General features: G+C 72.5%; 34 protein-coding genes and 1 pseudogene. 13 read left to right on the forward strand and 22 right to left on the reverse strand.

What is annotated here, in order from left to right; translation table 11 throughout:
- On the forward strand, positions 1–2,838 hold a 2,838-nt coding region (locus KGA66_RS15050; RefSeq protein ID WP_211468738.1), incomplete at its 5' end, for a glycoside hydrolase family 3 C-terminal domain-containing protein.
- A gap of 470 nt (positions 2,839–3,308) precedes the next feature.
- Positions 3,309–3,809: an HPP family protein gene (locus KGA66_RS15055; protein WP_211468739.1), complete on the forward strand. Its 501-nt coding sequence runs from the start codon at positions 3,309–3,311 to the stop codon at positions 3,807–3,809.
- 33 nt (positions 3,810–3,842) lie between these two features.
- On the opposite strand, the gene KGA66_RS15060 is transcribed toward KGA66_RS15055, so the two are convergent.
- The 15 genes from KGA66_RS15060 to KGA66_RS15130 form a co-directional block, all read right to left on the reverse strand.
- Positions 3,843–4,538, reverse strand: coding sequence for a haloacid dehalogenase type II (locus KGA66_RS15060; protein ID WP_211468740.1), 696 nt, complete (start codon positions 4,536–4,538; stop codon positions 3,843–3,845).
- A gap of 446 nt (positions 4,539–4,984) precedes the next feature.
- Positions 4,985–5,674, reverse strand: a complete 690-nt coding sequence (locus KGA66_RS15065; RefSeq protein ID WP_211468741.1) for an HAD family hydrolase — start codon at positions 5,672–5,674, stop codon at positions 4,985–4,987.
- A 32-nt stretch (positions 5,675–5,706) separates the two neighbouring features.
- Entirely contained in the window at positions 5,707–6,552 is an 846-nt protein-coding gene (locus KGA66_RS15070; RefSeq protein ID WP_211468742.1) for an SDR family NAD(P)-dependent oxidoreductase, read from the reverse strand.
- Positions 6,549–7,574: a ketoacyl-ACP synthase III family protein gene (locus KGA66_RS15075; protein WP_211468743.1), complete on the reverse strand. Its 1,026-nt coding sequence runs from the start codon at positions 7,572–7,574 to the stop codon at positions 6,549–6,551. The genes KGA66_RS15070 and KGA66_RS15075 overlap by 4 nt, the downstream gene beginning before the upstream one ends.
- Positions 7,571–8,662, reverse strand: a complete 1,092-nt coding sequence (locus KGA66_RS15080) for an AfsA-related hotdog domain-containing protein (RefSeq protein ID WP_211468744.1) — start codon at positions 8,660–8,662, stop codon at positions 7,571–7,573. The genes KGA66_RS15075 and KGA66_RS15080 overlap by 4 nt, the downstream gene beginning before the upstream one ends.
- Positions 8,659–9,387: an HAD family hydrolase gene (locus KGA66_RS15085; protein WP_211468745.1), complete on the reverse strand. Its 729-nt coding sequence runs from the start codon at positions 9,385–9,387 to the stop codon at positions 8,659–8,661. The genes KGA66_RS15080 and KGA66_RS15085 overlap by 4 nt, the downstream gene beginning before the upstream one ends.
- Positions 9,384–11,006 (reverse strand): FAD-dependent monooxygenase, encoded by a 1,623-nt coding sequence (locus tag KGA66_RS15090; RefSeq protein WP_211468746.1) that lies wholly within the window; start codon positions 11,004–11,006, stop codon positions 9,384–9,386. Before KGA66_RS15090 ends, KGA66_RS15085 begins: the two co-directional genes overlap by 4 nt.
- Positions 11,003–11,989, reverse strand: a complete 987-nt coding sequence (locus KGA66_RS15095) for a ketoacyl-ACP synthase III (protein ID WP_211468747.1) — start codon at positions 11,987–11,989, stop codon at positions 11,003–11,005. Before KGA66_RS15095 ends, KGA66_RS15090 begins: the two co-directional genes overlap by 4 nt.
- Positions 11,990–12,017: 28 nt before the next feature.
- Entirely contained in the window at positions 12,018–13,940 is a 1,923-nt protein-coding gene (locus tag KGA66_RS15100; protein WP_211468748.1) for a CoA-transferase, read from the reverse strand.
- Positions 13,937–15,184, reverse strand: coding sequence for a beta-ketoacyl-[acyl-carrier-protein] synthase family protein (locus KGA66_RS31625; RefSeq protein ID WP_211468749.1), 1,248 nt, complete (start codon positions 15,182–15,184; stop codon positions 13,937–13,939). The genes KGA66_RS15100 and KGA66_RS31625 overlap by 4 nt, the downstream gene beginning before the upstream one ends.
- Positions 15,185–15,441: 257 nt before the next feature.
- Entirely contained in the window at positions 15,442–15,906 is a 465-nt protein-coding gene (locus KGA66_RS15110; RefSeq protein WP_211468750.1) for a nuclear transport factor 2 family protein, read from the reverse strand.
- 13 nt (positions 15,907–15,919) lie between these two features.
- Positions 15,920–17,146, reverse strand: coding sequence for an acyl-CoA dehydrogenase family protein (locus tag KGA66_RS15115; protein WP_211468751.1), 1,227 nt, complete (start codon positions 17,144–17,146; stop codon positions 15,920–15,922).
- Between the two features lie 33 nt (positions 17,147–17,179).
- Complete coding sequence (locus tag KGA66_RS15120) at positions 17,180–18,220, reverse strand: phosphotransferase family protein (RefSeq protein WP_211468752.1); 1,041 nt, start codon at positions 18,218–18,220, stop codon at positions 17,180–17,182.
- Positions 18,220–19,038 carry an SDR family oxidoreductase gene (locus KGA66_RS15125; RefSeq protein ID WP_211468753.1) on the reverse strand — a complete coding sequence of 273 codons (819 nt, stop codon included), beginning with the start codon at positions 19,036–19,038 and terminating at the stop codon, positions 18,220–18,222. Before KGA66_RS15125 ends, KGA66_RS15120 begins: the two co-directional genes overlap by 1 nt.
- Complete coding sequence (locus KGA66_RS15130; RefSeq protein ID WP_211468754.1) at positions 19,035–20,618, reverse strand: MFS transporter; 1,584 nt, start codon at positions 20,616–20,618, stop codon at positions 19,035–19,037. Before KGA66_RS15130 ends, KGA66_RS15125 begins: the two co-directional genes overlap by 4 nt.
- A 282-nt stretch (positions 20,619–20,900) precedes the next feature.
- On the opposite strand from KGA66_RS15130, the gene KGA66_RS31630 reads away from it, so the two are divergent.
- The 6 genes and pseudogenes from KGA66_RS31630 to KGA66_RS30160 form a co-directional block, all read left to right on the forward strand.
- Positions 20,901–21,821, forward strand: a complete 921-nt coding sequence (locus tag KGA66_RS31630; protein WP_211468755.1) for a zinc-binding dehydrogenase — start codon at positions 20,901–20,903, stop codon at positions 21,819–21,821.
- Positions 21,822–21,904: 83 nt separating this feature from the next.
- Positions 21,905–22,819 carry a LysR family transcriptional regulator gene (locus KGA66_RS15140; protein WP_211468756.1) on the forward strand — a complete coding sequence of 305 codons (915 nt, stop codon included), beginning with the start codon at positions 21,905–21,907 and terminating at the stop codon, positions 22,817–22,819.
- A gap of 133 nt (positions 22,820–22,952) precedes the next feature.
- Positions 22,953–23,138 carry a 4-oxalocrotonate tautomerase DmpI gene (gene dmpI, locus KGA66_RS15145; protein ID WP_211468757.1) on the forward strand — a complete coding sequence of 62 codons (186 nt, stop codon included), beginning with the start codon at positions 22,953–22,955 and terminating at the stop codon, positions 23,136–23,138.
- Positions 23,139–23,535: 397 nt separating this feature from the next.
- Positions 23,536–24,153 (forward strand): LuxR C-terminal-related transcriptional regulator, encoded by a 618-nt coding sequence (locus KGA66_RS15150; RefSeq protein WP_211468758.1) that lies wholly within the window; start codon positions 23,536–23,538, stop codon positions 24,151–24,153.
- 533 nt (positions 24,154–24,686) lie between these two features.
- Positions 24,687–25,169 (forward strand): inorganic diphosphatase, encoded by a 483-nt coding sequence (locus KGA66_RS15155; RefSeq protein ID WP_211468759.1) that lies wholly within the window; start codon positions 24,687–24,689, stop codon positions 25,167–25,169.
- Positions 25,170–25,384: 215 nt separating this feature from the next.
- Positions 25,385–26,641: pseudogene (locus KGA66_RS30160) on the forward strand (MFS transporter); the annotation flags it as partial.
- A gap of 163 nt (positions 26,642–26,804) precedes the next feature.
- On the opposite strand, the gene KGA66_RS15160 reads toward KGA66_RS30160, so the two are convergent.
- From KGA66_RS15160 to KGA66_RS15170, 3 genes are read right to left on the reverse strand one after another with little or no spacing between them, the layout of a single operon-like run.
- Positions 26,805–30,143, reverse strand: coding sequence for a thiamine pyrophosphate-binding protein (locus KGA66_RS15160; RefSeq protein WP_211468760.1), 3,339 nt, complete (start codon positions 30,141–30,143; stop codon positions 26,805–26,807).
- On the reverse strand, positions 30,143–32,023 hold the full coding sequence (locus KGA66_RS15165) for a ubiquinone/menaquinone biosynthesis methyltransferase (protein WP_211468761.1): 1,881 nt from the start codon (positions 32,021–32,023) through the stop codon (positions 30,143–30,145). The genes KGA66_RS15160 and KGA66_RS15165 overlap by 1 nt, the downstream gene beginning before the upstream one ends.
- Positions 32,020–33,093: a polyprenyl synthetase family protein gene (locus KGA66_RS15170; protein WP_211468762.1), complete on the reverse strand. Its 1,074-nt coding sequence runs from the start codon at positions 33,091–33,093 to the stop codon at positions 32,020–32,022. Before KGA66_RS15170 ends, KGA66_RS15165 begins: the two co-directional genes overlap by 4 nt.
- A gap of 287 nt (positions 33,094–33,380) precedes the next feature.
- Between KGA66_RS15170 and KGA66_RS15175 the strand changes: the two genes are divergently transcribed.
- Together KGA66_RS15175 and KGA66_RS15180 are read left to right on the forward strand one after the other, a co-directional pair.
- Positions 33,381–34,721 (forward strand): cytochrome P450, encoded by a 1,341-nt coding sequence (locus KGA66_RS15175; protein WP_211468763.1) that lies wholly within the window; start codon positions 33,381–33,383, stop codon positions 34,719–34,721.
- 42 nt (positions 34,722–34,763) lie between these two features.
- Positions 34,764–35,840 carry a histidinol-phosphate transaminase gene (locus KGA66_RS15180; RefSeq protein WP_211468764.1) on the forward strand — a complete coding sequence of 359 codons (1,077 nt, stop codon included), beginning with the start codon at positions 34,764–34,766 and terminating at the stop codon, positions 35,838–35,840.
- Between the two features lie 140 nt (positions 35,841–35,980).
- Here the strand turns inward: KGA66_RS15180 and KGA66_RS31050 are convergent, their stop codons facing one another.
- Complete coding sequence (locus tag KGA66_RS31050) at positions 35,981–36,751, reverse strand: thioesterase II family protein (RefSeq protein WP_211468765.1); 771 nt, start codon at positions 36,749–36,751, stop codon at positions 35,981–35,983.
- A gap of 273 nt (positions 36,752–37,024) precedes the next feature.
- Here KGA66_RS31050 and KGA66_RS15190 point away from each other — a divergent pair, with 273 nt between their 5' ends.
- Positions 37,025–37,477, forward strand: a complete 453-nt coding sequence (locus KGA66_RS15190) for a hypothetical protein (RefSeq protein ID WP_211468766.1) — start codon at positions 37,025–37,027, stop codon at positions 37,475–37,477.
- Positions 37,478–37,487: 10 nt separating this feature from the next.
- Here KGA66_RS15190 and KGA66_RS15195 read toward each other — a convergent pair whose 3' ends face one another.
- On the reverse strand, positions 37,488–38,960 hold the full coding sequence (locus KGA66_RS15195; RefSeq protein WP_211468767.1) for an MFS transporter: 1,473 nt from the start codon (positions 38,958–38,960) through the stop codon (positions 37,488–37,490).
- Positions 38,961–39,041: 81 nt separating this feature from the next.
- Here KGA66_RS15195 and KGA66_RS15200 point away from each other — a divergent pair, with 81 nt between their 5' ends.
- Both KGA66_RS15200 and KGA66_RS15205 read left to right on the forward strand, forming a co-directional pair.
- Positions 39,042–39,590 (forward strand): TetR/AcrR family transcriptional regulator, encoded by a 549-nt coding sequence (locus KGA66_RS15200; RefSeq protein ID WP_211468768.1) that lies wholly within the window; start codon positions 39,042–39,044, stop codon positions 39,588–39,590.
- A complete protein-coding gene (locus tag KGA66_RS15205; RefSeq protein WP_211468769.1) occupies positions 39,587–40,282 on the forward strand; it encodes an SGNH/GDSL hydrolase family protein in 696 nt (231 codons plus the stop codon). The genes KGA66_RS15200 and KGA66_RS15205 overlap by 4 nt, the downstream gene beginning before the upstream one ends.
- A 63-nt stretch (positions 40,283–40,345) precedes the next feature.
- Here the strand turns inward: KGA66_RS15205 and KGA66_RS15210 are convergent, their stop codons facing one another.
- Entirely contained in the window at positions 40,346–41,803 is a 1,458-nt protein-coding gene (locus KGA66_RS15210; protein ID WP_211468770.1) for a cytochrome P450, read from the reverse strand.
- A gap of 82 nt (positions 41,804–41,885) precedes the next feature.
- On the reverse strand, positions 41,886–43,126 hold a 1,241-nt coding region (locus KGA66_RS15215), incomplete at its 5' end, for an alpha/beta fold hydrolase (RefSeq protein WP_211468771.1).

The raw sequence follows: 43,126 nt of genomic DNA on the forward strand, positions 1-43,126 counted from the left end.
ACCGAGTACTGCGGTTACCAGGATCTCGCCCTGGACCAGCCGACCACGGCCTCCTCGACCTACTCCGCCACCGGCAACCTGGCGTCCGCCGCCACCGACGGCAACCCCGGCACCCGCTGGGAGAGCGCGTACAACGACCCGCAGTGGCTCGAGGTCGACCTGGGCGCCCAGACCCCGGTCTGCGGCGCCCGCCTGCTGTGGGAGGCCGCCTACGCCTCGGCGTTCCAGATCCAGGTGTCCAACGACGACACCAACTGGAACACGCTCTACTCCACCACCACCGGCGCCGGCGCCGGCGGCAGCCAGTCGTTCACCTTCTCGGCGAGCGACCGCTACATCCGGGTGTACGCCACGGTGCGCGCGACCCAGTGGGGCGACTCGATCTTCGAGTTCGACGTCTACGGCCTGACCACGGTCGCCCCGCTCACCGGCGGCAACGGCAACGGCGGCAACGGGGTCTGCCCGTGGGTCGGCTCCACCGCGCCGGTCGCCCAGCGCGTTCAGCAGGTGCTGGACACCATGGACCAGTCCGAGGAGTTCACCCTGCTCTCCGGCGACGGCGGCTCGTCGTACATCGGCCAGGTCGCCGCGATCCCCAACCTCTGCATCAAGGCGATGAACATGCAGGACGGCCCGAACGGGGTCGGCGACGGGACGGGCGGGGTGACCGCCTACCCCGACGGCGAGAACGCCGCGGCCACCTGGGATCCGGCGCTGATCCGGCAGGAGGGCGCCGCGATGGGCGCCGAGTTCGCGGGCAAGGGCGTGAACGTCTCGCTCGGCCCGACGACGAACCTGGTGCGCGACCCGCGCTGGGGCCGCACCTACGAGACCTACGGCGAGGACCCGTACCTGGCCGGCCGGATCACCTCCGCCGAGGTCCAGGGCCTGCAGAGCCAGGGCGTCCAGGCGATGGTCAAGCACGTCGCGGCCTACGACCAGGAGCAGTACCCCAACGGGAACAACAACGAGACGGTCAGCGAGCAGGCGCTGCAGGAGCTGTACCTGGCTCCGTTCCAGTCAGCCGTCGAACAGTCCGCGCCGGCCTCGGTGATGTGCTCCTACGCCGTGGTCAACGCCGCCGCCTCCTGCCAGAACGCCGACATGCAGATCAAGGGCCTGAACAACGAGGCGAACTTCGGCGGCTACATCACCTCCGACTGGGGCGGGGACTACAACAACGTCGCCTCGGTCGAGGGCGGCATGGAGATCGGGATGCCGTTCCCCGGCTCGATCCCGGCCGACCTGGGCAACGCGATCTCGTCCGGCACGCTGAGCCAGTACACGGTCAACGCGGCCGTCGGGCGGATCCTGACCCAGATGTTCGCCTTCGGCCTGTTCGACAACCCGGCCGGCGGCTCCCTGTCCGCCACCGTGACCTCCGCGGCGCACCAGCAGACCGTGCTGCAGCTGAGCGAGGAGGGCTCGGTCCTGCTGAAGAACAACGGGATCCTGCCGCTGAACCCGAACGGCACCGAGTCGATCGCCGTGATCGGCACCGACGCGGGCGCCGGGGTGGAACTGGCCGGCGGCGGCAGCGGCACGGTGACCAGCTCCAACACGATCTGGCCGATCACCGGGATCCAGAACGCGGCCGGGCCGGGCGTCAAGGTCACCTACACCGCAGGCAACGACAACGGCGCCACCGACATCCCGCAGGCGGTCACCGCGGCGAAGGCGGCGAGCGACGCGATCATCTTCGTCAACCTCCCGGAGGGCGAGGAGAGCGACCTGACCACCCTGGACCTGTCCGCCACGGACGAGTCGCTGATCCAGCAGGTGGCCGCCGTCAACCCGAACACCATCGTGGTGCTCAACAGCGGCGGCCCGGTGGTCATGCCATGGCTGAACTCGGTCGCCGGCGTGTTCGCGAACTGGTACCCGGGCCAGGAGGTCGGCACCGCCATGGCCGCGCTGATCTTCGGCACCGCGAACCCCTCCGGCAAGCTGCCGGTCACCTTCCCGGGCAGCCTGAGCCAGGTCCCGGCGCAGACGCAGGCGCAGTGGCCCGGCACCTCGGCCGGGGTGACCTACAGCGAGGGCGTCGACATCGGATACCGCTGGTATCAGGCCAAGAACATCACCCCCGCCTTCCCGTTCGGATTCGGCCTGTCGTACACCGACTTCTCCTTCTCCAACCTCAGCGTCGGGGCGTTCAACGCCGACGGCGCCGCCACGGTGACGGCCACCGTCACCAACACCGGGTCCCGGGCCGGCGCGGACGTCGCGCAGATGTACGTCAACGACCCGGCGGCCAGCGGCAACCCGCCGCAGCAACTCGCCGGTTTCCAGCGGGTCAACCTCACCCCCGGCCAGAGCGCGACGGTCAGTTTCACCCTGACCATCCACGACCTGGCCGACTGGTCCCCCACCGACAACCAGTGGGAGGCCCAGGCCGGCACCTACTCCGTCTCGGTCGGCGATTCCTCGGCCAACCGGCCGCTGTCCGCCACCACCAGCCTGGCGCACCGACTCACCGGCCAGGTCGCCGCGGGTACCTCGGGCGCCGGCGTCTCGTCGGCCAACACCGCGGTCAGCGCGAACGTCACCCCGAACTCGGGCGTGCCGGGAGCGCAGACGGTCGGCGTGGTCAACCCGTGGGGTTACAGCAGCCCGAAGGGCGCCGCGGTCTCGTTCGCCATGCAGGCCGTGGACTCCAACACGTCCCAGACCCTCACCTACAGCGCGACCGGACTGCCGCCGGGCATCACGATCGCGTCGATCGGCACGTTCTCCGGTTCCGGCAGCACGCTCGGGACGTACACGGTGACGGTGACGGCCAGGGACTCGGCCGGGTTCTCCGGCACGGCCACGTTCGTCTGGTCCGTCGTGCAATGAGCCGGGGCGCCGGCCGTGGTTCAGCGAGCCGGACCACGACGACGCACAGAAACAAAGCACTGATCTGACGGCGGTCGCAGCGGCGCCCCGCCCACCGGGGCGCCGGGAAGGGACAGCACGTGCACGACCCGCGCCGCGCGGGCCCGGTACCGCCGGGTCGGGTCCGCGCGGCGCGGTCGGCGCGGCGCGGTCGGCGCGGCGCGGTCAGTGCGGCGCGGTCAGTGCGGCGCGGTCAGTGCGGCGCGGTCAGTGCCTCGGCCGGCGTCGGCGGCGTCGGCGGCGTCAGCCGCCGAGGTCGCTTCCGGCTCGGGAAATGCGCGGGTGCCCGCGGTTTCACCCCGCGGCGCGCGGGTAGCGGGCTCGATCCTGCTGCGGGTGCGACACACCTGCCCCGCGGCGTGGCCGCCGCGCACGCCACGCCACGCCACGCCACGCCACGATGACAACGAGCGAAGGGCGGTTTGCGAACGATGGCCGATCGGCTGATCACGGGCCTGCGCCTGCTGGTCCTCGGTGGAGTACTGCTCGCGGGTGTCGGGCTGATCGGACACGCGGTCGGCAGCGTGTGGCTGACCACCACGACCGGCCCGACCGCGTACCTGCTGCTCGCGCACCCGGACACCGCCGGCTCCCGGCTGCGTTCCGCGGTCGCCGGGCACACCGCGGCGGTCGCCTGCGGCCTGGCGGCGCTGGCCGCGTTCGGACTGTGGAACCATCCCTCGATCGTCGAACAGCGGCACGACACCCTCACGCAGATCGCCGCGCAGGCGATCGCCGTGGGCTGCACGCTGCTCGCGTTGGCCGTGCTGGACGCGCACCATCCGCCGGCGGCGGCCACCGCGCTGCTGATCGCCTCCGGGATCGCCCGCCCCGGAGCGCCGTTGTACGGCATGCTCGCCGGCTTGGCCCTGACCCTGGCCGGAGCCTTCGCCGGCGGCAAACTGACCGCGCTCTCCGCGCGTCGCTCCTGATCGACCGCGCGCCGCGCGCCGCTGATCCCCGGCTCACCCCGGCGCCTGGCCGGTCAGTACGCCGGCCAGTTCGACCAGGTCGGCGGCGCCATAGGTCGGTTCGGTCATGACCGCGGGATAGTCGCCGGCGTCGGCGCCGCGCCGCAGCCAGGCGGCTTGGAGCCCGGCGCGGCGAGCGCCGTCCAGGTCCCACGGATGGACGGCGACCAGCAGGGTCTCGGCGGGCTCGGCGCCGAGGTGCCGGGCGGCGTAGTGGTAGGCGAGCGGCGCGGGTTTCCAGGCGCGCGGCGCGCCGACGTCGAGCAGAGCCTCGAAACAGTCCCGCAGCCCGGCGCGGCGCACAACCGCGTCGGTCGCGGCCGCGTCGCCGTTGGTGAACGTCGCCAGCCGCATCCCCGCGGCACTGAGCGCCCGCACACCCGGCTCGATATCGGGGTGCAGGGGCAGTTCGGCGAACCCGTCCAGGATCTGCGACACGGCCTGCGCCGTGTCACCGCGCCATTCCTCCGAAGCGGCCAGCAGGGCCCGCAGACCACTGTCGGCGACTTGCCGGAACGCGCCGTACGCGCCCGCGGCGGTGAGCGCGAACCCGTCGCGCAGCACGCCCGCGAACCACAGCGGCAGCAGGTGCGCGGGCGCGCCGACCTGTTCGAAGCGCACGCGCAGCGCGGACATGTCGGTGAGCGTCTCGTTGACGTCGAACAGCACCAAGCGAACGGGAACACGCATCGCGAACCTCTCAGCGGACTCGGTGTCGGTGACGCTGCCGGCGGGTCGCCGCGTGCTCGGGGAAGGTGCTCACCGGCGCCTCACCTCCAGCTGAAAGCCCGCTCTGAAAGGGCGTCAGGCCGACCGTATCAGCCCGATGCAAGCAGAAGTGCGCGGTCCCGGCAGCGACACTCGCCAACCCGATCATGGGCGTGTGCTGCGGCTTCGACCTCGACGTGCCCGGCCGGCCGAAACCTCACCCGAGCGGAACCTCGCCCGACCGGAACCCCCCGACCGGAACCCCCCGACCGGCGGCAGGGTCCTGACACTCCGGGCCTCCGAGCGGCCCCTGAATCATCGCAGGGTTCCGATACGAACGGCCCGCGACCGCGCGCCGCACCGGGCGATAACGCCGGGGCGGTGACGGCGAACCCTGAGTCGGGTCCGCTGTTTCCGGGTGCGCCGATTCAAGCGGCCGCCTCGGCCGACGGCGCCGCGCCGGCAAGCCGCCGCCCGCCGTTTTCCAGGACGTGCGCCGCCAACAGCGGATCATCGCCCACCGCGATCGGGTTCCCGACCGAGCGCAGCAGCGCCAGATCGCTCGCATGGTCCCCGTAGGCGTAGCAGTCAGCCGGGTCGATACCGTGGCGTGCCATCCACGCCAGCGCGGCGCGCGCCTTCGCCTCGCCGATCATCGGCTCATCCACCTCGCCGGTCAGGCGCCCGCCTTCGACGATCGGCGCGGTGCACAGCACGTCGCCGGCGCCGAGCCGTCCGGCGATCGGATCCAGGCAGGCGAAAAAGGACCCTGAGACGAGTATCACCTCGTGCCCGCGGGCGAGATGCCCGCGCAGCGCGTCGACGGCCGGCTGGTGGAAGAAGCCCCCGCGGGCGCATCTCGCGGCGAACCAGCTGCGGCCCTGCGCGGCGAGGGATGCGCTCGAAGCGCCCGCGTAAAGCCGGTAGTACGCCCGGTTCACCTGCTGCCTGGGCGCACCGAGCGCTGAGCAGCGACGCAACCAAGCCGCCTTGCGCTCGTACAGCCCGTCACCATAACCGCACGCGCCGAAGTGGAAGCGCAGGAAGCTGAACATCGTCTTGTCGACCACCAGCGTCTCGTCGACATCGAAGAAGGCCGCACACCGCGCACCGGGCATGGTCCGCACCGTTCCTTCCGGTCGGGGGAATCTCAGATGGCGAGGTAGCCGCCGTCAACGGGAATGATCGCGCCGGTCACGTACGTGCTCGCGCGCCCGGCGAGGAACAACAGGACCCCGTCGAGCTCGTCGGGCGCACCGGGTCGGCCCATGGGGGTGCGCCGCTCGACCCAGCCGTGCCCGGCCTCGGTCTCGAGCATCTGCGAGGTCAGCTCGGACCAGTACCAGCCGGGACAGACCGCGTTGACCCGCACGCCGCGCCGGGCCCACTGGGCGGCCAGTTCCCGGGTCAGATTGACCAGGCCGCCCTTGCTGGCCGCGTACGCGGCCTGCGGCAGGCTCCCGCTGGCGGCGAGCCCGTAGATCGAGGCGATGTTGACGATGCTGCCGCCGCCGCGGTCGAGCATGTGCTGACCCGCCAGTTGACACAGGGCGAACACCGATGTCAGGTTCAGCTCCACGATCGCGGCGAAGTCCCGCACCGACTGCCGTTCGGCCGGCTCCACCGAGGCGGTCCCGGCATTGTTGACCAGCACGTCGATCCGGCCGTAGCGGCCCAGGGCGGCTTCGATCAGGCGCTCGCGGTCCGCGGCCCGCGTCAGGTCCCCCGCCACGGCGAGGCTGCCCTGCCCGCATCGGCGCGCGACCTCGGCCAGCCGGTCGCCGCGGCGCGCCGTCACCACCACGCTGGCGCCCGCGGCGGCCAGCACCTGCGCGAAACGCGCGCCGAGGCCGCCTGACGCCCCGGTGACGAGGGCCACCCGGTCCGCGAGGCTGAACAGCGCGCTCGGCGCCGGCACTTCGGGCGCGAGCGGGCGGCGCGGCCCGGGCGTGCGCGGTTCGGGCACGGCCGTCGGTGCGGTGTGGTCGGGCGTCATGACGAGACCTCCAGCACAAGGGCGCTCCAGGTGAACCCGGCGCCGGCGCAGACCAGCACGATGCGCTCGCCGATCCGCAACCCGCCCGGCCCGAGCAGGTCGGCGAGGTTCGCCACCACGTCGCCGGCGCCGAGGTGGCCGGTCGTCTCGCCCAACAGGACGAGAGAAGCGCCCGCGGCGTCCTCCACGTGCGCCCGGTAGGTCTCCAGCGACGGCGCCGCGAACCGGGGCAGCGCGACCACGGCCGGACCCGCGCCCGCCGGATCGATCCCGGCCTGTTCGAGGGCTGAGGAAATGACCGCGGCCAGCATCTGCTTGGCGGCCTCGGGGAAATCCAGATCCGGGTGCTGCTGCTGGAACTCCCGTTTCGTGGTGCGCGGCCGCAGCGGGCCGCGGGCCGCATCGCCCGGCGCGGCCGCGAACGGCGCGCAACCACGGTGCATACCCTCGAACTGCGCCATCGCCCGATCCGCCGAGGCCAGCAGCCGGGCCGAGCGGCCGAGCGGCCGGCGGCTGATCAGGACCGCAGTCGCCCCGTCGCCGTACGCCAGGCCCAGATCGCCCCAGCGGTCGAACCCGGGTGCCGCGAATCGATCCGCGGTGGCGGCCAGGACGTACTGTTGCGACGGATCGGCCGTGAGGCTCTGCGCGGCCAGTTCGATGCTCGCCGCGGCGCCGTTGCACATCTGCTGGATCCCCAGCGGTATGGCGCGATCCGCCCCCAGCAGACCGGCCAGATGGTGCGCGGGCGACCAGAAATCATGGCCCTGATAATAGGTCCACGCGTAAAGGACCCGGTCGAGCTCGGCGGGCGCCACGGCCGCCTCGCCCAGCGTCCGCAGCGCGGCCCGCTGCGCCAGGCGGCCGGGGGCCTGCGCGGTGACCGGCAACTCGCGGTAGCCGCTGCGCTCGGCGACGTCGCCGGGGACGAGACCCGCGGCCACGGCGTCGGGGGTCTTCAAAGCCGTCTCGCCGAGCTCGACGCTCGGAGAGCTCAGATACACCGGCCGGCCGTACCTCATGACCGCTCCCGCCCATCGTCCGCCCGGCTTCCGCGCGCCGGCTGCGGTAGGGCGCTTGCGGCGCCGGGCTCGGCGCCGGTCAGCCGGAGGGTGACTTCCGCCACGTCACGGCCGCTCTGCCGGAACACGACGGCGATCGGCTCGGTGAAGGACCGCGGCCCGGCCTCGACGTAGCGGGCCTCGATCGTCAGCGGCTGGTCCAGCTCTGCGAACCGGTGGTAGCGGGCGTCGAGCGCGAGCAGGACGGTCCTGGCCGGCCAGCGCCCGAACACCTCGCCGGCCAGCAGCAGGGCCAGCTGCCGCGCCGCCTCCAGCAGAGCGGTACCGGGCAGGTGGTCCTGCGGGTGGTCGAACAGGCTCGAATGGGACAGCGGCAGTCGCATCCCGGCCTGCGCGGCGCACCCGTCCACCCGCACGCTTCGCAGCAGGACGTTGTCCGGGTTCTGCCGTCCGAACAGCGCCGCGGGAAGCGCGGAAGGCTCCTGACGCTCCGCGAGCGCCGCGGAGGAGGGCGCGACGGTGTCGCGCTCCTTCATCCGCAACTGCCCGTACGCGGCGGCGTTCAGCACAGCGGTGTCCACGGTCACGTCGCCGACCAGGCGGCCGGCCGAGCGCACCTCGACCCGGTGCACGACCCGGCCCAGCGCGCCGTCGCGCTGCTTCTCCACCAGCACGGACCCGTCGAGTTCGAGTTCGTGGCCGCCCGGCCGCGCCTCCAGCGCCGCCGGATCGGCCACCCGCAGACCGGTGCTCGCGGTCACCGCCTTGGCTTCGTCCGCGACACGGTGGTGCAGGTGCAGGGCGCACAGCAGGGTCTGGCGGACGCACTCGAACACCGCCAGCGCGTCATAACGCCGCGAGAGTGCGACGTCGTCAGTGTAGTAGGGGTGGGCCAGCGGCAGGCGGCCACCGGCCCGGAAGCGGTCCGGCGCCAGCGAGCGGAAATCCGTGACGAAGACCTCTTCGAGCGCAGCCCGGTGTACCAGGGATCGGTCGATGGTACGGCCGAATTCGAGGCCGGCTGCGCGGTCGGCGGCTGCGCGGTCGAGCACGGCGGCCGGCGCGGTCAACGGCTGTTCGACGGTCACGCGGTCCTCCTGGATACGGCGGACGGCCCGGCAGGGGCCGGGAGAAGTAGCTCGCTCAGTTCGTCGCCGGCGCCGAACAGGACGCCGCGCCAACCGGCCCGGCGCGCCTGCTCGCACCGGCGCTCGTCGGCGTCGATCAGCACGCTGTCACCCGCGGAGCGCCCGGAGACCCGCACCGCCCAGGCGAACGCCTCCGTACCGAGCAGACCGGCCTGCGGGCCGGGGAAGACCGCCGTGGCGTCGAACAGCTCGGTTCGCGCCCGATGCAGCCAGTCCGGCAGGCCGGCGAGCGGACCCGGGACGAGCAGCCCTACGAAGGCACCGCGGCGGCGCAGCCGGCCCACTGCCTCGCGCCAGCCGTCGCAGGGCCGGCACACCGCGCGCCAGACCTCGGGGAAGCGGGACAGGTCGCAGACGATCGCGAACTGCTCCTCCAACTCCCGCTCCACGGCCTGCGCCCAGTGCGGCCCGGCGTCCCACGCCGCGGCGGGGCAGGCCGCCGCCGGATCCGAGCCGCGGCCTGCCCCGGCCACCGCCGCGATCGCCTCGTTCAGCGCGTACGCGGGAACGTAGAGCCGGTCGGCCAGCTCCCGCATGAGCCGGGGCAGCGCAGGCGTCAGCACGCCCTCGAAGCCGCACCAGACCGCGGTCGGCACCGCGGTCGGCACCGCGGACCGCGCGGCGTGCGGGAGTCGCGCGCCCGCACTCGCCTCGCCGGCTCTCACTTCGCCGTCCCGAGCACGCCGGCGGGTGCCAGCAGATCCTGCAGCGCGGCGTATATCGGCTCCGGGGCGTGCGCCTCAGCGACGGCGCTGATGTGCCCGTCCGGCCGCACCAGGAGCGCGGCCGGCTTCGATCCCAGCAGATCGGCCAGCGCGGCCGTCGGATCCTGCGACCGTGCGGCGCCGTCCAGCTCGATCACCGGCAGATCCGCGGGCAGGTCGGCAAGCAGCCGCCGCCTGAGGGCGGACCACCGCGCGGGTTCGGCTCCGGCGCGCGAGAGCACCAGAGCCGGCATCAGCCCGTCGCCGCCCGCGGTGCCGGCCAGCCGGGCGAGATACGGCAGCCGCCCGCCGACCACCGCCTGCGGATAGCGCCACATGCGGCCGAACCGGGAGCCGCGCTGCGGGCCGTAGTACAGGTCGGTCTGGCTGAACAGCGGCGCGAGCCCGCGCTGCAGCACGCCGGTCGCGGCCGCGCAGCGCACCAGCGCATCGCGCGCCGCCGCTTTGGCGGGCGTCCGGATCAGACCCCACCGGGTCTGCATCGAGGTGCTGGCGCTGACCTGCGCGACCGCCTCGCGCCGTTCCCGGTCGTAGCTGTCGAGCAACTGCGCGCGAAACCGGCCGAGCTGCACCCCGGCCAGTTTCCAGGCCAGGTTCACCGCGTCCTGTATCCCGGTGTTCATACCCTGCCCTCCGGCCGGGCTGAGCACGTGCGCCGCGTCGCCGACCAGGAAGACCCGGCCGGCCCGGAAACGGCCGGCCACCGCGCAGCGCACGGTGAACACGGCGGTCCACACCGGATCGCCGACCCGGCCGAAGGTCTCCGTGCGGCCGGTGCGCCGGTCGAGCGCGGCCTGGAACAGTTCCCGCACCGGCTTCTCGTCCGGGCCGATGTTGACCGCGAAGCGGAAGACCCGGTCGCCGAGCGGGCCCACGCCCATCGCGCCGTTGCGGGAGTAGAAGTAGTGCAGTACTCGCTCGTCGAGGTCGCCGTCCACAGGGCAGTCGCCGACCGCGAACGTCGCGTTGGGCGAGGTGACGTTGAACGGGACGCCGATCAGTTTGCGCACGGTGCTGTGCGCTCCGTCGGCGCCGACCAGCCACGGAACGCGCACGGTCTCCTCGGCGCCGTCCAGGCGGCGCAGCACGGCCACCGCGCGGTCCGGCTCCTCGCGCACCGAGACCAGTTCGGTGTTCCACTCCACGGCGCCGCCGAGCGCGTGGAGCCGGGCGAGCAGGATCTGCTCGGTCTTCCACTGCGGCAGCATCAGGATATTGGTATAAGGCGTGTCGGCGAGCCGGGTCAGGTGCACGGCGCCCAGCGGCCTTCCGTCCGAATAGAAGCGCACACCGTCGAGCAGGTGACCGGAGCCGGTCATCTCCTCGGCGATGCCGCTGCCGTGCACCAGCTCCAGGGTCCTGGGCCAGACGAGGATCGCCTTGGACGGGCGCCCCTGCACCTGTCCCGGGGCGCGGTCCACCACGCGTGGCTGCACTCCGCGGCGCAGCAGCTCGCACGCGAGCACGAGTCCCACCGGCCCGGCTCCGACGATCAGCACTGGGTCCGGCGTCGCGGGCCGGGCCGCGGCGCCGGTCCCGACAGAAGCGGGGACAGTCATAGTTGATACAGCAACCCTCCGTAGTACCAGCCCGAGCCCACCGCCGTGGACAACACCAGGTGGCCGGGCTTGAGCAGGCCGTTCGCGCGGAATTCGGACAGCGCGATGGGAATGGAGGCGCACCCGGTGTTGCCGCGCTGCGCGAAGTTGGTCAGGAACCGCCCGGGCGGCAGGCCGATCCGGTCGAGCACCTGGGAATGAATCGCGTTGTTGCCGGGGTGCGGGATGAGCCAGTCGATCTCGTCCACGTCCAGCCCCTGCGCGCCGAGCAGGGTCTCGGCGGCGTACACGCTGGATCGCACGGCCAGTTCGATCAGCTCCGGTTTGGGTCGCAGCCACCCGTCGCGCGCGGCCACGGTGTCCGCCTGCGCCGCGTCGTGATGCAGCACTGACAGCAGCAGTCCGGGCTGGCCCTCCTCGACGCGCTCCAGCACCACGGCGCCGGCCGCGTCGCCGAAGACGAGCTGGCCGCGGGTGCCGGGCCGGGCCCGGTGGGAGAAGCGGTCGGCCGCGATGACCAGGGCGCGGCGCCATGCGCGGCCCGCGGCGAGCATCGAGGCGGCCACCTGCACCGCGTGCACGAATCCGGTGCAGGCTCCGCACAGGTCGAAAGCCAGTGCCTGCGGCGCGTCGATCAGCGCGGCGACCTGCGGGGCCAGTTCCGGGATCCACTGGCGCTCGGTCCAGTTGGCCAGGATCAGCAGGTCGATCTGCGCGGGGGCGCAGCCGGCGTCGTCCAGCGCGGCTCGGCCGGCCTGCTGCGCCATGTACTCGAGCGGCTCGTCCTGCGCGGCGCGGTGCAGGCCGCGCACGCCGAGTTGCGCGACGTCCTCGGCCGAGTAGGAGCGGGCGCCGAGAGCGACGCCGTGCACCTGATCGCGGCGCTCGCGCGGATAGTAGTGGCCGGTTCCGGCGAAGCGCAGGCCGGTCCCGCGCCAGCTCGCCACCTTGCCGGCGAGCGGGTTGTGTGGTTGTGGGGACATGGGCACCTTCCTCGTGGCCTGCCAGCGGTCAGCGGTAACGCCCGTCGGGGTCCAGTGACCGCAGGAGCCTGATCTCCTCCGCGGTGACCGGCTTCTCGGCCACCACGTCGGCGGCCCGCGGCGCCCAGCAGGTGGCGCTCGCCATGATCGTCTCGGCCTCCGCGGCCAGCGCCCGCGGTCCGGCATCGCCCTCGGGCTGCGGGGAGAGCCAGGTGGCCACCCGGAAACCGCCGTCCCGCCCGTCCCGGTGCATGCGGCCGTACTGGCTGACGACGGTCCGCACGCGCGTTCCCGGACTGGTGCGATAGGCGACCCGTTCGACGTAGCGCCGCGGCGAGGCGGGCGCGACGACGAGGCAATCGGCGGTGCTGGCGATGTCGTTCGCGCCGCCGGAGCCGGTCAGCCAGCCACCGTCCCGCCCCATGCTGGTGTTCACCGCACCGGTCGGATCGATCTCCGCGGCCGCGAGCACGCCGAGGGCACGGGGATTGGCCGCGACCATGCCGCCGAGGATCTCGGTGATGCCGCTCAGCTGCTGGGCGCTGCGCGCGTGCCGCAGGCTGAACAGGAACATGTCCCCGTCCTGCGGGACGAAGCCGTACATGCCGAGCTCGGCGACGATCTTGACCTCGGTGCCGGCGCGCTGCAGCAGGCCGGCGGCCAGCCAGGCGGCCATGTGCGAGGAGCCGATCCCGGCCAGCAGCGTGTCGTAGCCGTCGGCGGCGACCAGATCGCAGATGGCCCGGGCCGCCAGCACGATCAGCTGTTCCTGGCGGCTGGGCGCCGGGGATTCGGGCTCGGTTATCGCGCGCTCCGCGTCGGTGGAGCGGTCCGCATCGGCGCGGTCCGCCTCAGCACGGGGCGGGAGCGCGGCAAGCGGCCCTGACGGCGGTACCGCCTCGGGCACGGCGCGTCTGACCGTGCGTCTGACCGCGTGCTTGAGCGCTTCGACGGACCTCGCCTCCGCGCTGAGCACCTCTTCCAGCTCGTCGAAGTGGGCGTCGATGTCGGGGGCGCCCGCCGCGCCGGGCAGGTCTTCGGCCTCTGCGACGAGCCGCGCGATGCGCGCCTGCCCGAGCTGGTCCAGATACCCTTGGTGCGAGCCCGCCGCGGTCACCCACTGCCGGTACCAGCCGCGGCCGCCGTCCGGGCCGGCGCAGGCATCGACGATCTGCTCGATGAAGTCATAGTCGTCCAGATAGCCGCGCACCGCGGCGACTCCGCCGGTGCGCAGCGCCTGCGGGTGGGCGCCGAGCCGGGCCTCGCACACTCCCAGCGTCCGCTGTCCCGGGATGACGACCCGGTCCGAGAACGAGCGCATGCGCTCCCGGCTCACCATCCGTTCCACCGTCGCGATCACTCCGCGCCTGGCGGCGTACGCGGCCCAGCCGCCTTCCCCGAACGGGGCCGCCAACGCGATGTTCCCGTCCTCGTCCGCGCACACCCCGTGCACCAGGGCGACGTCGGGCCTCAGCGCGGAGAGCAGCGCGAGCCGTCCGCCCGGCTCGGCCGGGTGCGCCAGCGCGACCAGGTCGGCGCCCTTGCCCTCGGCCAGGTCGGTGCCGAGCAGGGAGGAGGTGACCGCGTACGGCACGCCCTGGGCGCCCGCGATCAGCCGCTGGGTGTAGGAGAGCAGCGACCAGGGCTCGGCGGCGAACGGACGGCCGCGGGCCAGGTCCCGGTAGAGCGGATTCGGCCGCGGCGTCGGGTATACGTCCCCGAAGAAGCAGGCGATGACCTTGGCCGCCACGCCGGAGAGCGCGAGCGCGTGGGCGCTCGAATGCACCGCGGTGGTGCTCACGGTCAGCCGCCCGTCCCGGCCGAGCACCCGGCACAGCGCGTAGATCAGGGCGTTGGGACGGGAGGGCGTGGCGGCGAGGTGCACGTGGTCGCCGCGGTTCACCAGCCGGGCGACCAGTGCGTCGGGATCCGCGGCCAGCAGCGCGCTCACGACGCCGGCTCCAGGGCGACGACGGCCGTCTGGCTGCCGAAGGCGAACGAGAGCGAGACCGCGGTTTCGATGTCGGCGTCGCGCGGCCCCTCGAAGACGTGGTCGTGGTCGCACTCGGGATCGATCTCGGTGAGGTTCGCCGTGGGCGCGATCCGCCGGTGGTGGATCATCAGGCCGGTCGCCGCGACGTTGATGATCCCGGCCAGGCCGAAGGTGTGCCCGTAGATCGGCTTGTTCGAACTGATCGGCGGCAGCCGATCGGTGCTGCGGCCCGGGTACAGCGCGCGCAGGGCGCGGCTCTCGGCGATGTCGTTGTACCGCGTCGCGGTGCCGTGGGCGCAGAAGTAGTCGACGTCCTCGGCGACGCGGCCGTGGTCCGCGAGCAGCCGCCGGATCAGGGCCGCGGTGACCTCGCCGGTCAGGTCCATCGTGGTGGCGTGCGCGGCCTCGTTCATCGTGCGGGCACCCAGGAGCCGGGCGTAGCAGCGGGCTCCGCGCTCACGGGCGTGGGACTCGCGTTCCAGCACGATCACCATCGAGCCCTCTCCGAGCGCGAAGCCGTCGCGGTCGTGGCTGTAGGGGCGCACCGCGCGGTGCGGCTCGTCGCGTTCGGCCGACAGGACCCCGTCGCCCAGCGCGAGGTAGCAGCGGGCCACCTCGGGCGTGATCGGGAACTCGTGCCCGCCGATGAGCATCACGTCGGCCGTGCCGGATCGGATCTCGTTCAGCGCGAAGCCGATCGCCTGGTGCCCGCCCACGCAGGCGTTGCTCAGCGTCGAGACGGTGCCCCGCACGCCGAGGTGGATCGCCGAGAGCGTCGCCGGGCAGCCGGGCAGCCCGTGGAACATCGCGCGCACGTCGGCGAACGCCTCGTGCCCGCGGGCGCCGAGGGCGCCGCGCCACCAGTCGAGCGGTCCGCGTGAGGAGGACATGAGGATGCCGACACGCAGCGGGTCGAGCCGGCCGATCTCCAGTTTCGCGTCCCGCCACGCTTCCGCGGCGGCGGACATGGCGATGGTGATCTCGCGGGTGTACTTGGCCGCGTGCCGCGGATCGAGGCCGGGCAGGAACGGGCGGTGATCGAAGTCGTGGATCTGTGCGGCGGCGTGGACCGGAAGGCCCTGCGCCTCGGAGTCGAAGCGGGTGAGCGGGCCGACCGCCGAGCGGCCCTGCGAAACCCGGTCCCAAAAATCATCGACGGAGAAGCTCATCGGCATCATCGCGCCGATCCCCGTTATGACCACAGATTCTTTATCTATTGCCTGACTTTCCCGTGCGAATGACACACTAACCCCCGAGGTTAGAATAGCGCCATTAACTCCAGGCGACCAATCTATCCGGAATTATCGCTCCGTGATCAGTACCTCCGGTACTCAGCTGCCGCCATCCCGCCCCGGCCGCGTCGCGAATACGCGTTGTCGCCTCGCTGATCCGCGACGCGGCCCGTCCGGCGGGTGGCCGGCTGAAAATGGTGAACGCTTTTCCTGCTACCGCGCCGGGCTCACTGCGTTCCGCGGCGGAATCCGGTGGCATCGATCGGCGCCCACCACAGCGCGGAGGTCGAGACGCCGTCGCCCAGGATCACCCCGCGCCCCTCGGCGATGCGCCCGTCCTGCCAGCGCAGCAGGTGCATGGCTGTCACGTCGAGCACGTCGTAGGGCGAGTCGCCGTCCTCGGGCGCGCCGGCCCGGCGCGCCCAGTTGGTGTTGACGTCGACGGAATATCCGTCGTCGGGGTTGACCGTGATCGTGATGTTCTCCGCGCGATAAGACCCGCCGGAGACTTTCGCGACGACGCCGAGGAACCCGAGGAAGGCGTCTATCCCCTCGTGCCATCCGGACTGGGCGTGATTCCCGGGAATTTCGAACCGGACGTCCTCGTGCCAGTATTCCAGTATCTTCTCGCGGTCCCCGGTCGCGAGCGCGTCGAATGCTTCGCGGACTCGGACGACGGTCAGCTCGGGCATAACTTCCTCTTTTCTAGGGAAGTGGCGGGGGTGAATACGCGCGCAGCTCGCGCCGGGCGAGCGAGCGGCGGTGAACTTCGTCGGGTCCGTCGGCGAACCGCAGGCTGCGGGCGTGCGCCCAGAGCGCGGCCAGCGGGAAGTCCTGCGAGACCCCTGCGGCTCCGTGCGCCTGCACGGCCCGGTCCAGCACCCACTCGGCCATGGCCGGCGCGACGATCTTGATGGCCTGGATCTCGGTGCGGGCGCCCCGGTTTCCGACGGTGTCCATGAGCCAGGCGGTCTTCAGGGTGAGCAGCCGGGCCTGCTCGATCCGCAGCCGGGATTCGGCGATCCATTCCTGCACCACGCCGTGCTCGGCCAGCGAGGAGCCGAAGGCGCTTCGGCTCAGCGCCCTGCGGCACATCAGCTCCAGGCCGCGCTCGGCCATCCCGATCAGCCGCATCGCGTGGTGGATCCGGCCGGGACCGAGCCGCGCCTGCGCCATCGCGAAGCCTTCGCCGGGGCCGCCGAGCAGGTTGCCGGCGGGCACCCGCGCGTCCCGGAAGAGGATCTCGGCGTGGCCGCCGTGCCCGGCGTGGTCGTAGCCGAACACGGTCAGGCCGCGGCGGATCTCGACGCCGGGCGTGTCGGCGGGCACCAGGAGCAGGCTGTGGCGGCGGTGCGGCTCGCCGTCCGGATCGGTCACGCCGAGCACCACCAGCAGCCGGCACCAGGGGCTCAGCGCGCCGCTCGACCACCATTTGTGCCCGTTGACGACCCACGCGTCACCGTCGCGTTCGATCCGGGTGGCGATGTTGGCCGCGTCGCTGGAGGCGACCTCGGGTTCGGTCATGCAGAACGCGGACCTGATCTCGCCTTCCAGCAGCGGCGAGAGCCACTGCTCGCGCTGCGCCGCCGTACCGAACAGTTCCAGCAGTTCCATGTTGCCGGTGTCGGGCGCGGAACAGTTCAACGCCTCCGGAGCGAGGAAGGGGCTGCGACCGGTGATCTCGGCCAGCGGCGCGTACTGCAGGTTGGTCAGCCCGGCGCCGCGCGGGCTGTGCGGCAGGAACAGGTTCCACAGTCCGCGCCGGCGCGCTTCGGCCTTGAGCCGATCGAGCACCGGCGGGCGGGCCCAGCGCTCGGACGGCGAGAGCGCCTGCTCGGCGGCCTGCGCCTCGGCCGGGTAGACGAACTCGTCCATGAACGCCAGCAGCTGCTCGCGCAACTGGCGCGTGCGCGCGTCGTACTCGAATTCCATCGCTGCCCCCGGTTTCGTCGTGGATGCGGCGGATCAGGCCGGCCGCAGCGCGCGGTGGCCGCGTGCGGCGATCTCCGGCACGCTGGCGGCCACCGCGGCGCAGTCTTCTTCGTCGCCGCCGAATCCTCCGCGCGCGCGGTAGTCCACCCCGTCGAGGATCGCCGCGATCTTGAAGTATGCGAAGGCGAGGTACCAGTCGAGGCCGTCCACGTCCGTCCCGGCGCACCGGGCGTACCGCTCGATCAGCTCCGCGTGGCCCGGCCAGCCGGCCGCGGTGCCGGGTCCCAGCGGCGCCGCCGGTTCCAGTCCCCGCAGCCCGTCCCAGTACACGCACAGCAGGCCCAGGTCGGCCAGCGGGTCGCCGAGCGTCGACATCTCCCAGTCGAGAACCGCCGCGATCCGCGTCGGCTGCGCCGGCATGAGCAGAACATTGTCCAGCCGGTAGTCGCCGTGCACGATGGACGTGCGCCGGGGCTCCGGCACGCTCTCGGCGAGACGGCGCGCGAGCGAGTCCAGATCCGGCAGCCGCCGGTCGCGCGAGGCCAGCGTCTGCCGGTGCCAGCGGGCGACCTGGCGGTTCAGATAGCCGGCGGGGCGGCCGAAATCGGCCAGGCCGACCGCTGCCGGGTCGATCCGGTGCAGCGCGGCCAGGGTGTCCGCGAGCGCCGCGGCGGTCGCCGGGGCGCCGGCGGCCAGTTGGGCGAGGTCCTGCGGGCTGCGGCAGATCCGGCCGTCCACCCAGTTCATCAGGAAGAACGGCGCGCCTATGACATCAGTGTCCTCACATAGCGCGACCGGCTCGGGCACCGGCACGTCCGTAGCGCTCAACGCGGCCAGCGCCCGGTATTCCCGGTGTACGTCGTGCGCGGTGGCCAGCACCCGGCCGAGCGGCGGGCGCCGCAGCACCAGCGGCGCCGCCCCTGCGTCCACGCGGTAGCTGAGATTCGACCGGCCGCCCGCCAGCGGCGTGATCCGCGGCTCGGTGAGGCCGAGCGCGGGCACTTCCCGGGCGGCCCACCGCGCCAGCGCGGCGGCGTCGAGCGTGGCCGTCTGCGCCGTGCGCGTCTGCGGCATCAGACCCCTCCCCCGGACAGGATCAGGCCGCCGTCCACGGCGAGGGTCTGTCCGGTGATCCAGGCGGCGTCACGGGAGGCGAAGAACGCGACCGCACCGGCGACATCCTGCGCGGTTCCGAGCCGGCCAAGCGCGTAGTGCGCGGCCAGCTCCTGCTCGCGGCCCTCGTAGAGTTGCGCGGCGAAGCGCGTGCGGACGACCGCGGGCGCGACCGCGTTCACCCGGATGTGCGGCCCGAGCTCGCGCGCCAGCTGCGCGGTGAGATGGATCAGCGCGGCCTTGCTCGCCCCGTAGACCCCGATGCCCTCGGCGGGGTGCAGCCCGGCGACGGCCGCGATGTTGACCACGCTGCCGCCGTGCTTGCCCAGCCACGCTTCGCGCGCCTGGCCGATCCAGCCGATCGCCGCGCCCACGTTGACCTCGAATATCTTCCGGACCGCGTCCGGCGACACGTCGAGTACGGGTCCGTATATCGGGTTGACCGCCGTGTTGTTGACCAGCAGATCGATCCGCCCGAAGTGGTCGAGCACGCGGGTGATCACCAGCGCGCGGTGGTCCGGGTCATCCGACCGCCCGGCCACGCCGATGGCCCGGGACGCCCCGCCGAGGCTCGCCGCGGCCTGCTCCAGCGGCTCCGGCCGGCGGGCCGTGATCGCCACACGGGCGCCCTCGAGCGCCAGCCGCCGGGCCACGGCCAGGCCGATGCCGCGGCTCGCCCCGGTGACCACCGCGACCTGCCCGGCGAACCGGCCCGGGCACGGCGCTGGCTGGTCAGCCCCGGCGTCCGGCTCCTCGTCCCCGCCGGTCGCGGCCGTCATGACGCGGCGGCCGCGGGCTCGTCGGAGGGGGCGGCCGCCAGTGGCGCCGCTTCCTCCCGGCCGACCGGCGAGCGCTGCCGGCCGACGGCCGCGACCAGCACCGTGGCGGCCGCGCACAGGGCGGCGAGCAGCCACAGCACGTCGTGCAGCGCTCCGGTGTAGGCGCTCTGCGCGGTCCGGGTGAAGACCTCGCGCACGTCCGCGGGAACCTGCGCGGCGGGCTGCCGGAGCTGCCCCTGGTTCAGCTTCGCGGCCAGCGCGGACGGGGAGTTCGCCCACGGCCCGCCGATCGCGCCCAGGCGTCCCTTCAGATGCGCGCCGGTGAAGCTGACCAGCAGCGAGCCGACCACGGCGATGGCGATCGACTCGCCGGACAGGCGCATCGTGTTGAACATCCCGGCCGCCATGCCGGCCCGCGAGGACTCGACGCTGGAAACCGCGGCGCCGTCCAGCACCCCGAAGGAGATCCCCACGCCGGTGCCGATCACCGCGAACGGGCCGAGCACCACCCAGTTGCCCACCGCGGGCGCGATCACGACGAGCCAACCGCAGCCGACCGCGGTGAGCAGCACCGAGAGCGTCACCATGTGCCGCATCGGCACCCACCGCAGCAGGTAACCGGTGATCACCGGGAAGAGCAGGGTCGGCACCGTGAGCATCAGCAGATCGACGCTCGCCCGGAAGGTCGACTCGTTGTTGACCGCGGTCAGGTAGCTGGGCAGGTAGACCAGCAGCGGGGTGAAGCCGAAGACGAGCGCGACCACGGCGACGCACAGCGAGACGAACCGCGCCTGCCGGAAGAGGCTCAGGTCGAACATCGGCCGCTGCTGCACCCGCTCCGCGACCACGAAGCCGGCCATCAGCCCGGCCGCGAGGACGTAGGCCAGGATGTTCAGCGGCGCGGCCCAGCCGCTCTGCGGGCCTTCGAGCAGCGCCCAGATGAGCGCGGCGAGGGAACCGGTGAAGGTGATCGTGCCGGCCCAGTCGACCCGGGTGGCGCCCGGGTCGCGCGACTCGGGCAGGACGAACGCCATCGCCGCGGCCAGGGCCGTGGCGATGGCGGGCAGGATGAAGATCGCCCGCCAGTTGAGCGAGGTCTGCAACGCCCCGGCCAGGAACGGCCCGAACGCCAGGCCGACGCCGATCGCGGTGCCGAAGATCCCGAACGCCCGGGCCCGGGCCGCGCCCTCGAAGAGGCTGGCGAGGATGGCGCTGCCGGCGGTCAGCGACACGGCCGCGCCCACGCCCGCCAGCGCCCTCGCGATGTCCAGGGTGAGGATCTCAGTGGACAGCGCGGAGGCCGCCGAGAAGATCGCGAACACCAGGTTGCCCAGCACGAACATCCGCCGTCGGCCGAACAGGTCCGCCAGCGCGCCCGACGCGAGCATCAGGCTGGCGAAGGTCAGATCGTAGCCGTTGACGATCCACTGGCCGGCCGCGAGGCTGTTGTGGAAATCGACCGCCACAGCAGGCATCGCCACCGAGGACCCGGTCAGCGAGATCGGTAGCATGGCGGACGCGATACAGACAGCGATCACGCCGAGCACAGCTTGCCGCTTGTGAAGGATTCTTTCGCTCATCGTCGTCCAGGCGTCCTCATGTGTAGCGAGGAGCGGCTGCCGCATGGCCGCGGCGGCCGTCCGGGGTCGGAATGGGTGTGGGCACTGCCATAACTCACCCTATGAGCACAGTGCGTCACTCGATGAGGACTTTTAGTACTCTCTTGATCGGATGTTCGGGACCGCGGGTACCGGGTGCCGGCCGGTCGCAGTGGTCATAATTGCTGCCGTCCCGCCGCGCCTGGGGTGCCGCGGAACCGATCGGCAGCCACCGATTCCGCCGCCACCGAGAGGAAATGCGCCGTGCGTGCCCTTGTCCCGACCGGTCCCGAGACGAAGACCGTCGAGTTCGGCGACGTGCCCGAGCCGGAGCCGAAGCCGCACGAGCTGGTCATCGCGGTCGAAGCGCTCTCGATCAACCGCGGCGAGACCTTCCTGCTGGCCGATCCCAATCCGGGCTGGCGGCCCGGCAAGGACATCGCGGGCACGGTCGTCGCGGCGGCGGGCGACGGCACCGGCCCGCGTCCGGGCACCCGGGTGGTCGGCCACCCGTGGTACTCGGGCTGGGCCGAGCTGGCCGCGGTCCCGGCCGAAAGCGTCGCGGTGCTGCCGGAGACGGTCGGCGCCGAGAGCGCCGCGGTGCTGCCGCTGGCCGGTATCACGGCCCTGCGGCTGCTGCGCCGCAGCGGCCTGGGCTACGGCGACAGGGCGCTGATCACCGGTGCCTCCGGCGGCGTCGGGCACTACTTCGTGGAACTGGCGGCCGCGGCCGGCGTGCGCGTCACCGCGGTCACCGCGACCGCCGAGCGCGGTTCGCGGCTGCTGGAGCTCGGCGCCGAAGCCGTGGTGCGGCAGGCCGGCGACGCGGCCGGGCAGTACGACGCCGTACTCGAGTCCGTGGGGGCCGAGGTCTTCCCGCAGGCGCTGGCCAAGCTGCGCGCCGGCGGCCTGCTGCTCCAGTTCGGGCAGGCCAGCCGGGTCGCCCCGGTGCTCGACTTCTTCTCCTTCTTCCGCGGACCGAAGCAGGCCCGGATCGAGCACTTCGACTACACCATCGGCGAGCGCACGTACGGAGCGGAGCTGGAGACCCTGGTCAGGCTGGTGGAGCAGGGCCGGCTGCATCCCGAGATCGGCTTCACGGGCGACTGGGGCCAGGCCCCCGACGCGATCGCCGCGCTGCGCGAGCGGGCCGTGCGCGGAAACATCGCGTTGACTGTGAAGTAGCGATCGTGCGCGACGGCCGCGCCGGAGGCGGATCGCGCGCCCCCGCGGGCCACCACGTCGCGTTGGTGCGGAACACTGGTGCGGTGGAACTGCGCCAGTTGCGGTACTTCGCCGTGGTAGCCGAGGACCTGCACTTCGGCCGCGCCGCCGAGCGGCTCATGATCGCGCAGTCCGCGGTGAGCCAGCAGATCCGCCGGCTGGAACGCGAGCTCGGCGTCGAGCTGTTCGACCGCTCCGCGCGACGGGTGCGGCTGACCGAGGCCGGCGCCGCGTTCCTGCCCGCCGCGCTCGAGGTGCTCGCGGCGCAGCAGCGGGCGCTCGCGGTGATCGCGGACGTGTCGGAGTCCAGTGCGCGGGAACTGCGCGTCGGCACCAGCACCGGGTTGGGCCGGCGGCTGCGCAGCGTGCTTGAGTCGATGCGGCGGGACTGGCCGGCGTGGTCCGTCGAACTGCACTCGGCGCCGCTGCACGAGCGGGTGCGCCGCGTCGCCGGCCGGGAGTGGGACGCGGCCTTCATCCGCGGCGCGATCGAGCTGCCGGAGGTGCTCGAGCGCGTCCCGATCTGGACGGACGAGCTGGTCGCCGCGGTTCCCGCGTGCCGCGTACCGGTCGAACGCAAGCAGATCGAGCTGCGAGAACTCGCCGGAATGCCGCTCTACCTGACGGAACGGCGCAACAACCCGCCGCTGGTCGACCTGGTGGTGGAGGCGTGCCGGGACGCGGGCTTCGCGCCGACGCCGGGCCCCACGACCGGCTCGCTGGAAGACATCATGGCGATGCTCGGCGCCGCGAACGCCGGGTGGACGGTGGTCTACGCGGCGCACGCTCGCCAGCTGAGGACCGAGGGCGTGGAGTTCGTCCGGGTGCGCGTCTCGGACGACGGGGCGCCGCTGAATCTCACCACCGCGCTCATCATGCGTGCCGATGCCCCGGCCCGCCGGCTTCGTCCGCTGCTGGACGCGTGCGCCGAGGCGGCGGGCACCGATCTCGATTCCTGATCGCTGCGATAGCGCATCGGGTCTGGTTCGGCGCGCTCCCGCCGGGTTGAGTGGATCACGACGGTCCCGCTCCGCGCGTCGCACCGCGGGGCGGGCCGTTCGCCGCATCGCACATACATAACAGGGAGCTGCTATGCCCATCGTGACCGTGCTGCAGGGACCGCGCGACACCGAGCTCAAGCGTGACCTGGTCGCACGCATCACCGACGCGTTCGTGGACGCGTACAAGATCCCGGCGGACTCCGTCCAGGTCTGGATCCAGGAGACGGCGCCGGAGAACTGGAGCGTCTCGGGCAAGCTGATCGCCGACGCCAAGTAGGCAGCCGGCCGGCGGCCATCGGACGCCGGCCGGCCGGTCGCCACCTTCGATCCGCCTCGTCCGGCTCGCGGCCGAGGCAGACATCCGCTCGATCCGCGAGCCCCTGCCGACCTCGCTTCGGCAGGGGCCTTGCGCATACAGGAACACGGTGCGCGCGGACCGGGGCACCACACCGGGCCGCTGACGACACGTCGCCTGGCAGCGCCGCCCGGCGCGCACCCTCGTCCGCGCGCACCCTAAAAACCTGGAAGGAAGGCGTATCAGGGTTCATAGTTTAGGACGTACGTCAGAAATCTGCGACGGAAGGGGCCCGCTCGTGGACACTCTCATCGAGCACAAGCCAACGCGGCAATTCATCCGAAAGGAAAGAGCGCGCCTCCCGGAGGCCCAGTGCACGGTGCTCCTCGTCGAACGCTTTCCGCTGATGCTGCGGGCGCTGCAGAGCGCGCTCGAATCGGTCGACGGGCTCACCGTGGTCGGCACCGCGGACAGCGCACCGAAGGCGATGGAACTGTACTATCGCCTCCGGCCCGGCCTGGTGATCACCGACTGGACACTGGACGAGCCGGGTGACGGGGGCAGGCTGAGCCGGAACCTGAAGAACCAGCCCGACCCGCCGCGGGTCCTGCTGTACTCCAGCAGCAACCAGCTCGACGTGCTCGCGGCATGCCTCAACGGCGCAGCGGACAGCTTCGTGTACCGCAAGGCGGACGCGAAGCAGCTTCTCGAGGCGATCACCGAGACCCGCCGCGGCGTGCCGACCTGGTATCTGGGCGGTCACGTCCGGGATCCGACCAGGCAGATCGTTCCCGGATCGGACGCCGGGGCGGTGGCCGGGCAGCTCACCGCGCGCGAATCACAGGTCCTGGAACTGCTGCTGCGCCGCTACTCCAACGCGGAGATCGCGGACGAGTTGTATCTGGCTCATCAGACGGTCAAGAACTACGTCAGCACGATCCTGCAGAAGCTGGATGTCTCCTCCCGCCGTGAGCTGCTTTCCTCGCGGCAGCGCTGACGAGCGCGAAGGCCATGGCCCGGCCGTGCGCTGCGCCTGACGCGCGAACGCCGGGTGCGCCGGATCTGTCGGTCTCGCTCATGCAAGGGCGCATGAGGGAGACAGATCCGCGGCGGCCGACCGAGCGACAAGCATTCCCGCTCGCCCTTCCGGAAGGCGGCCGCCATGTCCGAACTGTCACGCAGAACCTTCCCCGGCACAGTCACCGGCGCCGCAGTCACCGGCACCGCCCTGCCCGCTTCACCGGCGCACGCGTCGAGCGCACCGGAGGTGACACGGCGTCACGGGGACCTGCGCGACATCAAGCACGTGGTGGTCCTGACATCTGGAAGACATACCAGGGTTCTGACGACTATGGCGACAACGCCCTGCAGTACTGCGAGAAGTTCGCCCGGTACGACCCCGGCCAGGGCGGTACCGCCGCGCCCGGCGACCCGGCGAGCGCGGAGCCCGCGCCGTCAGGCGCGGCAGGCGTCGCGCACCTGTTGCCCGCCGTGCGTAACCCTCCTACGTTGGTGAAAGGAGGATGACGCATGCAGGTTGATGTGGTGGTCGAGATCCCGGCCGGCTCGCGCAACAAGTACGAGATGGATCACGCCCGCGGCCGCATCCGTCTCGACCGGATGCTGTTCACCTCCACCCGCTACCCGGCCGACTACGGCTACCTGGAGGGCACCCTGGCGCCCGACGGCGACCCGCTCGACGCGCTCGTGCTGACCGGGGAACCCTCCTTCCCCGGCGTGCTGATCTGCGCGCGGCCGATCGGCATGTTCCGGATGCGCGACGAACGCGGCCAGGACGACAAGGTTCTGTGCGTCCCGGCCGGCGACCCGCGCCAGGCGCGCCTGCGGGATGTCGAGGACCTGCCCGCCTTCGACCGGATGGAGATCCAGCACTTCTTCCAGGTCTACAAGGACCTGGAGCCCGGCAAGAGCGTCGAGACGGCGTGCTGGGCCGGCCGCGCCGCCGCCGAGGCCGAGATCGAATCCTGCCACCGCGCCGCGGCGCGCCGCTGACACGTACGCCGCCGACCCGGCGTCCCAGGCGCATCAGGAGCGTGCGACCACCGGCGAAGCGATCGATGTCCAGCGGGGCCGAGACGCCGGCCCGGAGCGTGTGCGCAGGCCGGCCGCGTGGAGATCGAGCTCTGATAAAGTTACCACATGTCTGAGTGCACTGGATCATCACCCATGGTTCCATCCGGTGATACCCACGGGAGCAGTGTCGGCCGATGACGGAGACCTCACCAACACGCAGCGGTCTTGACGCGCCCGCCGCCGCCTCCGCCGCCGCGTTGCTCGTGCTGGCGGTCACCTGCGGGGCGCAGTTCATGGTCGTCATCGACGACACCGTGGTCAACGTAGCGCTGCCTTCCATCCGCACCGACCTGGGCTTCGGCACCGCCGGGCTCGCCTGGGTGGTGGACGCCTACCTCCTGCTGTTCGGCGGCTTCCTGGTGCTCGGCGGCCGGTGCGCGGACGTCTTCGGCCGCCGCCGGGTCTTCCTGCTCGGCCTCGCGCTGTTCACCCTGGCGTCGCTGGCCTCGGGCCTGGCCCGCGACTCGGCCACGCTGGTGGTGGCGCGCGGCGTACAGGGCCTCGGCGCGGCGCTGCTCAGCCCGGCCGCGCTCAGCATCCTGGTGGCGTCCTTCAGCGATCAGCAGCAGCGGCGGCGCGCGCTGGGCGTCTGGGGCGGACTGCTGGGCATCTCGGGCACCAGCGGCGTGCTGCTCGGCGGCGTCATCACCGACACCATCGGCTGGCGCTGGGTGTTCTTCGTCAACGTGCCGGTGGGCGCGCTGCTGGGCGCGCTCGCCCTGACCAGGCTGCCCGCGATGCGCCGGCGCGACGGCGGCGGGGAGCCGCTGGACGGCCTGGGCGCCGGCCTGATCACCGCCGCCGTGCTGCTCCTGGTCTACTCCATCATCTCCACCGACCACCGCTCGTGGGGATCGCCGTGGACGATCGGCGGACTGGTCGGGGCGGCGGCGCTGCTCGCGCTGTTCGTGCTGCGTCAGCGCACCGCGCCGGCCCCGGTGATCCGGCTCGGAATGCTGGCCAAGCGAGAGGTCGGGCTCGCCGACGTCATCACCGTGCTGGCCGCTTCGTCGATGTTCGCGGTGTTCTTCTTCGTCACGCTGTACATGCAGACGGTCCATCGCTGGTCGCCGCTGCGCACGGGAGTGTCCTGGGCGCCGTTCGGTGTGACGCTGGCGGTGTTCACCGGCGCGTGCACCCGTCTGATGCCGATACTCGGCGCGCGCGTCCTGGTCACGCTCGGCCTGCTGTCCGCCTCGGGCGGCCAGCTGCTGCTGTTGCGCACCTCCGCCTCCGGGTCGTACGCCGGGCAGTTGCTGCCCGCGCTGCTGCTGTGCGCGGCCGGGTTCGGGCTGGCGATCCTGCCACTGCTCGCGGGCGCGGTCGGCGCGGTGGACGCGGCGGAGTCCGGGGCGGCCTCCGGTGTGATCTCCATGGCCCAGCAGGTCGGCGGCGCGATCGGGCTGGCGGTGCTGGCGACCGTGGCCAGCGACCGCCTCTCCCACCAGCTCGCGTCGGGGACCGATCCGCTCACCGCCGCGGTCGGCGCCTTCCACACGGCGTTCGGGGTCGCGGCCGCCCTCACCGCCTGCGACCGCTCGATCCGAGGCCGGGTCAGCTCAGCTGCGGCGGCGGGTCCTCGGAGCTCGCGCCGCGCAGCCGCCGCCTGCCTTCCCGCGCGAGAGCCAGGGAGAACGCCACGGACTGCCGGAACGTCCCGTGCGACTTCGGCGGGGAAGGCAGTTCGTGCGGGTCGCACACCACGTCCAGCAGCGTCGGCCCGCTGCGCTCAAGCGCGGAACGCAGCGCCGGTTCGAGCTCCTCGTAGCGCGTGATGCGCACGCCGTGCACGCCGCACGCGCGCGCATAAGCCGCCAGATCTCCGTTGACGAGCGCGGACCCGTACTCGGGCCAGCCCATGATCTCCTGTTCGTACTTGATCGCGCCGAGCTTGCCGTTGTTGAACACCACGATCGTGACCGGCAGTTCGGCAGGCGCGGCGGAGGCCAGTTCCGCCATGGTGATCGCGATGCCGCCGTCCCCGACCGCCGCGACGACCGGCCGGCCGTTCGTGCCGACGGCGCTGACGGCGAGAGCCGCCGGCATGGCGAACCCCATCGTGGCGAACGAACTGGTCCACACGAAGTTCTGGCGGCCGGTCAGGAACCGGTAGAGCCAGAGCGTCACCAGGCCCACATCGACGGTCACCACCGGCCGGCGGTCCATCTGGTCGCTGAGAACGCCGAGCGTGCGCGCGATCGCGGAGGGCGGGATCGGCCGCTGCCCGCGCGGCTGCTTCGGCGGCCGCTGCCGGAAGCGGGCGAACTCCTCGCGGCGCGCGGCACGGAACTTCTCGCGCGAGGCCCTGGCCTCAGCCTTCGAACCGTGCTCCGCGGCGCAGACGCCGGCCAGCAACAACTCGACGGTGTCGCGCACCGATCCGCACAGGCCGACATCCACGCCCGCGGACACGGCCACCGGATCGGTGTCCACCCGGATGATCTTGCAACCGGAGGGCAGGTCGAACGCCTGGCCGCGGTTGGAGACACCGAGAATCAGCAGGGTGTCACAGCCTTCGAGCGTGCGCAGCGCGGAGCGGTGACCGGATGAGCCGATCGCGCCGGCCATCGCCGGGTGGTCGTCGGGAACGAGCCCGCGCCCCGGCATCGTGGTCACGATCGGCGCGGCCAGCTTCTCGCACAGCTGTGAGATCTGCTCGGCCGCTCCCCCGGCACCCCGGCCGGCCAGGACCGCGCAGCGCCGCGCGGCCAGCAGGGCGCCGGCCGCCTGGGCGATCGACGCGGTACCGGGCACCAGCGCGGGAACCGCCGCGACCGCGGGCAGGACCGCCTCGGTGAGCGCGGGCGGTTCCACCGGCGTGCCGAGGTCCGCGGCGTCGACCTCCAAGTGCACCACCGTGCGCCGCTGCAGACACAGCGCGAGCGCGTCGCGGGCGGCGGCGAGCGACGCGGCGTTCGGCGTGACCCGGACGCTGACGGCAGCGGCTGCGGCCAGCAGCCGGCCGGAGTCGACCAGGCCGGCCTCCCGCTCGCCCCGGGCGACGGTGAGCACCGCCACGGGGGCGTGGTCGTAGGCCGCGTCGAACAGGCCGTTGAGCTGGAGCACCAGGTCGTGTCCGCTGGCGACGAGGCAGAGCGTGGGCGCGTTCGTCCACTTGGCGGTCGCGGAGGCCATCATCGCGGCCGATTCCGCGGTCATCGTCGTGGTCAGCACGCGCCGTTCGTGCGCGCTCCACCGCTCGGCGACCGGTTCGGTCAGCGCGTCGGCGGCGCGGAAGGCGCGGGTGACTCCGGCGGCCTCGATCAGCTCCACGAGACGGGCCGCGAACGAATCCGGGCGCGCATCGGCCTGCCGGGCCGACCCGTCGGCGCCGCGCGCGGTCACCGTCTCGCGCGACGGCGCACCGGCTTGCACGCACAGCACCCCGGCCGCGCCCGCGGTGATCGCCGCGATGTCCTCGGCCGCGCCGACGCGCCGCGCCGGAAGGTCGCAGGCCGCTGCGAAATCGGCGAAGTCGATCGAGGCGCCGTTGCCGCGCGCGGTGGCGCCCTCGACGCAGACCGCCGTGACAGGCAGGCGGTAGCGGCGGATGGTCAGCAGTTCCGCCATCGACTCGGCGAACCCGTCCGGTTCGGTCAAGGCGACGCTGGCGCGGCCCGGGCATGCGAACGCCGCGCCTATCGCGCCGGGCACCGCGTAGCCGCGCGCCGAGTAACCGAACGAGGAGGTGACCCGGCGCTCGCGCAGCGGCAGGTGGCGGAAGACCGCGTCGAGCAGCGCTCCGGGCTGGCAGGAGATGACGGCGTCGTGCGGGAGCGACGCGTCGAGCCGCTCCCAGAAAGCGCGCTGTGCGGGGTCCTCCGGCTCGACCAGGCTCTCCTGCGCGCGCCGCAGCAGCGGGTTCTGCGCGGCCGGCTCGGCGGTCTTGGCCAGCAGGTCCAGATACTCCAGCTCGTGGCCGAGCAGCCGCAGGGTGCCTGCGCACGGCGGCTCGGCGACGTCGAACCAGGGCCCGATCTGCACGGCGGGACGGCCGGCCATCAGGGTACGCATCGCTGCGGTGAGCGGACCGACCGCCACGACCACCGCGGTGCGCAGCAGGTCCCGCGCGGCCTCCCACAGCGGGCCGGTCACCCGGAAAGCCGGCTGTTCACCGGGTTCCCGCAGATGCCCCATGCCTTCCGGCAGTAGCAGGATCGGCGCGCCGAGCCGTGCGGCCAGCGCGTCGAAGGCCTCGGACAGCCCCGCGCCGCAGTCGCCGACCAGGATGACGGCGGGACCGGCGGAAAGCAGCGCGGCAGCCGGCCGCAGCAGCGATTTGTCCAGCACCGGTGTGGTCATCGCGGCGTGCGGGGTGAAGGCCGCGGGTTGGCCGCGCCGCGCTCGGGCGAGTACGTCGCCGGGCAGGTCGAGGTGCACCGGCCCGCGCCGGTGCAGGGCGCGGGCGTGCGCCGCGCCGATGATCGCGGCGGCGTCGGCGTCGAGGACGAGCCGGCTGCTGAGCGTGGCGTCGTCGAACAGCCGGCGCGAGTCGATCTCCTGGAACGCCTCCGTGCCCAGGGCCGGAACGTGGACCTGTCCCGCGGCGATCAGAAGCGGCGCGCGATCGGCGCGCGCATCGTAGGCGCCGGACAACAGATGCGTCGCTCCCGGTCCCGCGGTGCCCATGCACATGCCGATCCGACCGGTCAGCTTGGCGTACGCCGACGCGGCGAGCGAACCGGAGCCCTCGTGCCGCACGCCGATGAGCCGCAGATCCGCGCGCTTGCGCAGCGCGTCCACGATCGGGTTGATCGATTCCGCCGGCATGCCGAACACCGGGACGGGTTGCTGCGCGTCCGCCTCGGCGGCTTGAGCGTAGAGGTCGACGAGCAGGTCGCATACCCGCGCGGAGCCGCGCAGTTCGGCCCCGAGGCTCGCGTTGGCTTGCATCAGGATTCTCCTGATTCCGTGGAGTTGGCTGTCCGCGCCGCCGCCGAGCCGCCCTCGGGCGCCGGTCGTGGCCCGTTCGGAGACTCGAGCGGCTTGTAGGCGAGGTGGAGGGTGGCGATCCCGCCGGTCAGGCGGCGCCATTGGTACTGCTCGAAGCCTTGGCCGCGCAGCAGTCTCTCCACGGCCTCGCGCCCGCGGTAGTGGACGATCTCCTCGCGCAGGTGCCGGTAGCCTTCACCGCCGCGCAGCCGGCCGGCCAGTCGCAGCGCGCCCAGCGCGCCGAGGTAGACGGAGCGCAGTGGCTCGCGGTCGGGCATGGACAGTTCCAGCAGCACGAGCCGGCCGCCCGGCCGCAGCACGCGGCTCAGTTCCGCGGCGCAGGCGTGCCGGTCGGGCATGTCGTCGATCGCGAAGGAGATGGTGGCCGCGTCGACGCAGGCGTCCGCGAGGGGAAGGCGCATCGCGTCGCCGCGCGTCAGCGTTATCGCAAGCGATTGATCGCGTCGCACGCGCTGCCCCGCGACCTGGAGCATGGTGGCGTTCAAGTCGCAGCCGACGACGCGTGCGCCCTGCGGCAGGCGTTTGGCGATCTCGATGGCCAGCGCGCCGGTGCCGGTCGCCACGTCCAGCACCGTGCCGCCCGGCGGCACCTGGACCAGTCGCGCCGCGCTGCGGCGCCAGTAACGGTCCCTGCCGAGGCTCAGCAGCCGATTGAGCGCGTCGTAGCGCGGCGCGACCCGGTCGAAGAGGGTCTGCGGCGTGCGGGGGCGCGCGGCGGCGACGCCGGAGGCGCCCGGCTGCCCGGTCGCGGCGTCGGAGTCGCGGCGCGAGTCGATCATCAGCAGGTCGCTGGCGATCAGCACGAGGCCGCCGGCCGCGATGACGGCGACGCTGCGCCAGGTGGGCGCCTGCAGCAGCAGCACCGAGGCCACGAAGCCGCTGGAGACGACCATGTCGGTGCGCAGCACGGCGTTGGCCGCGCCGGCGTCCTGCGCGCGCACCAGGCGGGCGCATTGCACCAGCGCCACGGCGCACCACGGCAGGCACAGCAGCATCCGCGGCGGCGACCAGCCGCCGGCCACCAGCGCGACGACGGCGAGATAGGCGACCATGGTGGCGGCCGCGGCGAACCGCGCGGCGCTGAGCCGGGTGGGGAAGACGGTCGCCGAGGTGCGCAGCCCGGCGGCGCGGTCGCCCTCGTAGTCGGGGACGTTCTTGAACGTGCCCTTCGCGAGGAACCAGAGCGTCAGGTAGACCAGCATCGCCACGAACGCGTGGTCGCGGGTGAACGGCGGCATCGTGGTGTCGCTGAGCCAGCCCGATATGAACGGGAAGACCACCGCCTGCGCGAAGACGTACAGGCCGAGCACCGGCCGCGCCTTCATGCGCAGCGGCGGGAACGAGTACTGGTGCAGGCCGATCACCGCGAGCGCCATGTAGACGAAGAACGTCGTGCTGAATGCCAGCGAAGACAACAGCATGAAAGCGTTGACGCCTATCAGAACCAGGCGCATTCTCGGGGCACCGAGCTGTGCGTAGAGCCATACTCGGCCCGGCAGATTGCGGCAATCCTCCTCAAGGTCGGTATAGGTGTTGTGCAGGTTCGCGGAAAATCCGATGAGGAAGCCGAGCAGCGCGCCCAGGAGAAGTTTCGGAGAAAAACCGGCATCTGTGTAGGAATAGCCAAGAAAATACGCGATGAGTCCGGGCACGCAGGTTCGCGGCCGGCCCAGCATGATGATGATCCGCAATTGCCGGATCAGGCCGACCTCGGCCGAGGTCGGCACCCCGCGGCGCACCACGGTCGCCTGCTGGGTGCTGGTCATCGCGAGGAACTGCTCGAAGGTGAGCGTGTCGCCGTCGGCCATCGTCGAGGTCATCGGCGCCGCTCCAGCACGCCCATGGCCAGCGCGCGCAGCATCGCGCCGGCCGCCGTGTCCAGCTCGCCGGCGCAGGATTCCACCGCCTGGCAGGCACTCTGGGTGTGCCGCTCGGCGAGCTGGCCGGCCAGGGCGATACCGGCGCCGCCGCGCACCAGCTGCAGCGCGCCGTCCAGCTCCCTTTCGGTGGGCACCCGCCCGAGGTAGTCGACGAGGCTCGGCGTGTGCCGGATCGCGTGGATGACCGGCAGCGCGTAGACGCCCTGCGCGATGTCGTTGCCTGCGGGCTTTCCCAGCTGCTCGCTCGTGGCCGTCAGGTCGAGCACGTCGTCGACGATCTGGAAGGCCATGCCCAGGTGGTGCCCGAAGGACTCCAGCGCGTCGGCGGCCTGCCGGCTCAGTCCCGTCTCGATCGCGCCGAGCCGGCAGGAGGCCGCGATCAGGCGGGCGGTCTTGCCCGCGATCGAGGACAGATATGCCTGCTCGTCGCGGTCGATGCGGTACTGCGACGCGGTTTCCCGCGCCTGCCCGTCACAGAGCGTGCGCAGTGTCCCGGTCAGCAGCTTGGCCTGCTGCGTGCCCAGGTCCGCCGCCATGTCGAGGGATTCGCTGATCAGTACGTCGCCGACGAGGACGGCGGTCAGGTTGCCCCAGCTCTCGTTGACGCTGGGCACGCCGTGGCGCACGGCCGCCTCGTCCATCACGTCGTCGTGCACCAGGCTGCCCAGATGCAGCAGCTCCACGGCCGCGGCGGCCTTGATCACGCGCTCGCCGACCGGGCCGCCGCCGCTTCGGGCGTAGCCGCAGGCGAGCGTGAGCAGGGGACGCAGCCGTTTGCCCGGCACGGCGACCGCGCGCATCGCGTCGGCGAACATCGCCGACGCGCCGTCGAACGCCCCGCGCAGGGACTCCTCCACGCGGTCGAGATCGCGGCCGAGCGTCTCGGCGCCGACGAACCCCGCGACCACCTGGTGCGCGGAGGTCCAGTTCGGCTTCGGCGGCGGCGCGTACGGCGCCGCCGCGGCGGCCTCTAAAAGATCAATGGATATTTCGCCGCTGTCTGTCGACATGCGCAAATCTCCAGCCTCATCTAGAACCGGTGATGCGGTCAGGTGATGCGGTGACGTGCCCGCTCAGCCCCCGTTCGGCTGAATTTCGCGAAAGCCTAGCGATTCACGGCACTGAGTCGCAAGACCGTTGCGCGCACCGTCGACGTCTGATACCGTCGGCGGCGCTTCGGGGTTTTTTATGTGACGTGTCCGCGCAGCTGCGTATTTCTCACTTGTACGCTGTCTATGGCGTTTTTGTGCACGGCCCGGCGCGCCAGTCGGCGTTAGTTGAATTCATGGGGTTCGCTTTGCGGTCATCACCAGAACACGGCGAGTTCTCCGACCTTCCGATCGGGCGCGTCGGCGGACATCTGCTGCCGTTCCGCAAGGACCCGCTGGCCTTCCTCGACGCGGCCCGGGCGCACCGCGGCGCGGTGCCGCTGCGCCTGGGACCGCGCAAGGCGCTGCTGCTGACCGATCCGGACCTGGCCGCGCAGGCGCTGACCGCCGACTACGGACATTTCCACAAGGGGCAGGGCCTGCAGTCCGCGCGCCAACTCCTGGGCGACGGCCTGCTGCTGAGCGAGGACGACACGCACCGGCGCCAGCGCAAGCTCGTGCAACCCGCCTTCCAGCCCCGGCGCATCGAGCAGTACGGGCCGATCGTCACCGACTGCGCGCAGCGCCTCATGACGGACTGGAAACCCGGCGACCGGATCGATCTGAGCAAGTCGATGACGGCGCTCACGCTCGTCGTGGTCGCCAGATCGCTGTTCGCCTCCGTGATCGACGACCAGGTCGCGCAGCTGTCCGCGGCGATGGACGTGATGATGGCGAGCTTCAGCCGCCACCTCTCGCCGTTCGCCCCGCTGCTCTTCCGCCTGCCGCTGCCGGCCACCCGCCGCTACAACGCGGCGGCGCAGTCGCTCGACCGGGACATCAGGAACCTGATCGGCCGGCGCGCCGAGCACGGCTCGGCGGCGGGCGACCTGCTGGGCGACCTGATCGCGGCGCGCGACGGAGCGCGCGCGATGGGCCCGCAGCAGCTGCGCGACGAGGTGATGACCCTCCTGGTGGCCGGGCACGAGACCACCGCCAACGCGCTCGCCTGGACGCTGTACCTGATCGCCGGGCATCCGCACGTGGAGGAGCGTGTGGCGCAGGAGATCCGCTGCGTCGTGGGCGACGGCGTGCCGACCGTGCAGGACCTGGGCCGGATGCCGTACCTGCGTCAGGTCATCGAGGAGTCGCTGCGTTTGATCCCGCCGGTCTGGCTGGTCAGCCGCAGGAGCCTGCACGACCAGAGCTTCGGCGAGCATCCGGCGCCCCGTGACACGCTGGTGCTCGTCTCGCAGTACGTCATGCACCGCGACGAGCGCTGGTTTCCCGATCCGAACGCGTTCGACCCGGACCGTTGGGCGCCCTCCGCGCACGGCGAGCGGCCGCGCTTCGCGTACATCCCGTTCGGCGCGGGGCGCCGGGTGTGTGTCGGGGCGTCCTTCGCCAACATCGAGATGGGCCTGGTGCTGGCGAGTCTGCTGGCCCGCTGGAGCTTCCGCCTGCCGGCCGGGTTCACGCCGCAGATCCAGCCCCTGATCACGCTTAGGCCCGCGCACGGGATACCGGTCAGCATCGAGGCCCGCGTCTGATCGCGCACGGCGTGCCCGCACCGTCGACCCAGGAGGAATCTCATGCCGGCGTCCGCACAGGCGCGCTTCGCCCCGCCGTCCCACGACGCGCCGAACGCGGGGGCCGGCGAACCGATCGCCCTGGCGAGCAACGAGTCGCCGTTCGGACCGCTGCCGTCGGTCGCGCAGGCCATCGCCCGCGCCGCGACCCGGGTGAATCGGTACCCTGACATGGGTTCCGCCGAGTTGGCCGGCCGGCTGGCGCTGCGCTACGGCGTGGCCGCCGAGCAGATCGCGCTCGGCGCCGGCTCGGCGGCGCTGTGCCTGCAGCTGGTGCGGGCCGCCTGCCCGCGCGGGGACGGCGAGATCGCGTTCAGCTGGCGCTCCTTCGAGGCCTATCCGCTGTTCGCGGCCATCGCGGGAGCCGGGCAGCGGCGCGCGCCCCTGGGCGCGGACCACGCCCCGGATCTCGGCGCGCTGCTCGCCGCCCTCTCGCCGGCCACGCGCCTGGTGTTCGTGTGCACGCCGAACAACCCGACCGGCGTCGCCGTGCGGGCCGCGGACCTCGACGCGTTCGTCGAAGCGGTGCCGCCCGGTGTCCTGATCGTGCTGGACGAGGCGTACCGCGAATTCGTCGACGACGACACCGCCGCGGACGCAGTGGCGACGGCCAGGCGCTGGTGGAGCCGAGGCCGGGACAACGTCGCCGTGCTGCGCACGTTCTCCAAGGCGTACGGCCTGGCCGGGCTGCGCATCGGGTACCTGATCGCCCCGCCCGCGGTCGCCGACGCGGTTCGCCGCGGCGCCCCGCCGTACGACGTCAGCGCGCTCGCCCAGGCGGCCGCGCTGGCTTCGCTCGACGCGGACCGGGAGTTGGCCGAGCGTTGCGGGGTCATCACGCACGAGCGGCGGCGGGTTCGCGAGGCGCTGATCGAAGCGGGCTTCGACGTGCCGGCGAGCCAGGCCAACTTCCTCTGGCTGCCGCTGGCCGGGCGCGCCACCCGGTTCGCCGAGCACTGCCTGCGGCGCGGCGTGCTGGTCAAAGCCTTCGCCGAGGACGACGGCGTGCGCGTGACGATGGGATCGGCCCGGGAGAACGACGCCTTCCTCGCGGCCGCCGCCGACTTCCCGCGCGGTTGAGCCCGCACGCGCGTGAGCCGGTTTCCCCTCTTCCCATCCACGGCGCGAGCGGCACCGCGGCCGCGGCCGCAGCCCCGGCATGTTCAATGAAGGCTGCATCGAAGGCTGCGAAGCCGGGGCGAAGGGCCGCGGCGGGAAGGTCAGCTCGCCCGCGGCGCGCGAGCGGACGCGGCGAAGTGCCGCCCCAGCATCGCGTTGACCTGCGCGGCGTGGTCCGCCAGGAAGAAGTGGCCGCCGCGGTAGATCTGAAGTTCGAACGCCCCGGTGGTGTGCCGGCGCCAGGCGTCGGCCTCGGCGATGGTGGTCTTGGGGTCGCCGTCGCCGGTCAGAGCGGTGATCGGGGCGGCCACCGTGACGCCGGGCGGGCACCGGTAGTTCTCGGCCGCGGCGTAGTCGGCGCGCAGGGCCGGAATGGCCGCGCGCATCATCTCCTCGTCCTGCAGCACGAGCGCGGCGGTGCCGTCGAGACTGCGCAGTTCGGCGAGGATGCCCGCGTCGTCGCGGCGGTGGACGCACTCCTCGCGGTGAGCCGAGGGCGCGCGGCGGCCGGAGACGAACAGGTGGTCCGGGATCCGGCCGGCGGCCTGGCGGCGGCGGGCCACCTCGAACGCCAGCAGGGCGCCCATGCTGTGGCCGAACAGGGTCAGCGGCAACTCGGGCTGGCGATCCAGCACCTCATGGACACGGTCGGCCAGCTGCTGCATGTCGCTGATCGCGGGTTCGCCGCGACGGTCCTGGCGGCCCGGGTACTGCACGGCGACGACGTCCACCGACGGGTCCAGCGCCATGGCCACCGGGCGGAAGTACGCGGCCGAACCACCCGCGTAGGGCAGACACACCAGCCGCGCGGCCGGGTCCCGGGCGGGGCGGTAGCGCCGGCACCACGGATCGTCGGAGGAAGACTGCGACACAACGCTCCCCGTAGTCGCGAAAGCCGCGACGGATGTCAATGTTCTGTGCCACCGGGGGTGGCGCCACGATGCTATCCGCGCCCGGCGAGGCCGCTCAACTGTCGGAAATCCGCAGTTGAACACCCCCGGAACGGACCTGTGGGCTGTTTGCGGACACTCCGGGAGCCCGCGGCGGCGCGCCCGCGCACCCGGGGCGGCGTTGTTCGCACCGCGGCGGATAGGAGATGCTTTCACGGTCAGCCGGTCCGATCCGAGAGGCAAAGGCGCGTCGCCATGGAAACCGACCTGCCCTTCATCGACGAGCACCAGGTGGTCGTCGCGGCGCCCGCGGCGGTGGTGTGGCAGTCGTTGACCGCCCGGATCATCAAGACCCGGCTCGGGGTCAGCGAGGCGTTCGCGCGGGCGGTCGCCGCGCGGCCGAGCGAGGCGACCGGCACGCTGCTGGACGAGGGCTCGACCATGCCCGGTTTCGCGGTCGCCGAGTGCGTGCCCGGCGACCATCTCACTTTGGTCGGCAGCCACCGCTTCTCCCGGTATGTGCTGCGGTTCGGCCTCACCGAGCAGCCGGGCGGCACGGTGCTGTCCGCGCGCTCGAACGCCGAGTTCCCCGGGCTGCCCGGCCGGGCCTACCGGCAGTTCGTCATCGGGTCCGGCGGTCACCGGGTCCTGGTCGGCCGACTGCTGCGCTCGGTCGCCCGCTCGGCCGAGCGCCGCGCGGCCGGCTGAACGGTCCCGATCAGCCGACGGCGTGCCGCTCGGCGGCGGCCGTCGGGCGGCCGACACCGGCCTCGGCCTCGGGCTCGAGCGGCGTGCGCCCCGCGGTGATCAGCAACAGGGTCAGCCCGCCGGCCAGCCCGCAGGCGGTCATGAACAGAAACGTCCGATGGAACGCGGCCACGTCCGGGTGCACGGCCAGCACGGCGGCGACGGCGGCCACGCCCAGGGCCAGCCCGACCTGCCGGCACATCGAGACCATCGCGGTGCCTGTGGCGAATCGCTCGGGCGGCAGCGGCAGCGTGGCGGCGCCGGAAAGGCTCGGCAGCGCCAGGCCGGAACCGATGCCGGCGATGATCCCGGCCGGCAGGAACGTGCCGAGATAGTCGGGGTGCGCGCCCGGCGCGGTGGCCCACAGCACGCCGCCGGCGGCGAACAGCACGCTGCCGGCGAAGCCGACCGGCCGCGCGCCGTACTTGGCGGCCAGTATTCCGCCGGGCACGGCGAAGAAGGCCGCCGCGATCGGGCCCGCGGAGATCTCCAGTCCCGCGCGCAGCACCGAGTGTCCCCATATCTGGGTGAGGAACAGCGTCGAGGCCAGGATCATCGCGCCGAACCCGGCGAAGAAGAACGCCGTGGCGAGGTCGGCCAGTGCCACGGTGCGCACCCGGAAGACGGCCGGTTCGATCACCGGGGCCGGGTGCCGGAAGGCGCGCCGCGCGCTGAAGACGATGCCCAGACCGCCCAGCGCGAACAGGCCGAGCACCCGGGGGCTGTGCCAGCCCCAGCTTTGGCCCTGCACGATCGCGGCGACCACCGCGCCCACCGTCGCGGCGAGCACCAGCGCGCCGAGCGGGTCGGATCCCGAGGCGTGCTCCTCGCGGACCTCGCGCAGCGTGCGGATCCCGATCAGCACGGTCAGCGCGCCGATGGGCAGGTTGACGATGAACACCCACCGCCAGTCGATCTGCACCAGCAGGCCGCCGATCGGCGGTCCGAGCGCCGCGGCGGCGCCGCCCATCGCCGACCACAGCCCGATCGCGGCGCCGCGCTTGTTCGGCGGGAACAGCGGCAGAAGCAGGCCGAGCGAACTGGGCAGCATCAGCGCGCCGCCCACGGCCTGCAAGACGCGCGCGGCGACCAGCAGTCCGAGCGAGTCGGCGGCCGCGCACGCCGCCGACGCCACGGTGAACAGCGCCAGTCCGATCAGGTAGGCGCGCTTGCGCCCGGACCGGTCCGCCCAGCGGCCGGCCGGCATCAGCAGCGCGGCGAACGTGATCGCGTAGGCCGACAGCACCCAGGACAGGCCGCTCAGCGTCGCGGACCGGAACGTGCGGCCCAGGTCGGGAAACGCGATGTTGACGATGAAAAGGTCCAGCGACGAGACGAACACGCCGATCAGGACCACGGCGATGGACAGGCCGCGGCGCGGCGCGGGCGGGGGCGCGGCGGCGGTCCGCGCGCCGGTCTGTGCGGTGGCGTCGGGGTTGCTCACGAGCACCTCTCGGTCCGGTTCGCTGGGCCGTTTTCCGGCAGTGTAGCGTTAGAAGTAAGTAGTAACTACTATGAGGCGGCCATGGAGAACGAACGTTCCACCGCGGCGCGACGACGGGCCCAGGCGGTCGCGTCGGCGATGCGGGTGTTCGCCGACCAGGGGCTGACCACGTCCGCCGTCCAGCAGATCGCCGACGAGATCGGCGTGTCCCAGCCGTACGTGTTCCGGCTGTTCGGCAGCAAGCAGGCGCTGTTCCTGGCCTGCCTCGACGAACTGGTCGAGCGGGTGTGCGTGGTCTTCCGCGCCGCGGCCGCGGCGTCACCGGCCGACCCGCTCCTCGCCATGGGCGAGGGTTTCCGCGATCTGGTTTCCGACGGTGTGGTCAGCGGCCTGTGGTTGCAGGCGTGCGCCGCGGCGCGGCGGGACGAGGTGGTGGCGCGCCGCTGCCGCTCGGCGCTGGCCGAGGTGTTGGCGCAGGCCGACACGCTGACCCGGGCCGGGTCCGGCGAACTGGCCGGTTTCCTGGCCGACGGCTCGCTGGTGATGCTGTTGCAGGCGCTGGGCATGGACCTGAGCGGCGGAACCAGGGCCGCCGTCGATTCGCTGCGGATGGAAAGGACGAGCGCGTGAATCCGTTGCTGCTGCCCGTGATCGCCGCGCAGGGGATCTGGGTGCGTCGCCGCACCGAGGTGCTCCCGCACGCGGCCGGGCCGACCACCGGGACCGTCGGCGACCAGCGCGACGGCCGGCCGCTGCGGATCGCCGTGCTCGGCGAGTCGACGGCCGCGGGCTGCGGCGTGGACACCCACGACGAGGGTTTCACGGGCAGTTTGGCCCGCGAGCTGTCCGAGCGCTCCGGCCGGCCGGTCGCCTGGGAGGTGGTCGGGCAGTACGGCGCGACCGGCCGCCGCGTCCGCCACCGGCTGCTTCCCCGGCTCGGCGGGGACTTCGACCTGGCGGTGCTGTTGGCCGGCGCGAACGACGTGCTGGCGCGCCGTGCGCCGCGGGAGTGGCGCGAGGATCTGTGCGCGATCGTCGACGACCTTGCGGTCCGCTGCGGGCAGGTCGTCGTGGTCGGTCTGCCGCCGTTCGCCGTCTTCCCGTCGCTGCCCGGCACGCTGCGCGCCTACCTGGCCGCGCGCGCCGCGGTTTTGGACGGTGTGTCGCGGCAGGTGTGCGCGCAGCGGCCGCGGGCCACGTTCCTGACCTCCACCGACGCGATGGCCGTCGCGGCCGACTTCTTCGCCCGCGACGGCTTCCACCCCTCGGCCTACGGTTATCAGCGCTGGGCGCAGATGGTCGCCGACGGCCTGCCGGCGTAACGCGGCCCTTCACGCGCGCCGGGGGGCCGGCCCGGCGGACCGGTCCCCCCGTGACGGCGAGCGTCAGACCATTGCGGTATCGCGCACGCGGTCGCGCAGTTCGATGCGCGCGAAGTCGGCCGGCACGTTGACCACGATCCGGCTGCGGGCCCGCACCGGCGCCTGGTCGGCCACGATCAGGTCGCACTGGGTGACGATCTCGCGGATCATCGCCTTCATCTCCAGCAGCGCGATCTTGTCGCCGAGGCAGCGGATGCGGCCGCCGCCGAACGGGATCCAGGTGTACATGCCCGGCTTGGTGTTCAGGAAGCGCTCCGGCCGGAACACGTCGGGATCGTCGTAGAGCTGCGGGTCGCGGTTCATCAGGAACGCGCTGATCCACAGGTGCTGGCCGGGCTCGTACTGCACGCCGCCGATCACGATCGGCTTCTTGACCTCGCGCACGATGATGTTCGGGATGGACGGGCGCACCCGCAGCACCTCGTTGACCACCGCGGTGAGGTAGGTGTCGTTCTCGCCCTCGGCGATCTCGGCGCGCACCTTCTCCAGGACCTGCCTGTGGCGGCTGAGGTAGACGAACGCCCACGCGATCGCCGCCGCCGTCGTCTCGGTGCCGGCCAGGAAGATCGTCGTCATCTCGTCGCGGACCTCTGCGTTGGTCAGCGGCGAGCCGTCCTCGTGGGTGATGCCCAGCAGCACCGACAGCAGGTCGTCGCCGCGGAAGTTCGAGGCGCGGTGGTCCTCGATGCTCTCCAGGATCAGCGCGTCGGCCTTCTCGCGCAGCTTGAGGAAGCGGTCGACGCCGGTCGGCTTGATCGCGCGAAGGATCTTGACCCCGCGCGGCGACATCTTATGCAGCAGCATGGGCGAGGCCATGCTGTTGTTGAACCGCATCATCTCCTGGAGCAGGTCCAGCAGTTGCTCCCACTTGGCGGGCGGCCGGCCGCCGTAGATCACCTCGCGGATCACGTGCAGCGTGAACCGGTGGATGCGCGGGTGCAGCGGTTCCGCCTGGCCGCGTGGCCAGGTCGCCACGTCCTGCGTGGCCATCTCGCAGATCGCGTTGGCGATGCGGTCCAGCGCGGGGCCGTGGTAGCTGGGCATCAGCAGCTTGCGGCGGATCCGGTGCGCGTCCTCGTCGAGCCAGGCGAGGCCGGACTGGCCGGTGTACTTCTCGATGGTGGCCGAGCCGTTGCCGGTGTGCAGGACGTCCGCGGGCGCGGTGAACGCCGCCTTGATGTCCTCCGAGTCGGTCAGCACGTAAACCGCGCGCGGTGGCAGCCGGATGCTGACCTGGAACCTGGGGCCGTACTGGCTGCGGGCCTTCTCGATGAACGACTGCGGGCGGGTCCAGTAGTTCAGCAGCTGGAACACCGCGTGGCTCTTGGAGCCCGGCAGTTCGGTGGCGGGGATGGTGGCCTGCGGCGCGGGCGCGCCGTGGTCGACCGGGCACTGGCCGGCCGCGCCGGCCGCGCCGTGCCCGGCGGCGCCTCCGCCGGGACTTGTGGTGGGCAGATCCATTTCCGTCACCTTTCTCGACCTTCTGTGGTCATCTCGCGGCGCCGTGCGGCGCCGCATCTCTTGCTGTGTTCGCCGTGACGCGTCACAGGTTCAGCCACCGCTGGACCGCCTGGGCGGTCGTCGCTGCGGCGGACTCGATCAGGGCGAAGTGATCGGCGGCGATCTCGGCCTGGTCCTCGGCGAGGTCCCAGGCGGGCCAGGCGGCCGGATCGCTGTCGCCGAGCGGTTCGCCCGCCCGGATCAGCAGGCTGCGCGTGCTGATCGTGGGCGGCTTGTGTTCGGCGAGCAGGCGCATGTAGGTGCCCATGATCAGCCAGCCCGCGTCGTCGATGGCGGCCGTGTCCTGCTCGCGGCCGAGGATCTCGGACATCACCGCGGCGAAGACGTCGTCGGCCTGCGCCTGGCTGGCCGGCAGCGGTGTGTCGATCAGCACCAGGCCGGTCGGCGCGCCGCCGAGTGCTTCGAGCCGGGCCGCGATCGAATGCGCGATCACGCCGCCGGTGGAGTAGCCGACCAGCAGGAACGGCGCGTCGCCGACCGCCCGGCGGATCGAGTCGGCCAGCACCTCGACGGCCGCGTCCCAGGTCTGCGGTGCCGGTTCGCCGTCCCGGAAGCCGGGCAGCGTGCACGCGAACACCTCGCGCGAGCCGTCGAACCGGTCCGCGAACCGCATGAACTGGTGCGGGCTGGAGCCGACCACGAAGGACGGCACGCACACGACCTTGGTGGCGCCGTCGCCGGAGGCCAGCCGGGCGATGTGCCCGCCGCCTGGCAGGTCGTGCGCCGAGCTGAACGTGGGGCGGAAGCGCGAGGCTCCGGTCAGCAGCGCCGCCGCATCGGTGATCTTCCCTGTGGCGTGCGCGTTGCGCAGCAGCATGCCCAGCGTGCCCGCGCCTGTGGTCGGCGGCGATGCGGCGACCGGGCCGGCGCTCGATGCTGCGCTCTGTTCGACGGCGCCGACCTCGGTCAGCAGCAGTTGCGCGATCGCGGCCGGGCTGGGGTGGTCGAACACCAGCGTCGAGGGCAGCCGCACGCCGCTGGACTGGGTGAGCCGGTTGCGCAGTTCGACCGCGCCGAGCGAGTCGATGCCCAGGTCCTTGAACGGCCGTTGCGGTTCTACCGCCGATGCCGACGCGTAGCCGAGTACGGCGGCCACCTGCGCCAGCACCAGGTCCGTGACCACCTGCTCGCGGTCGGCCTCGGCGACGCCCGCCAGTCGCTGGGCCAGTGACCCGCCGCCTGCGGCCGCGCCCTTGGCGGGCGATTTGACCAGGCCGCGCAGCAGCGGGGGCAGCATGCCCGACCGGGCTTGCGAGCGCAGTG

Origin of the sequence: Actinocrinis puniceicyclus (assembly GCF_018283645.1) — a bacterium.
In the GTDB taxonomy this organism is placed as follows: Bacteria; Actinomycetota; Actinomycetes; order Streptomycetales; family Catenulisporaceae; genus Actinocrinis; species Actinocrinis puniceicyclus.

Coding starts and splice junctions, on each gene's coding strand:
- KGA66_RS15055 (WP_211468739.1), top strand. CDS start 3,309: ATGGCCGATCGGCTGATCACGGGCCTGCGCCTGCTGGTCCTCGGTGGA.
- KGA66_RS15060 (WP_211468740.1), bottom strand. CDS start 4,538: ATGCGTGTTCCCGTTCGCTTGGTGCTGTTCGACGTCAACGAGACGCTC.
- KGA66_RS15065 (WP_211468741.1), bottom strand. CDS start 5,674: ATGCCCGGTGCGCGGTGTGCGGCCTTCTTCGATGTCGACGAGACGCTG.
- KGA66_RS15070 (WP_211468742.1), bottom strand. CDS start 6,552: ATGACGCCCGACCACACCGCACCGACGGCCGTGCCCGAACCGCGCACG.
- KGA66_RS15075 (WP_211468743.1), bottom strand. CDS start 7,574: ATGAGGTACGGCCGGCCGGTGTATCTGAGCTCTCCGAGCGTCGAGCTC.
- KGA66_RS15090 (WP_211468746.1), bottom strand. CDS start 11,006: ATGACTGTCCCCGCTTCTGTCGGGACCGGCGCCGCGGCCCGGCCCGCG.
- KGA66_RS15095 (WP_211468747.1), bottom strand. CDS start 11,989: ATGTCCCCACAACCACACAACCCGCTCGCCGGCAAGGTGGCGAGCTGG.
- KGA66_RS15110 (WP_211468750.1), bottom strand. CDS start 15,906: ATGCCCGAGCTGACCGTCGTCCGAGTCCGCGAAGCATTCGACGCGCTC.
- KGA66_RS15115 (WP_211468751.1), bottom strand. CDS start 17,146: ATGGAATTCGAGTACGACGCGCGCACGCGCCAGTTGCGCGAGCAGCTG.
- KGA66_RS15120 (WP_211468752.1), bottom strand. CDS start 18,220: ATGCCGCAGACGCGCACGGCGCAGACGGCCACGCTCGACGCCGCCGCG.
- KGA66_RS15125 (WP_211468753.1), bottom strand. CDS start 19,038: ATGACGGCCGCGACCGGCGGGGACGAGGAGCCGGACGCCGGGGCTGAC.
- KGA66_RS15130 (WP_211468754.1), bottom strand. CDS start 20,618: ATGAGCGAAAGAATCCTTCACAAGCGGCAAGCTGTGCTCGGCGTGATC.
- dmpI (WP_211468757.1), top strand. CDS start 22,953: ATGCCCATCGTGACCGTGCTGCAGGGACCGCGCGACACCGAGCTCAAG.
- KGA66_RS15155 (WP_211468759.1), top strand. CDS start 24,687: ATGCAGGTTGATGTGGTGGTCGAGATCCCGGCCGGCTCGCGCAACAAG.
- KGA66_RS15160 (WP_211468760.1), bottom strand. CDS start 30,143: ATGCAAGCCAACGCGAGCCTCGGGGCCGAACTGCGCGGCTCCGCGCGG.
- KGA66_RS15165 (WP_211468761.1), bottom strand. CDS start 32,023: ATGACCTCGACGATGGCCGACGGCGACACGCTCACCTTCGAGCAGTTC.
- KGA66_RS15170 (WP_211468762.1), bottom strand. CDS start 33,093: ATGTCGACAGACAGCGGCGAAATATCCATTGATCTTTTAGAGGCCGCC.
- KGA66_RS15180 (WP_211468764.1), top strand. CDS start 34,764: ATGCCGGCGTCCGCACAGGCGCGCTTCGCCCCGCCGTCCCACGACGCG.
- KGA66_RS15190 (WP_211468766.1), top strand. CDS start 37,025: ATGGAAACCGACCTGCCCTTCATCGACGAGCACCAGGTGGTCGTCGCG.
- KGA66_RS15200 (WP_211468768.1), top strand. CDS start 39,042: ATGGAGAACGAACGTTCCACCGCGGCGCGACGACGGGCCCAGGCGGTC.
- KGA66_RS15210 (WP_211468770.1), bottom strand. CDS start 41,803: ATGGATCTGCCCACCACAAGTCCCGGCGGAGGCGCCGCCGGGCACGGC.